47 protein-coding genes, 1 pseudogene and 1 riboswitch (2 of these 49 cut by a window edge) are annotated in these 57,671 nt (G+C 72.6%); of the genes and pseudogenes, 32 read left to right on the top strand and 16 right to left on the bottom strand.

What is annotated here, in order from left to right:
- The 3 genes and pseudogenes from ACSHWO_RS09365 to ACSHWO_RS09355 all read left to right on the top strand — a co-directional run.
- Positions 1-883, top strand: the 3' portion of a protein-coding gene (locus ACSHWO_RS09365; protein ID WP_385843978.1) for a FadR/GntR family transcriptional regulator. 59 nt of this gene lie to the left of the window's left edge; only the last 883 of its 942 coding nucleotides appear in the window; its start codon lies off the left edge, out of view; it ends in the stop codon at positions 881-883.
- Positions 884-1,329: 446 nt separating this feature from the next.
- Entirely contained in the window at positions 1,330-2,907 is a 1,578-nt protein-coding gene (locus ACSHWO_RS09360; RefSeq protein WP_361093883.1) for an RNA polymerase sigma factor, read from the top strand.
- Positions 2,908-3,002: 95 nt separating this feature from the next.
- A pseudogene (locus tag ACSHWO_RS09355) lies at positions 3,003-3,803 on the top strand (S1 family peptidase); the annotation flags it as partial.
- A 376-nt stretch (positions 3,804-4,179) separates the two neighbouring features.
- Here ACSHWO_RS09355 and ACSHWO_RS09350 read toward each other — a convergent pair.
- Complete coding sequence (locus tag ACSHWO_RS09350; protein WP_114054552.1) at positions 4,180-4,413, bottom strand: DUF7455 domain-containing protein; 234 nt, start codon at positions 4,411-4,413, stop codon at positions 4,180-4,182.
- A 458-nt stretch (positions 4,414-4,871) separates the two neighbouring features.
- Here ACSHWO_RS09350 and ACSHWO_RS09345 point away from each other — a divergent pair, with 458 nt between their 5' ends.
- The 3 genes from ACSHWO_RS09345 to ACSHWO_RS09335 all read left to right on the top strand — a co-directional run bounded on the left by ACSHWO_RS09345 (position 4,872) and on the right by ACSHWO_RS09335 (position 9,254).
- Positions 4,872-6,992, top strand: a complete 2,121-nt coding sequence (locus ACSHWO_RS09345; protein WP_361093880.1) for a DNA gyrase/topoisomerase IV subunit B — start codon at positions 4,872-4,874, stop codon at positions 6,990-6,992.
- A gap of 166 nt (positions 6,993-7,158) precedes the next feature.
- Positions 7,159-7,665 (top strand): DUF485 domain-containing protein, encoded by a 507-nt coding sequence (locus ACSHWO_RS09340; RefSeq protein ID WP_385843970.1) that lies wholly within the window; start codon positions 7,159-7,161, stop codon positions 7,663-7,665.
- Positions 7,662-9,254: a solute symporter family protein gene (locus ACSHWO_RS09335; RefSeq protein WP_438311110.1), complete on the top strand. Its 1,593-nt coding sequence runs from the start codon at positions 7,662-7,664 to the stop codon at positions 9,252-9,254. Before ACSHWO_RS09340 ends, ACSHWO_RS09335 begins: the two co-directional genes overlap by 4 nt.
- 28 nt (positions 9,255-9,282) lie before the next feature.
- On the opposite strand, the gene ACSHWO_RS09330 is transcribed toward ACSHWO_RS09335, so the two are convergent.
- The 3 genes from ACSHWO_RS09330 to ACSHWO_RS09320 all read right to left on the bottom strand — a co-directional run bounded on the left by ACSHWO_RS09330 (position 9,283) and on the right by ACSHWO_RS09320 (position 13,009).
- A complete protein-coding gene (locus ACSHWO_RS09330) occupies positions 9,283-9,981 on the bottom strand; it encodes a DUF7342 family protein (RefSeq protein ID WP_438311108.1) in 699 nt (232 codons plus the stop codon).
- Entirely contained in the window at positions 9,978-11,594 is a 1,617-nt protein-coding gene (locus ACSHWO_RS09325) for an ATP-binding protein (RefSeq protein ID WP_438311106.1), read from the bottom strand. The genes ACSHWO_RS09330 and ACSHWO_RS09325 overlap by 4 nt, the downstream gene beginning before the upstream one ends.
- A 134-nt stretch (positions 11,595-11,728) precedes the next feature.
- Entirely contained in the window at positions 11,729-13,009 is a 1,281-nt protein-coding gene (locus tag ACSHWO_RS09320; protein WP_438311104.1) for a citrate synthase, read from the bottom strand.
- Positions 13,010-13,076: 67 nt separating this feature from the next.
- On the opposite strand from ACSHWO_RS09320, the gene ACSHWO_RS09315 reads away from it, so the two are divergent.
- Positions 13,077-14,243, top strand: a complete 1,167-nt coding sequence (locus tag ACSHWO_RS09315; RefSeq protein ID WP_438311102.1) for a citrate synthase/methylcitrate synthase — start codon at positions 13,077-13,079, stop codon at positions 14,241-14,243.
- 14 nt (positions 14,244-14,257) lie between these two features.
- Positions 14,258-15,514, top strand: coding sequence for a CobW family GTP-binding protein (locus ACSHWO_RS09310; RefSeq protein ID WP_438311100.1), 1,257 nt, complete (start codon positions 14,258-14,260; stop codon positions 15,512-15,514).
- Positions 15,515-15,568: 54 nt separating this feature from the next.
- Here the strand turns inward: ACSHWO_RS09310 and ACSHWO_RS09305 are convergent, their stop codons facing one another.
- Positions 15,569-17,686 (bottom strand): restriction endonuclease, encoded by a 2,118-nt coding sequence (locus ACSHWO_RS09305; protein WP_438311098.1) that lies wholly within the window; start codon positions 17,684-17,686, stop codon positions 15,569-15,571.
- 100 nt (positions 17,687-17,786) lie between these two features.
- The gene (locus ACSHWO_RS09300; protein WP_438311095.1) at positions 17,787-20,243 is read right to left on the bottom strand and encodes a DNA gyrase/topoisomerase IV subunit A; all 2,457 of its coding nucleotides are present in this window, start codon (positions 20,241-20,243) and stop codon (positions 17,787-17,789) included.
- Positions 20,244-20,526: 283 nt separating this feature from the next.
- Here ACSHWO_RS09300 and ACSHWO_RS09295 point away from each other — a divergent pair, with 283 nt between their 5' ends.
- The 4 genes from ACSHWO_RS09295 to ACSHWO_RS09280 all read left to right on the top strand — a co-directional run bounded on the left by ACSHWO_RS09295 (position 20,527) and on the right by ACSHWO_RS09280 (position 25,361).
- Entirely contained in the window at positions 20,527-21,891 is a 1,365-nt protein-coding gene (locus ACSHWO_RS09295; protein WP_438311093.1) for a M16 family metallopeptidase, read from the top strand.
- Positions 21,892-21,911: 20 nt separating this feature from the next.
- On the top strand, positions 21,912-23,279 hold the full coding sequence (locus ACSHWO_RS09290) for a M16 family metallopeptidase (RefSeq protein ID WP_385844086.1): 1,368 nt from the start codon (positions 21,912-21,914) through the stop codon (positions 23,277-23,279).
- A 214-nt stretch (positions 23,280-23,493) separates the two neighbouring features.
- A riboswitch (cyclic di-AMP (ydaO/yuaA leader) is annotated at positions 23,494-23,649 on the top strand.
- Positions 23,650-23,662: 13 nt separating this feature from the next.
- Positions 23,663-24,460, top strand: a complete 798-nt coding sequence (locus tag ACSHWO_RS09285) for a M23 family metallopeptidase (protein ID WP_361093846.1) — start codon at positions 23,663-23,665, stop codon at positions 24,458-24,460.
- 235 nt (positions 24,461-24,695) lie between these two features.
- A complete protein-coding gene (locus tag ACSHWO_RS09280; protein ID WP_361093843.1) occupies positions 24,696-25,361 on the top strand; it encodes a GntR family transcriptional regulator in 666 nt (221 codons plus the stop codon).
- A 202-nt stretch (positions 25,362-25,563) separates the two neighbouring features.
- Here ACSHWO_RS09280 and ACSHWO_RS09275 read toward each other — a convergent pair whose 3' ends face one another.
- Positions 25,564-25,845, bottom strand: coding sequence for an HPr family phosphocarrier protein (locus ACSHWO_RS09275; protein ID WP_327278946.1), 282 nt, complete (start codon positions 25,843-25,845; stop codon positions 25,564-25,566).
- A gap of 196 nt (positions 25,846-26,041) precedes the next feature.
- Here ACSHWO_RS09275 and ACSHWO_RS09270 point away from each other — a divergent pair, with 196 nt between their 5' ends.
- The 4 genes from ACSHWO_RS09270 to ACSHWO_RS09255 all read left to right on the top strand — a co-directional run bounded on the left by ACSHWO_RS09270 (position 26,042) and on the right by ACSHWO_RS09255 (position 31,354).
- Entirely contained in the window at positions 26,042-28,759 is a 2,718-nt protein-coding gene (locus tag ACSHWO_RS09270) for a bifunctional acetate--CoA ligase family protein/GNAT family N-acetyltransferase (protein ID WP_385843917.1), read from the top strand.
- A gap of 50 nt (positions 28,760-28,809) precedes the next feature.
- Positions 28,810-29,406 (top strand): DUF5998 family protein, encoded by a 597-nt coding sequence (locus tag ACSHWO_RS09265; protein ID WP_438311089.1) that lies wholly within the window; start codon positions 28,810-28,812, stop codon positions 29,404-29,406.
- Complete coding sequence (locus ACSHWO_RS09260) at positions 29,406-30,608, top strand: alkaline phosphatase family protein (protein WP_361093834.1); 1,203 nt, start codon at positions 29,406-29,408, stop codon at positions 30,606-30,608. Before ACSHWO_RS09265 ends, ACSHWO_RS09260 begins: the two co-directional genes overlap by 1 nt.
- Positions 30,609-30,703: 95 nt before the next feature.
- Positions 30,704-31,354, top strand: coding sequence for a thymidine kinase (locus ACSHWO_RS09255; RefSeq protein WP_361093831.1), 651 nt, complete (start codon positions 30,704-30,706; stop codon positions 31,352-31,354).
- Positions 31,355-31,414: 60 nt separating this feature from the next.
- On the opposite strand, the gene ACSHWO_RS09250 is transcribed toward ACSHWO_RS09255, so the two are convergent.
- Positions 31,415-32,239: a VOC family protein gene (locus ACSHWO_RS09250; RefSeq protein ID WP_438311087.1), complete on the bottom strand. Its 825-nt coding sequence runs from the start codon at positions 32,237-32,239 to the stop codon at positions 31,415-31,417.
- Between the two features lie 175 nt (positions 32,240-32,414).
- Here ACSHWO_RS09250 and ACSHWO_RS09245 point away from each other — a divergent pair, with 175 nt between their 5' ends.
- Complete coding sequence (locus tag ACSHWO_RS09245) at positions 32,415-33,260, top strand: sulfurtransferase (protein WP_361093825.1); 846 nt, start codon at positions 32,415-32,417, stop codon at positions 33,258-33,260.
- 74 nt (positions 33,261-33,334) lie between these two features.
- On the opposite strand, the gene sepH is transcribed toward ACSHWO_RS09245, so the two are convergent.
- The 3 genes from sepH to ACSHWO_RS09230 form a co-directional block, all read right to left on the bottom strand.
- A complete protein-coding gene (gene sepH, locus ACSHWO_RS09240) occupies positions 33,335-34,381 on the bottom strand; it encodes a septation protein SepH (protein ID WP_361093822.1) in 1,047 nt (348 codons plus the stop codon).
- 627 nt (positions 34,382-35,008) lie between these two features.
- Positions 35,009-36,361, bottom strand: a complete 1,353-nt coding sequence (locus tag ACSHWO_RS09235; RefSeq protein ID WP_438311084.1) for a D-arabinono-1,4-lactone oxidase — start codon at positions 36,359-36,361, stop codon at positions 35,009-35,011.
- Positions 36,288-37,571, bottom strand: a complete 1,284-nt coding sequence (locus tag ACSHWO_RS09230) for an MFS transporter (protein ID WP_361093816.1) — start codon at positions 37,569-37,571, stop codon at positions 36,288-36,290. Before ACSHWO_RS09230 ends, ACSHWO_RS09235 begins: the two co-directional genes overlap by 74 nt.
- 170 nt (positions 37,572-37,741) lie before the next feature.
- Between ACSHWO_RS09230 and ACSHWO_RS09225 the strand changes: the two genes are divergently transcribed.
- A complete protein-coding gene (locus ACSHWO_RS09225; protein ID WP_385843894.1) occupies positions 37,742-38,911 on the top strand; it encodes a ferrochelatase in 1,170 nt (389 codons plus the stop codon).
- 13 nt (positions 38,912-38,924) lie between these two features.
- Positions 38,925-39,755 carry an inositol monophosphatase family protein gene (locus tag ACSHWO_RS09220; RefSeq protein ID WP_438311080.1) on the top strand — a complete coding sequence of 277 codons (831 nt, stop codon included), beginning with the start codon at positions 38,925-38,927 and terminating at the stop codon, positions 39,753-39,755.
- Between the two features lie 140 nt (positions 39,756-39,895).
- Here ACSHWO_RS09220 and ACSHWO_RS09215 read toward each other — a convergent pair whose 3' ends face one another.
- Complete coding sequence (locus ACSHWO_RS09215) at positions 39,896-40,063, bottom strand: hypothetical protein (RefSeq protein WP_385843885.1); 168 nt, start codon at positions 40,061-40,063, stop codon at positions 39,896-39,898.
- A gap of 244 nt (positions 40,064-40,307) precedes the next feature.
- Here ACSHWO_RS09215 and ACSHWO_RS09210 point away from each other — a divergent pair, with 244 nt between their 5' ends.
- The 4 genes from ACSHWO_RS09210 (at position 40,308) to ACSHWO_RS09195 (ending at position 43,845) form a co-directional block, all read left to right on the top strand.
- Positions 40,308-40,961: a response regulator transcription factor gene (locus ACSHWO_RS09210; RefSeq protein WP_361093804.1), complete on the top strand. Its 654-nt coding sequence runs from the start codon at positions 40,308-40,310 to the stop codon at positions 40,959-40,961.
- A gap of 5 nt (positions 40,962-40,966) precedes the next feature.
- On the top strand, positions 40,967-42,217 hold the full coding sequence (locus ACSHWO_RS09205) for a sensor histidine kinase (RefSeq protein WP_385843882.1): 1,251 nt from the start codon (positions 40,967-40,969) through the stop codon (positions 42,215-42,217).
- A gap of 392 nt (positions 42,218-42,609) precedes the next feature.
- The gene (locus tag ACSHWO_RS09200; RefSeq protein WP_179178219.1) at positions 42,610-42,906 is read left to right on the top strand and encodes a DUF4193 domain-containing protein; all 297 of its coding nucleotides are present in this window, start codon (positions 42,610-42,612) and stop codon (positions 42,904-42,906) included.
- Between the two features lie 12 nt (positions 42,907-42,918).
- Positions 42,919-43,845 (top strand): hypothetical protein, encoded by a 927-nt coding sequence (locus ACSHWO_RS09195; RefSeq protein WP_438311077.1) that lies wholly within the window; start codon positions 42,919-42,921, stop codon positions 43,843-43,845.
- 76 nt (positions 43,846-43,921) lie between these two features.
- Here the strand turns inward: ACSHWO_RS09195 and ACSHWO_RS09190 are convergent, their stop codons facing one another.
- Positions 43,922-44,395, bottom strand: coding sequence for a DUF3093 domain-containing protein (locus ACSHWO_RS09190; RefSeq protein ID WP_361093795.1), 474 nt, complete (start codon positions 44,393-44,395; stop codon positions 43,922-43,924).
- A gap of 58 nt (positions 44,396-44,453) precedes the next feature.
- Between ACSHWO_RS09190 and ACSHWO_RS09185 the strand changes: the two genes are divergently transcribed.
- The 7 genes from ACSHWO_RS09185 to ACSHWO_RS09155 all read left to right on the top strand — a co-directional run bounded on the left by ACSHWO_RS09185 (position 44,454) and on the right by ACSHWO_RS09155 (position 51,074).
- Complete coding sequence (locus ACSHWO_RS09185; protein WP_385843874.1) at positions 44,454-45,038, top strand: PaaI family thioesterase; 585 nt, start codon at positions 44,454-44,456, stop codon at positions 45,036-45,038.
- A complete protein-coding gene (gene dut / locus ACSHWO_RS09180; protein WP_361093789.1) occupies positions 45,038-45,583 on the top strand; it encodes a dUTP diphosphatase in 546 nt (181 codons plus the stop codon). Before ACSHWO_RS09185 ends, dut begins: the two co-directional genes overlap by 1 nt.
- Position 45,584: 1 nt before the next feature.
- The gene (locus ACSHWO_RS09175) at positions 45,585-46,361 is read left to right on the top strand and encodes a DUF3710 domain-containing protein (protein WP_361093785.1); all 777 of its coding nucleotides are present in this window, start codon (positions 45,585-45,587) and stop codon (positions 46,359-46,361) included.
- A gap of 144 nt (positions 46,362-46,505) precedes the next feature.
- Complete coding sequence (locus ACSHWO_RS09170) at positions 46,506-49,166, top strand: ATP-binding protein (protein WP_438311074.1); 2,661 nt, start codon at positions 46,506-46,508, stop codon at positions 49,164-49,166.
- The gene (locus tag ACSHWO_RS09165) at positions 49,163-49,849 is read left to right on the top strand and encodes a response regulator (protein ID WP_361093779.1); all 687 of its coding nucleotides are present in this window, start codon (positions 49,163-49,165) and stop codon (positions 49,847-49,849) included. The genes ACSHWO_RS09170 and ACSHWO_RS09165 overlap by 4 nt, the downstream gene beginning before the upstream one ends.
- Before the next feature lie 25 nt (positions 49,850-49,874).
- The gene (locus tag ACSHWO_RS09160; RefSeq protein ID WP_361093776.1) at positions 49,875-50,294 is read left to right on the top strand and encodes an OB-fold nucleic acid binding domain-containing protein; all 420 of its coding nucleotides are present in this window, start codon (positions 49,875-49,877) and stop codon (positions 50,292-50,294) included.
- Positions 50,295-50,297: 3 nt separating this feature from the next.
- Positions 50,298-51,074: a DUF3159 domain-containing protein gene (locus tag ACSHWO_RS09155; protein ID WP_361093773.1), complete on the top strand. Its 777-nt coding sequence runs from the start codon at positions 50,298-50,300 to the stop codon at positions 51,072-51,074.
- Positions 51,075-51,218: 144 nt separating this feature from the next.
- Here ACSHWO_RS09155 and ACSHWO_RS09150 read toward each other — a convergent pair whose 3' ends face one another.
- Both ACSHWO_RS09150 and ACSHWO_RS09145 read right to left on the bottom strand, forming a co-directional pair.
- Entirely contained in the window at positions 51,219-51,884 is a 666-nt protein-coding gene (locus ACSHWO_RS09150; protein WP_361093770.1) for a potassium channel family protein, read from the bottom strand.
- A complete protein-coding gene (locus ACSHWO_RS09145) occupies positions 51,881-52,549 on the bottom strand; it encodes a potassium channel family protein (protein WP_361093767.1) in 669 nt (222 codons plus the stop codon). The genes ACSHWO_RS09150 and ACSHWO_RS09145 overlap by 4 nt, the downstream gene beginning before the upstream one ends.
- A gap of 221 nt (positions 52,550-52,770) precedes the next feature.
- Here ACSHWO_RS09145 and ACSHWO_RS09140 point away from each other — a divergent pair, with 221 nt between their 5' ends.
- Together ACSHWO_RS09140 and ACSHWO_RS09135 are read left to right on the top strand one after the other, a co-directional pair.
- A complete protein-coding gene (locus tag ACSHWO_RS09140) occupies positions 52,771-54,822 on the top strand; it encodes an APC family permease (protein WP_385843848.1) in 2,052 nt (683 codons plus the stop codon).
- Positions 54,823-54,960: 138 nt separating this feature from the next.
- Positions 54,961-56,292 carry a class I SAM-dependent RNA methyltransferase gene (locus ACSHWO_RS09135; RefSeq protein ID WP_438311067.1) on the top strand — a complete coding sequence of 444 codons (1,332 nt, stop codon included), beginning with the start codon at positions 54,961-54,963 and terminating at the stop codon, positions 56,290-56,292.
- A gap of 708 nt (positions 56,293-57,000) precedes the next feature.
- Here ACSHWO_RS09135 and ACSHWO_RS09130 read toward each other — a convergent pair.
- Positions 57,001-57,671, bottom strand: the 3' portion of a protein-coding gene (locus ACSHWO_RS09130; protein ID WP_438311065.1) for a carbohydrate kinase family protein. It continues 310 nt past the right edge of the window; only the last 671 of its 981 coding nucleotides appear in the window; its start codon lies off the right edge, out of view; it ends in the stop codon at positions 57,001-57,003.

Below are 57,671 nucleotides of genomic sequence, written 5' to 3'. Positions count from 1 at the left end.
TACCCTTGCGCACACCATGATGACCGCCGCCCGCCATGCCGACTCCGGCCTCGTCGGCCCGGGCGAACTGGACCGCTATCCCTACGCGGAGTCCTCCGGGACCGACCGCGTCGGAACGCCCCACTGGGACGGCGCCGACGTCGAGTTGAGCCGGGTCGGGCGCCGCGCGGCAGGCAGCCGAGGCCGCGGACTGCACGGCCAACTCGTACAGCAGCTCGGCCAGATGATCGTCTCCGGCGACCTGGGGGCGGACCGCCCGCTCGTTCCCGAGGAGATCGGCCAGCGCTTCGAGGTCTCCCGCACGGTCGTCCGCGAATCGCTGCGCGTGCTGGAGGCCAAGGGCCTCGTCAGCGCCCGCCCCAACGTCGGCACCCGGGTCCGCCCCGTCGCCGACTGGAACCTCCTCGACCCCGACATCATCGAGTGGCGCGCCTTCGGCCCCCAGCGCGAGGACCAGCGCCGCGAACTCAACGAGCTCCGCTGGACCATCGAGCCCCTCGCCGCCCGGCTCGCCGCGGGGCACGGCCGTGCGGACGTCCAGCAGCGCCTGGCCGACATGGTCGAGATCATGGGCCACGCCCTCGGACAGGGCGACGCGATCACCTTCGCGCGCGCCGACAACGAGTTCCACGCCCTCCTCATCCAGGTCGCGGGCAACCGCATGCTGGAGCACCTCTCCGGCATCGTCTCCGCCGCGCTCCAGGTATCCGGCAGCCCCACGACCACCTGCGACCGCCCCAGCGAGACCTGCGTCGCGCACCACGCGCGACTCGTGGAGGCCCTCGCCTCGGGGGACGCGGCCGGTGCCGAGAGCGCGATGCGCCAGCTGCTGACGGTGCACCCCGAGGTCGAGCGCGTGGTGCCCGCCCCGCGCGAGCACTGACGGAGCCGCGGACAGGAGGCCCGGAGGTACTCGCACAGGTCGCCGGACCCGGCCGGGTCCGGCGACACCAGCGTGCGCGGCCTTGTGGAGCCGTCCTTCCGCGATGCCCGGATCCGGCCCCCACCGGGCCCTTTCCGGCCGTTTTGCGATGGTGCCCGATGCCCGCACACCCCGTCTGACCTGCGTATACGTCCTCCAGGGTGCACCTTTCGGCCCCGGCGTGTGACTTGGGCCACGAAGATTGGGGCGTAACGCTCTGCGAAGTCAAGCGATGACCTAGAGAGGTGATGGCCGACGGAGGGAAGACAGCAGCCCTTGCGGGTGCTGTGCAGCTCCCCGGCCCCTGCCCGCGCCCCCGGCCCATCCCCAGTCGGTGGTCGTCGGCTCCGGTCCAGCACCATCCGGCCGGGGTCGGAAGCCGTTCCCATCGTTCCGAGAGGTTGTTCGTGTCGGCCAGCACATCCCGTACGCTCCCGCCGGAGATCGCCGATTCCGAGTCTGTGATGGCGCTCATCGAGCGGGGCAAGGCCGAGGGGCAGATCGCCGGCGATGACGTGCGTCGGGCCTTCGAGGCTGACCAGATTCCTGCGACCCAGTGGAAGAATGTTCTGCGCAGCCTCAACCAGATCCTCGAGGAAGAGGGTGTGACGCTGATGGTCAGTGCCGCGGAGTCGCCCAAGCGCACCACCCGCAAGAGCGTCGCAGCGAAGACCCCGGCCAAGCGGGCGGCCACGAAGACCGCCGCGACGAAGACGACGGCTGCGCGGACCGTCGCCGCCGCGGCGCCGGCGGCCGAAACGGCGGACCCGGAGCCCACGGACGCGTTGGCGCAGGAGCCCGCAGCCGAGCCCGCCGCCAAGAAGACGGCGGCCAAGAAGACGGCGGCGAAGAAGACCGCGGCCAAGAAGGCCGCGCCCGCCGCCAAGAAGACGGCCGCGAAGAAGACGGCTGCCAAGAAGGACACCGACGAGATCGCCGAGGAAGACCTCATCGAGGAGGGGCCCGGCGAGGTCAAGGGCGACGTCGAGGAAGAGGAGGAGGGCGGCGAGACCAAGGGCTTCGTCATCTCCGACGACGAGGACGACGCCCCGGCCCAGCAGGTCGCCGTGGCCGGCGCCACCGCCGACCCCGTCAAGGACTACCTCAAGCAGATCGGCAAGGTCCCGCTGCTCAACGCCGAGCAGGAGGTGGAGCTCGCCAAGCGGATCGAGGCGGGGCTGTTCGCCGAGGACAAGCTCGCCAGCTCGGACAAGCTGGCGCCCAAGCTCAAGCGCGAACTGGAGATCATCGCCGAGGACGGCCGCCGGGCCAAGAACCACCTGCTGGAGGCCAACCTCCGCCTCGTGGTCTCGCTCGCCAAGCGCTACACCGGCCGCGGCATGCTCTTCCTGGACCTGATCCAGGAGGGCAACCTGGGTCTGATCCGCGCGGTCGAGAAGTTCGACTACACCAAGGGCTACAAGTTCTCCACCTACGCGACGTGGTGGATCCGCCAGGCGATCACGCGCGCCATGGCCGACCAGGCCCGCACGATCCGCATCCCCGTGCACATGGTCGAGGTGATCAACAAGCTTGCCCGCGTGCAGCGGCAGATGCTCCAGGACCTGGGCCGCGAGCCCACTCCGGAGGAGCTGGCCAAGGAACTCGACATGACCCCCGAGAAGGTCATCGAGGTCCAGAAGTACGGCCGCGAGCCGATCTCCCTGCACACCCCGCTGGGTGAGGACGGCGACAGCGAGTTCGGCGACCTCATCGAGGACTCCGAGGCGGTCGTCCCGGCCGACGCGGTCAGCTTCACGCTCCTGCAGGAGCAGCTGCACTCGGTGCTGGACACCCTCAGCGAACGCGAGGCCGGCGTCGTCTCCATGCGCTTCGGCCTCACCGACGGCCAGCCCAAGACCCTCGACGAGATCGGCAAGGTCTACGGCGTCACGCGTGAGCGCATCCGCCAGATCGAGTCGAAGACGATGTCGAAGCTGCGCCACCCGTCGCGCTCCCAGGTGCTGCGCGACTACCTGGACTGACCCGACCGTGCCGGCGGTGGCCGCGCGCGGGTGCGCCCGGCCACCGGGCATCCCACTCTGGGTGGAGTCATCCACACTCAGAGTCAGGAGGCCCGATGCGTCGACCCTATGCCCGTGCTCTGGCGGGTGCGCTGGCCCTGGCGGCGGGGGCTGCGGCGGCGCCGCTGGCCCGTGCACCCCAGGCCGCCGCGGACAGTGTGGTCATCGGCGGCAGGCCGGTGAAGGTCGCCGACAGCCCCTGGGTGGTGGCCCTGGCCAGCCGTGACCGGTTCGGAGGTATGCGCGGCGGTCAGTTCTGCGGCGGCGTCCTCGTGGGCCCGACCCGGGTGGTCACCGCGGCCCACTGCCTCAGCCCCGAGGTCCTCGGCGGCCCGGTCGACACCGTTCCCGACCTCCGCGTGATCACCGGCCGCACGCAGTTGCGGGCGGCCGAGGGCAGGGAGATCACGGTGCGCGCGGCCCGGGTCAACCCGGACTACGACCCGCACAGCAACACCGGGGACGTCGCGGTGCTGGACCTCGACGAAGCCGTGCCCGCAGGTTCCGTGCTGCCGCTGGCCGAGAAGGGGCATCCGGGCTACGCCGAGGGCAGTGAGGCCGTCATCTACGGATGGGGCGACACGAGCGGGTTCGGTGACTACGCGTACGCACTGCGCGCCGCCCGGGTGACGGTGCTGGCGGACGAGGTGTGTCTGCGCGCTTACCCGGGGGACGCGGACGGCCAGTACCGCCCGGAGTCCATGGTCTGCGCCGGCCACCGCAGCGGGGGAAGGGACGCCTGTCAGGGCGACAGCGGCGGTCCGCTCGTCGCGCAGGGGCGGCTCATCGGCGTGGTGTCGTGGGGGCGGGGCTGCGGCCGGGCGGACAGCCCGGGGGTCTACACGCGTATCGCGGCCTTCGCCGGCTTCGTGACGGCCTCCGAGACGTCCCCGCGGCCGGCGGCCGACCGGAACGTCCGATGGGGCGGGGCAAAGCGCTACACACCGGCCGCAGGGGCCCTTACGGGGCATTCGCGGGGAGCGGAGGGAGCGGCACACCGGGCCACTGTGGTCTCAGGAGTCCCGGCAGGAGCACCGTCGGCCCTTTCAGGGGCTGTTTTGAGCCATGATCCCAACGAGGCCCTGGGTGTGGCCGGGGCGCCGCAGGGGCCGTGAACGCGAGCCCGCATGGGCCGTAAACGCAAGGACGGGCGGCGCCTCTGGGTCTCAGAAGTGCCGCCCGTCGACCGGCTCGGGCCGGTCCTGGCTCGTCGGATGCGAGGGACAGGCTGGTTCAGCGGTCCTCGGTGTCGGCGTGCGCCGCCGGGGCGGACGTCAGCCGCTCGGTCTCATCCTGTATTTCCGCGGCGATCTTCTTGAGTTCCGGCTCGAACTTACGTCCGTGGTGGGCGCAGAAGAGCAGTTCACCGCCGCTCAGCAGGACGACGCGCAGATATGCCTGGGCGCCGCAACGGTCGCATCGGTCAGCGGCCGTCAGCGGGGTCGCGGGTGTCAGAACAGTAGTCACGTCGCCTCTTCTCTCAGCTCGACGAGCTGTCGTACCAGGGTCAACATCCAACCAGGCCGAAAACGTTCCCGCTCGCGGCTTTTCCTCGAAACTTCCTTCCGAAGCTGGCCGGCTGCTGCCGGTTGGCGGCGAAGGAGCCGTATTGCGTTGCTTTACGGTTTCGCGTTGTCAGTCGTTCGCTTGTCGCAGTTCGTCTGTCGCAGTCGTCCTCCCCGGCGCGAGTGCCGGTTGTGCATGAGGACGTGCCCGAACCCTAAATGGTTCATGCCTGGAAGGGAACGTGATGTTTGCTTCACCCCCTTGGGGGATCGAACACCCGTACGGATCTGCACTAGGCTGATCCCGGGCGAGGGTGGCGTTGCATCGGCTCTACCAGGCCTCGGTACCCTTCGACGGGCAACCGAGCCACCCTGCACCCCGATCGGGCCAGGAAAGAAATTCAGCGAGGAGCGAACTGCGTGACCGCCGACACGTCCGTGCCTTCCAGCGCGCTGCTGTCCGGAGCAGACCGGGACGGCTCCAACTACACCGCGCGGCACCTGCTCGTCCTCGAAGGCCTCGAGGCCGTCCGCAAGCGCCCCGGTATGTACATCGGGTCCACCGACAGCCGCGGTCTCATGCACTGCCTGTGGGAGATCATCGACAACGCCGTCGACGAGGCCCTGGCCGGCTACTGCGACCACATCGAGGTGGTCCTCCACGACGACGCCTCGGTCGAGGTCCGCGACAACGGCCGCGGCATCCCCGTCGACGTCGAGCCCAAGACCGGGCTGTCCGGCGTCGAGGTCGTCATGACCAAGCTGCACGCCGGAGGCAAGTTCGGCGGCGGCTCGTACGCGGCCTCCGGCGGTCTGCACGGCGTCGGCGCCTCCGTGGTCAACGCCCTCTCCTCCCGCCTCGACGTCGAGGTCGACCGCGGCAGCTCCACCCACGCGATCAGCTTCCGCCGCGGCGTCCCCGGGGTCTTCACCGAGCAGGGGCCGGACAGCCCGTTCGACCCGGCCAACGGCCTGCGCAAGGTCAAGCGGATCACCAAGGGCAAGACCGGCACCCGGGTCCGCTACTGGGCCGACCGGCAGATCTTCCTCAAGGACGCCCGGCTCTCCCTGGAGACCCTCCACCAGCGCGCCCGCCAGACCGCCTTCCTCGTCCCCGGCCTGACGCTCATCGTCCGCGACGAGCGCGGCATCGACGGCGCCGGCAAGACCGAGGAGGTCTTCCGCTTCGACGGCGGCATCAGCGAGTTCTGCGACTACCTCGCCCAGGACAAGGCCGTCTGCGACGTGCTGCGCCTGAGCGGCCAGGGCACCTTCAAGGAGACCGTCCCCGTCCTCGACGAGCGCGGCCACATGACCCCCACCGAGGTCACCCGCGAGCTCGGCGTGGACATCGCCCTGCGCTGGGGCACCGGCTACGAGAGCACGGTCAAGTCCTTCGTCAACATCATCGCCACGCCCAAGGGCGGCACCCACGTCACCGGCTTCGAGCGCTCGGTCACCAAGACCGTGAACGAGGTGCTGCGGTCGGCGAAGCTGCTGCGCGTCGCCGAGGACGACGTCGTCAAGGACGACGCCATGGAGGGCATGACCGCGGTCGTCACCGTCCGGCTGGCCGAGCCGCAGTTCGAGGGCCAGACCAAGGAGGTGCTGGGCACCTCGGCGGCCGCCAGGATCGTCGCCTCCGTCGTCGCCAAGGAGCTCAAGGCCTTCCTGACCTCCACCAAGCGCGACGACAAGCAGCAGGCCCGCGCCGTGATGGAGAAGATCGTCGCGGCGGCCCGGACCCGTATCGCCGCCCGTCAGCACAAGGAGGCGCAGCGGCGGAAGACGGCGCTGGAGACGTCCTCGCTGCCCGCCAAGCTGGCCGACTGCCGCAGTGACGACGTCGAGCGCAGCGAGCTGTTCATCGTCGAGGGGGACTCCGCACTCGGCACCGCGAAGCTGGCCCGGAATTCAGAATTCCAGGCGCTGCTCCCGATCCGCGGCAAGATTCTGAACGTTCAGAAGTCCTCGGTCTCGGACATGCTGAAGAACGCGGAGTGCGGCGCGATCATCCAGGTCATAGGGGCCGGCTCGGGCCGGACCTTCGACATTGACGCCGCGCGCTACGGCAAGATCGTCCTGCTCGTCGACGCAGATGTGGACGGTGCGCACATCCGCTGCCTGCTGCTGACGCTCTTCCAGCGGTACATGCGGCCGATGGTCGAGGCGGGCCGTGTCTTCGCGGCCGTTCCGCCGCTGCACCGGATCGAACTCGTCCAGCCCAAGAAGGGCCAGGACAAGTACGTCTACACGTATTCCGACAACGAACTGCGCCAGACCCTGCTGGAATTCCAGCGGAAGAACATCCGCTACAAGGAATCGATCCAGCGCTACAAGGGTCTGGGCGAGATGGACGCGGACCAACTGGCCGAGACCACCATGGACCCCCGCCACCGCACCCTGCGCCGGATCAACATCGGCGACCTGGAGGCGGCCGAGCAGGTCTTCGACCTGCTGATGGGCAACGAGGTCGCCCCGCGCAAGGAGTTCATCACCAGCTCCGCCGCGACCCTGGACCGCTCGCGCATCGACGCCTGACCGTTCGGCGGCGGCCGGCGCCCTACCGGGGTGCCGGCCGCCGCGGGGGAATTGCACGCGCGTCACCTGTTGGAGTGAAGAGCACCGGTACACCAGTCCGGAAACCGCCCATTCCGCTCATCCTTGTGGCCGTGCCGCCGATGCGGCAGCGGACAAGGAGAGTTCGGTGGACAAGCACGAAGGTCCCGACGCCGGAACGATCCGGCTCGACGACCCCTGGTACGACGCGCTCGCCGTCGGTTGGGGCGAGGGCGAAAACGGGTACGAGGACACACCGCCGCGGCAGCCCGGCGGCGTCGGCGGGCCCGCGCCCGGTGCGTCCGACAGCATCTACCTGGAGGTGCAGCGCAGCGCCGCCTTCCAGGAGGTCCGCAGCCGCTACCGGGGCTTCGTCGTACCGGCGACCGCCGGATTCCTCCTCTGGTACGTCGCCTACGTGGTCGCGGCGACGGCAGCGCCCGGTCTGATGGCCCGCCCCGTCGCCGGCGCCGTCAACGTGGCCCTGCTGGCCGGTCTCGGACAGTTCCTCACCACCTTCCTGCTGACCTGGGCGTACGCGCGCCACGCGCGCAGGCGCAGGGACCGGGCCGCACTGGACCTGCGCTGGACGGTCTTCGAACAGAACCGGGACCAGGCACGGGCCCGGAACAGGGACCGGGAGGCCGGCCGGTGACCACCGAACACCAGACCCTCGCGCTCATCCTGTTCAGCCTCTTCATCGCGGTCACCCTGGGCATCACCACCTGGGTCAGCCGCAACCGGCACGGCTCCGCCGAGGAGTTCTACGCGGGCGGTCGGCTGTTCTCCCCGATGGAGAACGGTTTCGCCATCGCCGGCGACTACATGTCCGCCGCATCCTTCCTCGGCATCTCCGGCCTCATCGCCCTGTTCGGCTACGACGGCCTGCTGTACTCGGTGGGCTTCCTCGTCGCCTGGCTCGTCGTCCTGTTCCTGGTCGCCGAACTGGTCCGCAACTGCGGGCGCTTCACCCTCGCCGACGTCGTCGCGGCGCGGATGAGCGAGCGGCCCGTCCGGATCGCCGCCGGTACCTCCTCGGTGACCGTCTCGGTGCTCTACCTGGTCGCGCAGATGGTCGGCGCGGGCAGCCTCGTGGGGCTGCTCCTCGGCGACTCGGGCACGGCCGCCCGGACGCTCACCGTGATCGCGGTCGGCGCGCTCATGGTCATCTACGTGTCCTTCGGCGGGATGCGGGCCACCACCTGGATCCAGATCGTCAAGGCCGTCCTGCTCATGGGCGGGGCCGTCGCCCTCACCGTGCTCGTGCTGATCCGCTTCCACGGGGACGTCGACCTGATGCTGACCAGCGCCGCCGAGCGCAGCGGGCACGGGATGCGGTTCCTCGGCCCGGGGCTCAAGTACGGCGGCGACTGGACCGCCCGCTTCGACTTCATCAGCCTCGGCCTGGCCCTGGTCCTGGGGACGGCCGGGCTCCCGCACATCCTGTCCCGCTTCTACACGGTGCCGACCGCGCGGGCGGCCCGCCGGTCGGTCGTGTGGGCGATCGCCCTGATCGGGGGCTTCTACCTGATGACCATCGTGCTCGGCTTCGGGGCGGCAGCGCTGGTCGGCCCGGACGAGGTGCGGGCCTCCAACGCCTCCGGGAACACGGCCGTTCCGCTGCTGGCAGCGCACCTCGGCGGCGGGGCCGAGTCCACCGGGGGCGCGGTGCTGTTCGCGCTCGTGGCGGCGATCGCCTTCGCCACCATCCTGGCCGTGGTCGCCGGGATCACGCTCGCCTCCTCCGCCTCGGTCGCCCACGACCTGTACGCCTCGCTCAAGCGCCGCCACGCGCGGCAGCGCAGCGAGGTCGCGGTGGCCAGGGCCGCGGCCGTCGGGATCGGGGCCGTGGCGATCGCCCTCGGGCTGCTGGCCCAGGACCTGAACGTGGCCTTCCTGGTCGGACTCGCCTTCGCGGTGGCGGCCTCGGCGAACCTGCCCGTCCTGCTGTACTCGCTGTTCTGGCGGGGCTTCACCACGCGGGGCGCGGTCTGGTCGGTGTACGGGGGGCTGGTCCCGGCGGTGCTGCTGGTGGTCCTCTCGCCGGTGGTCTCCGGGAGCCCGGATTCCCTTTTCCCCGGAGTGGACTTCCAGCTCTTCCCGCTGCAGAACCCGGGCCTGGTCTCGATCCCGCTGGGCTTCCTGGCCGGCTGGGCGGGCACGGTCACCTCCGCCGAGGAGCCCGACGCGGTCCGGTACGCGGAGACGGAGGTCCGCGCCCTGACCGGGGCCGGAGCCGTCTGAGCGGTCCGCGGGGCCGACCGGCGCGGCATCATGTGCCGTCGGCGGGCAGCCAGGAGTAGCGGTGTTCGGGGCGGCCCGTCTCGCCGTAGCGCAGGGCCAGGGTGACCCGGCCCGTGCGGTCCAGGAGCTTGAGGTAGCGCTGGGCGGTCTGCCGGCTGATGCCGGCCCGGTCGGCGATCTGCTGCGTCGACAGGGGGCCTTCGGCGGAGCGGAGGACGCGGCGGACCAGTTCCGCGGTGGTGGGGGAGTGCCCCTTGGGCAGCTCGTTGGGCGAGCCGGCCGCTGCCAGGGCACCGAAAAGCCGGTCCACCTCGGCCTGTTCGGCCTCGCCGCCGGTCTCCAGGGTGCGGCGCAGGGCCCCGTACGCCTCCAGCCGCGCCCGCAGGCCGGCGAAGGTGAACGGCTTGACCAGGTACTGGAGGGCGCCGAGGCGCATCGCGGCCTGGACGGTGGCCAGGTCGCGCGCTGCCGTCACCATGATCACGTCGGTGCGGTGGCCGAGCTGGCGCAGCCGCCGGACCAGGTCCAGGCCGCTGCCGTCGGGGAGGTAGTGGTCCAGGAGGATCAGGTCCACCGGGTGGGAGGCGAGGAAGTCCAGGGCCTCGGCCGCCGCATGGACCCGGGCCGCGACGCGGAAGCCGGGAACCTTCGCCACGTACGCCGCGTTGATCAGGGCAACACGCACGTCGTCGTCGACGACCAATACGTGGATCGGGGACTCGCTCATCTCAGGGCCTCCGGGAGTACGACGGAGAACTCCGCCCCTCCGTCCGCTGCTTCGCCGGCCCGTGCAGTACCGCCCTGCCGCTCCGCGAGGCGGCGTACCAGGGCCAGCCCCAGGCCGCGTTCGCGGTGGGCCGCGGGCTGCTTGGTCGACCAGCCCTCGGTGAAGATCTCCTCGCGGCGCGCGGCGGGGACGCCGGGTCCGCTGTCGCGCACGAGGAGGATCGCCGTCCGGCCCTCGCAGCGCAGCTCCACCTCCACCAGGGGCGCGGCCGAGCCGGCCGCCGCGTCCAGGGCGTTGTCCACGAGGTTGCCGGTGATGGTGACGAGGCCGCCGGGGTCGACGAGGCGGTCCGGCAGGAAGGTGGTGTCGGCCAGCCGCAGGGGTACGCCGCGCTCGGCCGCGACGGTCGCCTTGCCCACCAGGAGGGCGGCCAGCAGGGGGTCGCGGACCTTCTCGGTGACCTGTTCGGCGGTGCTGCGGTGGCCGCCGACGACCTCGGCCACGAAGTCCACCGCCTCCTCGTGGAGGCCGAGCTCCAGCAGGCCGAGGAGGGTGTGCAGGCGGTTGGCGTGCTCGTGGTCCTGTGCGCGGAGGGCGTCGATCAGGCCCTGGGTGGAGTCGAGCTCGCGGCGCAGGTGCTCCAGCTCGGTGCGGTCGCGCAGGGTGGCCACGGCTCCGCCGTCCTCGGTGGGCATCCGGTTGGCGACGAGGACCCGGGAGCCCTGGACGGTGAGCAGGTCCCGGCCCGTGACGCGACCGGTGAGGACGTCGGTGGTGCGGCCATCTCCGAGCAGCTCGTCGAGCGGGCTGCCGGCGAGGGTGCCGGCGGTGTCCGGGGCGAGGCCCAGCAGGCGGGCGGCCTCGTCGTTGACCAGCCGGATCCGGCCGGTGCGGTCGAGGGCGATCACTCCTTCGCGGATGGAGTGCAGCATGGCCTCGCGTTCGGCGAGCAGTCCGGCGATGTCGGAGAAGGCCAGGTCGCGGGTCTGCCGTTGGATCCGGCGGGACAGCAGGTAGGCGGCGAGGGCGCCTGCGGCCAGGGCGCCGCCCGCGTACGCCAGCAGGCCGGGGATGGCGCCGAGCAGCCGCTCGTGGACGCTGTCGTAGGCGATGCCGACGGAGACGGCGCCGACGATCTCGCCGTCGGCGGCGAGGAGCGGGACCTTGCCGCGGGCGGTGCGGCCCAGCGTGCCGTCGTCGATCTCCATGACCTCGCGGCCGGCGAGGGCGTCGCTCGGGTCGGTCGAGACGGGCATGCCGATCCGGTCGGGGGAGGGGTGCGAGCGGCGGATCCCGTCGAGGTCCATGACGACGACGTACTCGGCGCCGGTGGCCCGGCGGATCCGCTCGGCCGCGGCCTGCACCGGGCCGTCCGCGACGGGACCGGAGTCCAGCAGGCCGGCCGCCAGCGACGGGTCGGCGGCGGCGCTCTCGGCGATGGCCAGGGCGCGGCGCATCGCCTGGTCGTCGAGCTGGGCGCCGAGCGGGGCCAGGAACAGCCCCGTGGCCAGCACGGCGACGCCGGCGGCGATGGCCAACTGGGTGAGCAGGATCTGCGAGACGGCCCGTTTGGGCAGCCAGATGCGCCGAGTGCTCAGGGAGAGGAACCGCATGACCAGCAACCGTAGGTCGGCTTCGACACAAGTGGAATGGCTCCTCCTGGGCCGGGCGCCCGCTGTGGCCCACCCCACCCCGCCTCCCGCCCCGTCCCGCCTCCAGCGGGCCGGGCCCCGGGGCGCCGCCTCCGTCAGGGCATCGGCTGCGGGGGGCGCGGGCCCTGGTACTGCCCGCTCGGCCGCATGCGCAGCGGCCGCTCCTGGTACTCCTCCAGGGCGTGCGCCATCCAGCCCGCGGTCCGGGCCACGGCGAACACGGTCTCCCCGGCCTCAGCCGGCATGCCGCCGGACACCGTCAGCACCGCCAGGGCCAGATCCACGTTGGCGTGCAGCCCGTCCCGGCGCGCCGCCGTGGTGGCGACCAGATCCCGGGCGGCGGCCAGCGCGGGCCCGGCCGCGGGCACGCCCTCCAACCGCGCGAACAGGGCCGTGGCCCGGGGGTCCTCGCCCGCGTACAGCCGATGCCCGAGCCCGGGGACGCGCCGCCCCGCCCGCAGGTGGTCGGCGACGACCGGTGCGGCCGCGCCCCGGTCCAGGACCTCCGCCAGCGTCCGGTGGGCGAGCCGCCCGGCCGCGCCGTGCAGCGGCCCTTCGAGGACGCCCAGGCCCGCCGAGACCGCCGCGTACGGATGCGCCCGCGCCGAGGCGGCTACCCGTACGGCCAGCGTGGAAGCGGCCAGATCGTGGTCGATGAGCAGGGCGAGGGCCAGGTCGAGGGCGCCCAGGGCCCCCGGCTCCGGCTCCCGGGCGGTCAGCCGGGCCCACAGCCGCTCCGCCAGCAGCCCGCCGGTCGGAGCCCCGGTCGGTTCCCCGTCCGACCGCCCGGCAGCGGCGCCCTGCTCCCGCCCGGCCTCCGGCAGGGCGCCGACCAGCGTGGGGATGAGGCAGCGGGCGGAGCCGAGCACCGCCTCCGCCGACAGGTCGAAGCGCAGCGGGTCCACGACGGCGGCCGCCGCGGTGGCCACCCGCAGCCGGTCGATGGGCCCGGCGTGCTCGGGCAGGGCGGCCACCGCGTGCCGGGCGGCCGCGAGCTGCCGGTCGGGGGCCGTGAAGCGGGCACCGCGCGACAGCGCCCCCGTCCAGAGCCACTCCGCGACCTCCTCGTAGCAGTGGCGGGAGGCCAGCTCGACGGCGTCCACACCGCGGAACCAGTACCGGTCCGGCTCGATGAGCGTGAGTGAGGTCCGGACGGAGAGCTCTCCGCCCGCCGGCGCCGCCGCCTCGCGCCGGCTGCGCCGGGCCAGGGCCTCCACCTCGGTCGGGTCGAAGGTGCTGCCGCGGCCCACGGCGTCGCGGCGGCTGCTGAGCTGGCCGCGGCTGACGTACGCGTACACGGTCGCGGGCTTCACCCCGAGCAGCTCGGCCGCCTGCCGGGTGGTGAGCCGTCGTTCGCCGTGCGCCTGGTCGTCCATGACGGTCACTCTATACACGGAGACATGCATGTTGATTCAATCAATATTGACAAGGATTCAATCCATCATGGATGGTCAAACCATGGATACCGTCGTTGATGTGCCCCGCGGACTCGCGGGCGTCGTGGTCACCGAGACCGGACTCGGTGACGTCCGAGGTCGTGAGGGCTTCTACCACTACCGCCAGTACTCCGCCGTCGAACTCGCCGAGCGCCGCAGCTTCGAGGACGTGTGGCACCTGATGTTCCGCGGCACCCTGCCGGCGGACGCCGCCGAGCGGGCCGCCTTCGCCGCCGAGATCGCCCCGCTGCGTCGACTTCCCGCCGAGGTCCGCGACGCCCTGCCCGCCCTCGCCCGGGCCACCGCGCTCTCCGGCCCGCTCGCCGGGCTGCGGACCGCACTCTCCCTGCTCGGCGCCTCCGCAGGCTTCCGGCCCGTGTACGACCTCGACCCCGAACGGCGCGCCGCCGACGCTCTGGCCGCCTGCGCCGCCGTACCGACCCTCCTCACCGCCCTGCACCGGCTCGGGCACGGGCTGGAGCCCGTCGAACCGCGCGACGACCTCCCGTACGCCGCGAACTACCTGTACATGCTCACCGGCCAGGAGCCGGACCCGGTCAGGGCCCGCGCGGTCGAGCAGTACCTGATCTCCACCGTCGACCACGGCTTCAACGCCTCCACCTTCACCGCCCGGGTCATCGCCTCCACCGGCGCGGACGTCGCCGCCTGCCTCACCGGCGCCATCGGCGCCCTCTCCGGGCCGCTGCACGGCGGCGCCCCCAGCCGCGCCCTCGACACCCTGGACGCCATCGGGACGGCCGACCGCATCGACCCCTGGATCCGCGAGCGGGTGCTCGCCGGGGAGCGGATCATGGGCTTCGGCCACCCCGTGTACCGCACCGAGGACCCGCGTTCGCGGATGCTGCGCGGGATCGCGCTCCGCTTCGGTGGCCCGCTCGTCGACTTCGCCGTGGAGGTCGAGCGGCAGGTCGAGGCGATCCTCGCCGAACTCAAGCCGGGCCGGGAGCTCCACACGAACGTCGAGTTCTACGCGGGCGTGGTGATGGAGCTGTGCGGACTGCCACGGGAGATGTTCACCCCCACGTTCTGCGCGGCCCGCGTGGTCGGCTGGAGCGCGAACGTGCTGGAACAGGCCGCCGACTCGAAAATCATCCGTCCGGCCGCCCGCTACGTCGGGCCGCCGCCGCCCCGGCCGGTTCCGCTGCCGGCCTGAGTACGATCGGCCTGGTGAACAGCAGCCAGCCCCACCGGTCCGTCACGCCCATTCCCGTCGTCGTCCTCGCCGGATTCCTGGGATCCGGCAAGACGACCCTGCTCAACCACCTCCTGGCCAACCGCGGCGGCACCCGGATCGGCGTCGTCGTCAACGACTTCGGATCCATCGAGATCGACGCGATGTCGGTGGCCGGTCAGGTCGGCGACTCGATGGTCTCCCTCGGCGGCGGCTGCCTGTGCTGCGCCGTCGACGGCAGTGAGCTCGACGCGTACCTGGAGAAGCTCTCCGCGCCCGTCCACCGCATCGACGTGATCGTCATCGAGGCGAGCGGGCTGGCCGAGCCCCAGGAAATGATCCGGATGCTGGTGGCCAGCGAGAACCCGGCGATCCGGTACGGCGGCCTGGTGGAGGTCGTGGACGCGGCCGAGTTCGACGCGACCCGGACCCGCCATCCGGAGACCGACCGGCACCTCGCCGCCGCGGACCTCGTGGTGCTGAACAAGACCGACCGGGTCGACGCGGCCGAGCGCGCCCGGATCGAGGCCGAACTGGCCGTCCTGTGCCCGGGCGCCCCCGTCGTCGCCGCCGACCACGGCCGCATCGACGCGGAACTGCTCTTCGACCGCCGCCCGTGGACCGAGACCCGGGGCCAGCTGTCCTTCGAGGACCTCATCGCCGAGGCCCGGGACGGCGGCGCCGATCGCGCGGACACCAGCGGCACAGGCGGAACCGGGGGCACCGGAACCGGCGGCCCGGACCATGCCGGGTGCACGGGCCACTGCGGCCACGCCCACACCCTGTACGACAGCACGGAGTTCGTCTCCGAGCAGGCGCTGAGCCCGCGCCGGTTCATCGACTTCCTCGACAGCCGCCCGGCCGGGCTCTACCGGATCAAGGGCTTCGTCTACTTCGGCGTCCCCGGCCACGAGGAGCGCTACGAGGTCCACGCGGTCGGCCGGTTCCTCCGCTTCGCCCCGGGCCCCTGGGGCCGGGACGAGCCACGGCTGACCCGGCTGGTCCTGATCGGGTCGGGCACGGACGGCCCCGCCCTGCTGCGCGGGCTGGAGTCCTGCCGCGAGCCGTCGCCGCAGGCCGCGGGCCCGGAGGCCATGTGGGGCGTCCTGCGGTACGTCGCCAGGCCCCCGCGGACCGACGGCGCCGACGCGGCCGAGGACGGGTTCGAGGACCCCGTCGAGGAACCGGACGGGGCCTTCGAGGAGGGGCACGACCCCGGGTCCGGGGCCGCGCCGCGGCCCGCGGAGGTCTGAGCGCCCCGCGGAAGCGCCCCGCGGGAGCCCCCTGGAGCGGTTAGTGCCGGGGCACTAGGCGACCTCGACGCCGTGGTCGCCGAGGAGGTCCGCCAGACCGCCGCGGTAGCCCTTGCCGCCGGCCACGAAGTCCCAGTCGCCGTTGGCGCGGCGCCGGAACGAACCCAGGACCAGGGCGGTTTCGCCCGGGCGGCCGTCGGAGACGTCCAGCGTGCCGAGTTCCGTGCCATCGGCGGCGAGCAGCCGGATCCGGGCATCGGTGAACCCGGTCAGGTCGGCGTGCGGATCGGCCTCCGGGTCCACCGCGGCGACGAGGACCAGCCGGTCAGCGGTCTGCGGCAGGGCGTCGAAGGAGACCTCCAGTGCGGCCTTGTCGGGTGCCGCGTGCGCTCGGGCCCGCACCGCACCGTCCGGGGTCCGCGGGTTGTTGTAGAAGACGAAGTGGTCCTCGCTCAGCACCCGCCCGCCCTGGCAGACCAGCGCGCACACGTCCAGCGCGACCGGGCCGGCCCAGGACATGCCCAGCACGTTGTGGTCCGCGGCGGCGGCATCCGCGGCGGCGGCGCTCTCGGGCGCGGATCCGGCCGCCCGCCGGCCCGGAGCACCGGCCGCCGGGCCGCCGGCCGACCCGCCGGCCGGGCCCAGCCGCCCCCGCAGCCCGTGTTGGTGCAGGAGGTCCACCAGGGCGGTCCCGGGAACCAGTTCCAGCGGCTTGCCGTTGGCAAAGGTGTACGACCCGGGCCCGAAGGACGCGGTGGTGACCAGCACCCCCTTGTTCGCCCCCTTGTCCTGGACCGTGCCGTACAGATCGCGCACGGCCGTCGGCGGCACCGTGTTCCGGTAGCGCTTGACCTGCACCACGATCCGCCCGCCCCGGATCGGCGCCGGGTCCAGCGCCTCCACGTCCACCCCGCCGTCCCCCGACCGCTGCGTGGTCACCGCCTCCATGCCCATCGCCCGGAACAGCTCCGCGACCAGGTTCTCGAAGTCGATCGGGTCCATCGCGAAGAGGTCCGGCTCGTCCTCGTCCGCACCGGCCGCGGGCCCGCCGTGGCTGACGACGCCCCCGCCGACCTCGTCGGGCCGGCGCCCGGGGGGCACCGCCGTCAGCTGGTCGGGGCGCGCCGACAACTGTCCGCCCAACCCCGACACCAGGCAGTCCACCGCGCTGACCTGCTCCAGCCGCAGGCCCGCGAAGGCACTGCGTGCCGCCGGCACCGTGCCGAGCACGAACTGCGCCTCCTGCCCGGTCACCGGATCGTGGCAGTCCACGAAGCCGTTGACCACGACGGAGTCCAGTACGCCGAACTCGTCCGCCGCGTACAGCTCGCGCACCACCAGCAGCATGCACTGCGCCAGCAGGTCCCGGTACAGCGCCCGCCGTTCCGTGACCGGGCGGGGCTTGACCTTGTCCTGGTCCGTGCTCGGCAGGTACTGGACCGACCTGGCCTCCGGCACCACCGCGTACCCGGGCAGCTCCCAGTCCAGCACCAGCTGGCGCGCGGCGGGGTCGTACGCGGCCGCCACCCGCCTGGGCAGCGCCTCGGGCCAGGCCGTCGAGGCGTACAGCGCGGCCGAGAAGTACTCCACGGCCGCCTCGGCATCGCCCGAGCGCAGGGCGTCGGCCAGCTCGGCGAGACCGCTGTTGTGCGCCCGCACCCCGGCGAGCTGCTCCGCCGCCCACCGGTCGTACTGCTGGCGGTACGCGGCCAGCTGCTGCTGCCGCTGCACCTCCGCGGCGTTCGCGGCCTGCCAGGCCTCGGTGTACCGGGCGTGCGCCTCCCGCTCCGCCTGCGCCCGGTGGTTCGAGCCGATCGTCCAGCCGCTGCTCTGGTGCTGGAAGTCCTCGATGCGGGGCAGCGGCACCGGCTGCCCCAGGGTCCCGGGATCGAACGGCTCCAGCTGCTCGGGCCGGACCAGGGAGGCCATGCGGAACGCCGGCGCCCGGCAGCCCGTGACCAGCAGGCCCTTGAGGGCGGCGACCTCGGCGTCGAGCTGCGCCGTCCGCCGCAGGGCCTCGGCCTCGCGGTACTGGCGGTGGCTCCGGTTCGCCTCCCGTTCGTAGGCGCGCTGCCGGCGCTCCGCCTCACGCTGCTGGACCAGCTGTGTCTGCTGCTGCCGGCGCTGGGCCTCGGCCCAGGTCCCGATCAATCCGCCCGACCGACGACTCATCAGCTGTGTACTCCCCCCACCAACACCGAGAGGGAAAACACTAGTCGGCATTCGGGTGGTACGTCCCCCGGGTCGCACCACCCGAACGCCTTCGTACGTCCTACAGCGCGGCACCCGCCAGCACGGTGACGGTGGCGGGCAGCACGGCTCCCGAGCCGTCGCGCCGCGGGTCCACGGCCGGCAGCTCGGCCGGGGTGCCGTTCGCCGTCGCGGCACGGGCCGGGGCGTTGCCCGCCCACGCCAGCGTCAGCAGCTCCTCGCCCTTGAGGAACCGCTGGCAGCGCACGCCGCCGGTGGCCCGGCCCTTGCGCGGGAACTGGTCGAACGGGGTCAGCTTCCCGGACTGCACCGATCCGTCCAGCGTGCTGTGCGAGCCGGCCACCGTGAACACCATGGCCTCCCGCGACGGGTCCACCGCCGAGAAGTGGATCACCTTGGCGCCGGCGGTGAGCTTGATGCCCGCCATACCGCCCGCCGGGCGGCCCTGCGGGCGCACCTGGCCCGCCGGGTAGCGCAGCAGCTGGGCGTCGTCGGTGATGAAGACCAGGTCCTCCTCGCCCGTGCGCAGCTCGACCGCGCCGACGATGCGGTCGCCCTCCTTGAGGGTGATGACCTCCAGCTCGTCCTTGTTGGCCGGGTAGTCGGGCACGACCCGCTTGACCACGCCCTGCTCGGTGCCGAGCGCCAGGCCCTGCGAGGACTCGTCCAGCGAGGTCAGGCAGACCACCTTCTCGTCGGGCTCCAGCCCGGAGAGGAACTCCGCCAGCGGGGCGCCTCCCGCCAGGTTCGGCGAGGCGTGGGTGTCCGGCAGCTGCGGCAGGTCGATCACCGACAGGCGCAGCAGCCGCCCGTGGGAGGTGACCGCGCCGATGTCGCCGCGGGCCGTGGCCGCGACCTGCGAGACGATCAGGTCGTGCTTGGAGCGGGCGGCGCCCTCCTCCGCGACCACCGGCTCGCCGGTGGCGGTGCGCGCCAGCAGGCCCGTCGAGGACAGCAGGACGCGGCACGGGTCGTCCGCGACCTCCAGCGGGACGGCCGCGACCGAGGTGCCCGCCGACTCCAGCAGGACCGTACGCCGCTCGGTGCCGAACTTCTTCGCGACCGCGGCCAGTTCCGAGGAGACCAGCTTGCGCAGCTCGGCGTCGGACTCCAGGATCCGGGTGAGCTCCTCGATCTCGGTGGTCAGGCGGTCGCGCTCGGACTCCAGCTCGATGCGGTCGAAGCGGGTCAGCCGGCGCAGCGGGGTGTCCAGGATGTACTGGGTCTGGACCTCGCTCAGCGAGAAGCGCTCCATGAGCCGCTCCTTCGCCTGGGCCGAGTTGTCGCTGTCCCGGATGATCCGGATGACCTCGTCGATGTCGAGGAGGGCCACCAGCAGGCCCTCGACCAGGTGCAGCCGGTCGCGGCGCTTGCCGCGGCGGAACTCGCTGCGCCGGCGCACGACCTCGAAGCGGTGGTCGAGGTAGACCTCCAGCAGCTCCTTCAGGCCCAGCGTCAGCGGCTGGCCGTCGACCAGGGCGACGTTGTTGATGCCGAAGGACTCCTCCATCGGCGTCAGCTTGTAGAGCTGTTCCAGGACGGCCTCCGGGTGGAAGCCGTTCTTGATCTCGATGACCAGGCGCAGGCCGTGGGCGCGGTCGGTGAGGTCCTTGACGTCGGCGATGCCCTGGAGCTTCTTCGAGCCGACCAGGTCCTTGATCTTCGCGACGACCTTCTCGGGGCCGACCGTGAAGGGCAGTTCGGTGACGACCAGGCCCTTGCGGCGCGCGGAGACGTCCTCCACCGACACCGTCGCGCGGATCTTGAAGGTGCCGCGGCCCTTCTCGTAGGCGTCCTTGATGCCCGACAGGCCCACGATCTTGCCGCCGGTGGGCAGGTCCGGGCCGGGCACGAAGCGCATCAGCGCCTCGAGGTCGGCGTGCGGGTAGCGGATCAGGTGGCGCGCGGCCGCGATGACCTCGCCCAGGTTGTGCGGGGGCATGTTGGTGGCCATGCCGACCGCGATCCCGGAAGCGCCGTTGACCAGCAGGTTCGGGTACGCGGCGGGCAGCGCGACCGGTTCCCGCTCCTGGCCGTCGTAGTTGGCGGTGAAGTCGACGGTGTCCTCGTCGATCGACTCCGTCATCAGCGACGTGGCGTCCGCCATGCGGCACTCGGTGTAACGCATGGCGGCCGGCGGGTCGTCGTTGCCGAGGGAACCGAAGTTGCCGTGGCCGTCGACCAGCGGGAGCCGCATGGAGAAGGGCTGGGCCATGCGCACGAGGGCGTCGTAGATCGACGCGTCGCCGTGCGGGTGGAGCTTGCCCATGACCTCGCCGACGACGCGGGCGCACTTCACGTAGCCGCGGTCGGGCCGCAGGCCCATCTCGTTCATCTGGTAGACGATGCGCCGGTGCACCGGCTTCATGCCGTCCCGGGCGTCGGGCAGGGCGCGGGAGTAGATCACCGAGTACGCGTACTCGAGGAAGGAGCCCTGCATCTCGTCGACGACGTCGATGTCGAGGATGTTCTCCTCGAACTCCTCCGGCGGCGGGGTCTTCGTGCTGCGGCGGGCCATCGCTGCGCGGCTCCTTAACCAAGAAAGATGGTGTGCTGGGGGTCTGGCTGGGTCGGACGGGGTCCGTGGTGGTGCGGTGTCGGTGCGGTGGATCGGGGTGGTGTCCGGCGGGTCTGGTGACGGGGGCTGACGTGGGTCGTCGCGACCATTGTGGCCCGAGGCACCGACAGCCCCGACTCCGACCCTGGCGTGCGCCGGGAACTTCTCCGGTGCCCGGCGCGCTTGCATACAGTGGCAGGTCTGACGGAATTCTCTGCATCGCGATCGAAGGGACCACATGCCCATGGGTCACACGGCCACAGCCCAGGCCGGCTCCGGCGGCCTGACAGCGACGGAACACCGGCTGGCCAACGGCCTGCGCGTGGTGCTGTCCGAGGATCACCTGACCCCGGTCGCCGCGGTCTGCCTCTGGTACGACGTCGGCTCGCGCCACGAAGTCAAGGGACGCACCGGTCTGGCTCACCTCTTCGAGCACCTGATGTTCCAGGGCTCCGCGAGCGTACCCGGCAACGGCCACTTCGAGATGGTCCAGGGTGCGGGCGGGTCCCTGAACGGCACGACCAGCTTCGAGCGCACCAACTACTTCGAGACCATGCCGGCCCACCAGCTGGAGCTCGCGCTCTGGCTCGAGGCCGACCGGATGGGCTCGCTGCTGGCCGCCCTGGACGACGAGTCCATGGAGAACCAGCGGGACGTCGTCAAGAACGAGCGCCGCCAGCGCTACGACAACGTCCCCTACGGCACGGCGTTCGAGCGGCTGACCGCGCTCGCCTACCCCGAGCCCCACCCGTACCACCACACCCCGATCGGCTCGATGGCCGACCTGGACGCGGCCTCGCTGGAGGACGCGCGCGCGTTCTTCCGCACCTACTACGCGCCGAACAACGCGGTGCTGTCGGTGGTCGGCGACATCGATCCGGTCGAGACGCTGGCCTGGATCGAGAAGTACTTCGGCACCATCCCCTCCCACGACGGCAAGCTGCCGCCGCGCGACGGCACGCTGCCGGACATCATGGGCGCCGAGCAGCGCGAGGAGATCGTCGAGGACGTCCCCGCCCGCGCGCTGATGGCGGCCTACCGGCTCCCCCACGACGGCACGCGCGAGTGCGACGCCGCGGACGTGGCCCTGACCGTCCTGGGCGGCGGAGAGTCCTCCCGCCTGCACAACCGCCTGGTACGCCGCGACCAGACGGCCGTGGCGGCCGGCTTCGGCATGCTCCGGCTGGCCGGCGCGCCCTCGCTGGGCTGGCTGGACGTGAAGACCTCCAGCGGGGTCGAGGTGCCCTCCATCGAGGCGGCCGTGGACGAGGAGCTCGCGCGGTTCGCCGCCGAGGGCCCGACCGCCGAGGAGATGGAGCGCGCGCAGGCGCAGCTGGAGCGCGAATGGCTGGACCGGCTCGGCACGGTGGCCGGCCGCGCCGACGAACTGTGCCGCTTCGCGGTGCTGTTCGGCGACCCGCAGCTGGCGCTGACCGCCGTCCAGCGACTGCTGGACGTCACCGCCGAGGAGGTGCAGGCCGTGGCCGCGGCCCGGCTGCGCCCCGACAACCGCGCGGTGCTGGTGTACGAGCCGCTCGCGACCGACGCCGGTGACGGCGCCGACGACTCCGACGCGACCGAGAACGAGAACGAGGGGGCGGAGCAGTGAGCGACACCGCAGCCGTCACGATGACCTTCCACCCGCGCCCCCAGGCCGGGCAGCCCCGGCCGTGGGCCTTCCCGGCCCCCGAGCGCGGCGCCCTGCCCAACGGCCTGACCGTGCTGCGCTGCCACCGGCCGGGCCAGCAGGTGGTGGCCGTCGAGGTGAACCTCGCCGCCCCGCTGGACGCCGAGCCGCAGGGCCTGGACGGCGTGGCGACGATCATGGCCCGCGCCCTGTCGGAGGGCACGGACAAGCACACCGCCGAGGAGTTCGCCGCCGAACTGGAGCGCTGCGGCGCCACCCTCGACGCGCACGCCGACCACCCGGGCGTGCGCGTGTCGCTGGAGGTGCCCGCCTCCCGGCTGGCGAAGGCCATGGGCCTGCTCGCGGAGGCCCTGCGGGCGCCCGCCTTCTCCGACAGCGAGATCGACCGCCTGGTGCGCAACCGCCTCGACGAGATCCCGCACGAGCTGGCCAACCCGCAGCGCCGCGCCGCCAAGGAGCTGTACCGCCAGCTCTTCCCGGCCGACCTGCGGATGTCCCGCCCGCGCCAGGGCACCGAGGAGACGGTGGCCCGGATCGACTCCGCGGCCGTGCGCGCCTTCTACGAGGCCCACGTGCGCCCCGCCACCGCCACCGCGGTGGTCGTCGGCGACCTGACCGGCATCGACCTGGACGCCGTGCTGGCGGACACCCTGGGCGCCTGGACGGGCACCGCGGGCCGGCCCGTGGAGGTGCCGGCGGTGACCGCCGACGACACCGGCCGCGTGGTCATCGTCGACCGGCCCGGAGCGGTCCAGACGCAGCTGCTCATCGGCCGGATCGGGCCGGACCGGCACGACACCGTCTGGGCGGCCCAGGTGCTCGGAACGTACTGCCTGGGCGGCACCCTCACCTCGCGCCTGGACAAGGTGCTGCGCGAGGAGAAGGGCTACACCTACGGCGTGCGCGCCTTCGGCCAGGTGCTGCGCTCCACGGCCGACGGCCGGGGTGCGTCGATGCTCGCCATCAGCGGCTCGGTGGACACCCCCAACACCGGCCCGGCCCTGGACGACCTGTGGAAGGTGCTGCGCACCCTCGCCGAGGGCGGCCTGACCGACGCCGAACGGGACGTCGCCGTGCAGAACCTGGTGGGCGTGGCCCCGCTGAAGTTCGAGACGGCCGCGGCCGTCTCCGGGACGCTGGCGGACCAGGTGGAGCAGGAGCTCCCCGACGACTACCAGGCCCGGCTGTACGCGCAGCTGGCCGCGACCGGGACGGTCGAGGCGACCACGGCGGTCGTGAAGGCCTTCCCTGTCGACCGTCTGGTCACGGTGCTGGTGGGCGACGCGGCGCAGATCGAGGCCCCGGTGCGGGCGCTCGGGATCGGCGAGGTCACGGTCGTCACCAACTGACGTCCGTTCCCAGCCCGTCGGCGTACGACGGCGGGCGAATGAAGGGGCTTCGGCGGCTTGTCCGCCGGAGCCCCTTATGTCTGTTTGGCCCGGAGGTTGGCTTATGCGGTGTGGCGTGCGCAACAAAAGGCCGTGACCATTTGGTGATTGACTGGTGATCCGCCTAGCGTCGGCCGTGCTGTCCGTCAGATGTACGAGCCGCACCCGCGGCACCGGGCAGCGATCGCCGAGTCCCCGTCAGGCGCGAGCCTGGGGAGCCGGGGACCCACACGTCCCTGGGGTGAATCGGGCCGCCTCGCCAGAGGGGCCCGTAGGAGACCTTCCTGCTCCGAACCCGTCAGCTAACCCGGTAGGCGAGAAGGAAGGAAAGGATCAGCCTCTCCATGGCCTTTGGCAGCCGCGCCTCCGGTAAGCACCGTGGTTCCAGCCGTCTGAGCCGCAAGACCGCCGGTTACGCCGGTGTGGCCGCTCTCGCGACCACCGGTGTCGTGGGCACCCTCGCGGGCCCGGCGTTCGCCGCCTCGGACAACACCGCCTTCTCCGGCGAGGACACCGGGCTGAACGCGGTCGTCACCGCCGCGGACGTCGCGGGCGACGTCGAGGCCCAGGCCGAGGCCCAGCAGGCCGCCGCCGAGGCCGCCGCCGCCAAGGAGAAGGCCGAGGCCGACGCGAAGGCCCGGGCCGCCGAGGCCAAGCAGAAGGCCGAGGAGAAGGCGCAGGCCGAGCGCGAGGCCGCGGAGCGCGCCGCCCGCGAGGAGGAGCGCAAGCGCCTCAACACCTTCGTCTCCCCGCTCGACGACTCCTACGTCTCCACCCAGTACCGCGCGGGCGGCGGCATGTGGTCCTCCGGCAGCCACACCGGCATCGACTTCCACGCCGCGTCCGGCACCTCGGTGCACGCGGTGGGCGCCGGCACCGTGGTCGAGGCCGGCTGGGGCGGTGCCTACGGCAACAACGTCGTCATCAAGCACAACGACGGCACCTACACGCAGTACGGCCACATGTCCTCGCTGAACGTCTCCGTCGGCCAGCAGGTCACCCCGGGCCAGCAGATCGGCCTGTCGGGCTCCACCGGCAACTCCAGCGGCCCGCACCTGCACTTCGAGGCCCGCACCGGCGCCTCGTACGGCTCGGACATCGACCCGGTCGCGTACCTCCGCTCGCACGGCGTCGACCTCTGACCAAGGCGCGCCGACACGCGTCCGCGCCCACGCTCCGCCCGAAGGCCCCGGCTCACCGAGCCGGGGCCTTCGGCGTCGCGATCGGCGGTCGTCACGGTGGCGCGGCGCGTGGCCGTAAATACCCGTGCTTTCCGGCCGCGCTCGGAAAATTTCACTGGTTGTCATAGAGTCACCGTACGATCCCAGTACGGTCACGGCATTTCTCGCCGGCAATCGGAAAAGCGGAGGTCCGGCCTTGCGTATTCCCGCGCACGCGGTATGCACTGCAATCCGCGACGACATCGTCTCCGGAGCGTTCGAACCGGGCGGCAGGCTGACCGAGGAGGTGCTGGCCCGCCGCTACGGCGTCTCGCGCGTCCCGGTCCGCGAGGCGCTGCGGACCCTGGAGTCCGAGGGCTTCGTGACCACCCGTCGGCACGCGGGCGCCTGTGTCGCCGAGCCCACCGAGCAGGAGGCGGCCGACCTGCTGGAGCTGCGGATGCTGCTGGAGCCGCTGGCGGCCTCGCGGGCCGCCCGCCGGCGCACCGAGGGTCACCTCAAGGTGCTGCGGGGGCTGGTCAGACTGGGTCAGGAGCGGGCCAGGCAGGGCCGGGGCGAGGACCTGCGGGCGCTGGGGAGCTGGTTTCACGAGACGCTGGCGCAGGCCTCCGCCAGCCCCGGGCTGATCGCGCTGCTGGCCCAGATGCGGCACAAGGTCGCCTGGATGTACGTCGTGCAGGCGCCGGCCCGGCCGGTGGAGTGCTGGGCGGAGCACGGCGCGATCGTGGACGCGGTGGCGCGCGGGGACGCCGAACGCGCGAAGGCGCTGACGGCGCTCCACGCCGAGCGGACGAGCGGGGCCTACCGGCTGCGGGTGAGGACTTCGCAACCTGCCGTAAACACGGCGAGTGGTTCGCTTTAACAGGAGCGGCGTATGAATAGGGGGATGCCGCGTCCGCGGCTTTTCCCGCAGGCCCCCGTATTTCTCCGCCCCGGCCATACGAATTCCGGGTGCTCCGGAATTCGTATGGCCCGGGCAGGGGAGTGGAAAACAGAGAAGCCGCGGTCCCGGAATTCTCCGGACGCCGCGGCTCCACCGTCCGTGCGGTGTGAACCCGAAGGGGTCAGACGGTCTCGGGGAGCTCCTCCAGTCCCTCCGCGACCAGCTTCGCCAGGCGGTCCAGGGCCACCTCGGCGCCCTCGGCGTCGGAGGCCAGGACGATCTCCTCGCCGCCCTGGGCGCCCAGGCCGAGCACCGCCAGCATGGAGGCGGCGTTGACGGGGTTCCCGTCGGCCTTCGCGATGGTCACCGGGACGCCGGAAGCGGTCGTGGCGCGGACGAAGATCGAGGCGGGACGGGCGTGCAGGCCCTCGGCCCAGCCGACGTTGACGCGGCGCTCTGCCATGGTGATGCCCTTCAGGTTCTCACTGTTGTCTAGACCAGTCTCTCACGACGCCCCGGGTGCTCCCACCGGCCTCCGGCCGACCTCCGGACCCGGTTCTCCCGCCGCTCGACGTACCCCAGCTTGCACCGGTTCGCACGGCGCCGCCGGATGCGCCGCGCAGGAGCCTTCCCGGCCGACCTGGCCTTAAGATCGCCGCATGACCACCGCGTCGGACCCCTCGTACCCGGCCCACTGGGAGGCGGACGTCGTCCTGCGGGACGGCGGCACGGCCCGGATCAGGCCCATCACCACCGAGGACGCCGGGCGGCTGGTCAGCTTCTACGACCAGGTCTCCGACGAGTCGAAGTACTACCGCTTCTTCGCCCCCCACCCCCGGCTCTCCGACCGCGACGTGCACCGCTTCACGCACCACGACTACGTGGACCGCGTCGGCCTCGCGGCCACCGTCGGCGAGGAGTTCATCGGCACCGTCCGCTACGACCGCATCGGCCCCGACGGCCGCCCCGCCTCCGCCCCCGCCGACGAGGCCGAGGTCGCCTTCCTCGTCCAGGACGCCCACCAGGGCCGCGGCGTCGCCTCCGCCCTGCTGGAGCACATCGGCGCGGTCGCCCGGGAGCGGGGCATCCGCCGGTTCGCGGCGGAGGTGCTGCCCACCAACACCAAGATGATCAAGGTGTTCACGGACGCCGGCTACCAGCAGAAGCGCAGCTTCGAGGACGGCTCCGTCCACCTCACCCTCGACCTCGAACCCACCGCCGAGTCCCTCGCCGTGCAGCGCGCCCGCGAACAGCGCGCCGAGGCCCGGTCTGTGCAGCGGCTGCTGGCCCCGGGCTCGGTCGCGGTGGTCGGAGTCAGCCGCTCCGGCGCCGGCGTCGGTGCGGCGGCCCTGCGCAACCTGCGCGACAGCGGCTTCCGCGGCCACCTCTACGCCGTGAACGAGGCGCGCGCCCCCGGGATCGAAGGGGACCTGCTGGAGGGCGTCCGGGCCTACCGCTCGCTCCGCGAGATCGACGCCCCCGTCGACCTGGCCGTCGTCGCGGTCCCCGCCGGGCGCGTCCCGCAGGTGGTGGCCGACTGCGGGGAGCACGGCGTCCAGGGGCTCGTCGTCCTGTCCGCCGGATACGGGGAGAGCGGCCCGGCCGGGCTCGACCGGCAGCGCGAACTGGTCCGCCAGGTGCGCTCGTACGGGATGCGGCTGATCGGGCCGAACGCCTTCGGCGTGATCAACACCGCCCCCGAGGTGGGCCTGAACGCCTCGCTCGCCCCCGTCCCGGCCCCCGTCCCCGGCCGGATCGGCCTCTTCACGCAGTCCGGCGCGATCGGCATAGCGCTGCTGGCCGCCCTGCTGCGGCGCGGCGAGGGCCTGTCGTCCTTCGTCTCCGCCGGCAACCGGGCCGACGTGTCCGGCAACGACATCCTCCAGTACTGGTACGAGGACGAGGCCACCGACGTGGCCCTCATGTACCTCGAAACCCTCGGCAACCCGCGGAAGTTCACCCGCCTCGCCCGCCGCACCGCCGCCGTCAAGCCGGTCGTCGTCGCCAAGGGCGGCCGCCACACCCCGGCCGGCCACGTGGTCCCCGGGACCAGGCTGCCGGAGGCCACCGTCTCCGCGCTGCTGCGGCAGGCCGGCGTGATACGGGTCGACACCGTGACCGAACTGGTGGACGTCGGCCTGCTGCTCGCCTCGCAGCCGGTGCCGGCCGGGCCGCGCGTGGCGATCCTCGGCAACTCGGAGTCGCTCGGCTTCCTCACGTACGACGCCTGTCTGGCCCAGGGCCTGCGCCCCGGCGCCCCGCGCGACCTGACCACCGGGGCCACCCCGGCGGACTTCGGCCGGGCCGTGGCCGACGCCCTGGCCTCCGACGCCCACGACGCGGTGGTCGTCACCGCCATCCCGTGGGTGGACGAGGAGGTGAGCGCCGGCGCCGACGACCTGGCCGACGCGCTGCGCGACGCCGTGGCCGCGCACCCCGGCAAGCCGGTGGCGGTGGTCCACGTGGAGCTGGCCGACTTCGTGGCGGCCCTCTCCCGCGCCGACGTCCGCATCCCCGCCTACCCGGCCGCCGAGCGGGCCGTACGGGCCGTCGCCGAGGCCGTGCACTACGGGCAGTGGCGGCGGGCCGATGCCGAGTCCGGGCACGTCCCCGAGTACGAGGACATCGACGAGGCCGGGGCCGCCGCCCAGCTCGCCGGGCTGCTGGCCGGGGTCGTCGACGGCGACGGCGTGCTCACCCTCGCCGAGGCCGACGCCGCGGCGCTGCTGGCGCGGTACGGGATCCGGGTGCTGCCCACCCTGTCCGCGGCCACCGCCGACGCCGCGGTCAAGGCCGCCGAGGTCCTCGGCTACCCGGTGGCGCTCAAGACCACCGCCCCGCACCTGCGCCACCGGGCCGACCTCGGCGGCGTACGCCTCGACCTGGCGGGCGAGGCCGCGCTGCGCCGCGCGTACGGGGAGCTCACCGCCCTGCTCGGCTCGCCGGCCGAGCTGCTGCCCGTGGTCCAGGCCATGGTCCCGCGGGGCGTGGACACCGTCGTGCGGTCCGTCATCGACCCCGCCGCCGGCGCCGTCCTCTCCTTCGGGCTCGCCGGCGTCGCCTCCGAGCTGCTCGGCGACACCGCCCACCGGATCGTGCCGGCCACCGACCGGGACGTCGCCGGACTGATCCGGTCCATCCGGACCGCGCCGCTCCTCTTCGGCTGGCGCGGCAGCGACCCCGTCGACACCCCCGCCCTGGAGGAGCTCCTCCTGCGCCTCTCCCGCCTCGTGGACGACCACCCCGAGGTGGTCGGCGTCACCCTGGAACCCGTGGTCGTCGCCACCGAGGGCCTGTCGGTGCTGAGCGCCACGGTCCGCATCGCCCGTCCCCCCGCCCGCACCGATCTCGGTCCCCGGACGCTCCCCAGCTACTGAGCGCGTCCGGGGCGGCCGGGGCGCCCCGGACGGGCCTTAGGATGGACCCCATGGCGAAATCCGGTACGACGACCCAGGGGCTGCGCGCGGCGATCGAGCGCAGCGGCTACTACCCGGCCCTCGTGGCCGAGGCCGTGGAGGCCGCGGTGGGCGGCGAGCCGATCTCGTCGTACCTGGTCCACCAGGAGACGACGTTCGACTCCAACGAGGTGCGCCGGCACGTGACGGTGCTGGTCCTGACCGGCAACCGGTTCATCGTGAGCCACACCGACGAGCAGGCCGCCGACGCCGGGTCCCCGTCGCCGTACGCGACCACCTCCACCGAGTCCGTGAAGCTGTCCGGGATCTCCTCGGTGGTGCTCAGCCGCGTCGTCGCCAACCCCGAGTCCTACACCCCGGGCACCCTGCCCCGCGAGGTCGTCCTGACCATCGGCTGGGGCGCGGTCTCCCGCATCGACCTGGAGCCCGCCGCCTGCGGCGACCCGAACTGCGACTCCGACCACGGCTACACCGGCAACTCCACCGCCGACGACCTCAGCCTGCGCGTGAGCGAGGCCGGCGACGGCCCCGAGGCGGTCCGCCAGACCCTGCTCTTCGCCCAGGCGCTCTCGGAGGCGACCGCGGCGACCGCCTCCCCCGCCCGCTGATGTCCTACTCCGCACCCGCGAACTGGGACGAGCCCGAGCTGCTGGACCTGGCCGGCGCTCCCGTCCCGCAGTACGGGACGGGCTCACTCGCCGACCTGCTGCCGACCCTCGTGGCCGGTCAGGGGGTCCCCGGGTTCACCGCCACCATCGCCGAGCTGACGCCGGCCGACCGCAACTGCGTGTTCCTGGTCGACGGCATGGGCTGGGAGCAGATCAAGGCTCACCCGGACGAGGCCCCGTACCTGACCTCCCTGCTGGGCACCTCGCGCGGCGGCACCGGCCGCCCGATCACCGCGGGCTTCCCGGCGACCACGGCCACCTCGCTGGCCTCCGTCGGCACCGGCCTCCCGCCGGCCCGCCACGGCCTGCCCGGCTACGCGGTCCGCAACCCGGCCACAGGCGAGCTGATGAACCAGCTGCGCTGGAACCCGTGGACCCCGCCCGCGCCCTGGCAGCCGTACCCGACCGTCTTCCGGCTGGCGGACGAGGCCGGGGTGGCCACCGCCCAGGTGTCCTCGCCCACCTTCGCGAGCACCCCGCTCACCAAGATCGCGCTGAGCGGCGGCACCTTCGTCGGCCGGATGACCGGCGAGGAGCGCATGGACCTGGCGGCCGAGCGCCTCGCCGCCGGGGACCGCTCGCTGGTCTACACGTACTTCAGCGAGCTCGACGGGGCCGGCCACCGGCACGGCGTCGACTCCGACGCCTGGCGCGGCCAGCTGATGTACGTCGACCGGCTCGTGCAGCGGCTCGCCGAGCAGCTCCCGCCGCGCACCGCGCTGTACGTGACCGCCGACCACGGCATGGTCGACGTCCCGTTCGACGAGGACTCCCGGATCGACTTCGACGAGGACTGGGAGCTGGGCGCGGGCGTGGCCCTGCTCGGCGGCGAGGGCCGGGCCCGGCACGTGTACGCGGTCCCGGGCGCCGAGGTCGACGTGCTGACCGTGTGGCGCGAGGTGCTCGGCGACCGGTTCTGGATCGCGAGCCGTGAAGAGGCCCTGGAACTGGGCTGGTTCGGCCCGCCGGGGGAGTGCGACGAGCGCGTCCTCGGCCGGATCGGCGACGTGGTCGCGGCCGCGCACGCCGATGTCGCGATCACCGCGTCCGTGAACGAGCCCAACGAGTCGGGGCTTACCGGAATGCATGGTTCCATGACCGCGGCCGAGCAGCTCGTCCCGCTGCTCGAAGTGCGGACCTGACCGGCTCGACCACCCCGCCCGACTCCGATCCGACCCGTGGGGCCGCCCGGCCCCGCACCCTGCCTGACCACGACCCGGAAGGTCCCGTTTCCTCCATGCCTGAACTGGTGTTCTTCTCCGGCACGATGGACTGCGGGAAGAGTACGTTGGCGCTCCAGATCGCCCACAACCGCGACGCGCGGGGCCTGCAGGGCGTCATCTTCACCCGCGACGACCGGGCGGGTGAGGGCAAGCTGTCCTCGCGTCTGGGCCTGGTGACGGAGGCGGTCGAGGCGCGGGAGGGCATGGATCTGTACGCGTACTTGGTCGCCCAGCTCTCGAAGGGCGGCAAGGCGGACTACGTGATCGTGGACGAGGCCCAGTTCCTCGCGCCCGAGCAGATCGACCAGCTCGCCCGCATCGTCGACGACCTCGACATGGACGTCTTCGCCTTCGGCATCACGACGGACTTCCGCACGAAGCTGTTCCCGGGCTCCCAGCGCCTGATCGAACTGGCGGACCGCCTGGAGCAGCTCCAGGTGGAGGCCCTGTGCTGGTGTGGGGCCCGGGCCACGCACAACGCCCGTACGGTGGGCGGCGAGATGGTCGTGGAAGGCGCCCAGGTGGTCGTCGGCGACGTGAACCGCCCGGCGGAGGAGATCGGCTACGAGGTCCTCTGCCGCCGCCACCACCGCCGCCGCATGACCTCGGCCGCGGCCCACGCGGGCGCCCTCTCCCCGGACGTCCTGCCGGTCAACCCGGCCTGAGGGCCGCCGCCGCGCGCGGCCCCCCACCGGGCGCCGCGGCTGCGGGGCTCCGGGCGGCCGTCAGAAGCCGTTGCCGGGGCGGAGCTCGACGAGGGCGAGGACCGCCCCCTCCGGGTCCGCAACGGTGGCGACCCGGCCGGTGAGGCCCTCCCGGGGCGGCTGGACCACGCGCCCGCCCAGCCGGTGCACCAGGGCGGTGGCCGCGTCGGCGTCGTCGACGGCGAAGTACGTCATCCAGTGCGGCCCGCGGTCGTGCGGGAGGGAGCGCCCGACGCCGTGCACGGCGGCGACCGGTCGGCCGTCCAGCAGCAGGGTCAGGTAGTCGAAGTCGGCGGCCGGGGCGGCCGGTGCCGCCGAGGCGGGGGCCATGGTGCGCTGTACGGCCTCGTGGCCGAAGACGTGCTCGTAGAACTTGCCGACGGTCGAGGTGTCCTGGGTGACCAGCTCGGCCCACACGGGGGTGCCGTGGACGCCGGAGAGCCGGGTCCCCACGCGCTCGTCGGCCTGCCAGAGCCCGAAGACCGCCCCCAGCGGGTCGGAGCAGATCGCCGTCCGGCCCGCGGCGCCGGCGTCGAGCGGGCCCACGGCGACCGTGCCGCCGCAGGAGCGGACGGCCTCGGCCGCCGTGTCGGCGTCGTCGGTGGCGAAGTACGTGGTCCAGGCCACCGGAAGGTGCCGGTCCGGCGGCATCTCGCCGATCCCGGCGACCTCCTGTCCGCCGAGCAGGGCGCGGACGAACGGGCCGAAGGGCTCGGGGCCGGGCTCGTACTCCCAGCCGAAGAGGTCGGCGTAGAAGGCCTCGGTGCTCCCGAGGCCGTGCACCATCAGACTCGACCAGCACGGGGTGCCGGGTGGGCGCCGCGTCGTGTGTGCTGCCTCGGTCATGTCAGCAGTCTCCTCCCTCGTGGGGCTGTGCCGGACCAGATGGTTGCACTCCGGCGGGTCCGGCGCGCCCCGACCGGCCGGGATTCGCCGGAGCGGGGGTAGATGACCGAATCGGTGCGGCCCGTCGGTATCGGGCTTGTTACGCGGGCCGCGGGGCGGGGAGGAAGATGGCTGCATGACTGCGAACTCTGCGATTCTCTCCGCCGCCGAGCTGGCGGCCGAGCTGGCCGGCCCGCGGCCGCCGGTGCTGCTGGACGTCCGCTGGCAGCTGGGCGGCCCCGACCTGCGGTCCGCGTACGAGGCCGGCCATCTGCCGGGTGCGGTGTACGTCGACCTCGACCGCGAACTGGCTGGTCCGCCGGGGGCGGGCGGGCGCCACCCGCTGCCGGACCCGGACGAGTTCGGGGCGGTGATGCGCCGGGCGGGTGTGAGCGCGGACTCGGACGTGGTCGTGTACGACGGGGGGCTGGGCTGGGCCGCGGCCCGCGCGTGGTGGCTGTTGCGCTGGACGGGGCACCCGCGGGTCCGGGTGCTGGACGGGGGCCTGGCCGCGTGGACCGCGGCGGATGGTGTGCTGACGGACGAGCCGCCGACGCCTGTACAGGGCGATTTCAAGCCAAGTCCGGGAGCTGTCGGTCTGCTCGACGCGGACGCCGCGGCGGCCCTCGCGCGCAGCGGGATCCTGCTTGACGCGCGGGCGGGGGAGCGTTACCGGGGCGAGGTGGAGCCGATCGACCCGGTCGGCGGGCACATCCCGGGGGCGGTGTCGGCGCCGACGACGCAGAACGCCGGCCCGGAGGGGCTGTTCCTGCCCGCGCAGGAGCTGCGGGCCCGCTTCGCCGGGCTGGGCGCGGACGGCTCCGTCCCGGTGGGCGTGTACTGCGGTTCGGGCGTCTCGGGGGCGCACGAGGTGTTGGCCCTGGAGGTGGCCGGGATCCCGGCGGCGCTCTACGCAGGCAGCTGGTCGGAATGGTCCTCGGACCCGGAGCGGCCGGTGGCCACGGGCCCGGACCCGCAGTAGCCGGGACGGTCACTCGAACGCCGCGCGGGTTGGCCGGATACGTCCGGTCCGCCCGCGCGGCGATTCGAGGGCGGTCACTCCTGCTTCTTGCGGCGGGTGCCGAAGACGATCTCGTCCCAGCTCGGGACCGCCGCGCGGCGGCCGGGGCGGACGCCGTCGGCCTCCGCCTGCCGGTCGGTGGTGCCCGTCAGGCGGTCGCGGTGGCCGGCCACCGTCCGCGGCATGAGGACGTCCGCGTACGCACTGCCCGCGCCCGCGCCCGCGGAGGCGGCCGGGGGCTCCTCGGCCTCCGCCTCCTCGGCCGGGGGTTCCTCGCGCTCGGGGACCACGAGGTCCCCGCGGAAGCTCGGTACCGCCTCCAGCAGGCTGGTCAGCGTGTCCCGCTCCTCCTCCGGCTCCGGTGCGGGTGCCACGGGGCGCTCCGGCCGGTCGAGGGTGCGGTCGAGCGGCCGGTCCCGGGGCAGCCGGGCGATCCTCGGCACGAACGGGTAGCTCGGCTCCGGGGCGGTCGGCAGGTCGTCGGCCTCGCCGATCAGCGCGCGGGCCTCGTCGTCCACGGCCACGACCAGTCGGCGGGGCGGGTCGTAGGTCCAGCTCGCCGAGTGGGTCTCGTTCACGACCCGGTAGACCAGCAGGACCTCCCAGGTGCCGTCGTCGCGGCGCCAGGAGTCCCACTGGACGGAGTCCTTGTCCACCCCCCGCAGCAGCAGGCGCTCCTGCACGGCCTCGCCGAGCTGGGGCCCGGTGTTCTCACCCGGGCGGCGGACGGGGGTCTTGCGGGCCCGCTCCGCCATGAACGCGCGCTCGGCGAGCACCGGGCCCTCGAAGCGGCGTACGCGGTCGACGGGGATGCCGGCGAGCTGAGCGACCTCCTCCGCGGAGGCGCCGGCCCGTATGCGCGCCTGGATGTCGCGGGGGCGGAGGTGGCTCTCCACCTCGATCTCGATCTGGTTCAGGCGCGCGCGGTCGTTGCGCACGGCAGCCCGAAGCCGCTCGTCGATCGGAAGCGTGTACTCCGTGCTGTCCGCAGCCTTGAGCACCAGTCGTGTGCCGTCATTCGAGACGGCCACGACACGCAGTTCGGGCATGGGGACCTCCCGGGTGGTGCCTGCCGACGTCACGTGCGTCGCTGCTTCCGCTAGTCGAGTGTGGCCTGCCCGGGTGCAGCCTGCCACAACCTTGCCGAGTTCAACCGGCGTGTCGGGCATGCGCCCTTGATCGCCGTTATGGCACGGTTACCTGTTGGGCACGCACAGTGACCAGATGGTTACTGTGCGCAGCAGGTACCCGTGCAATGCCGCGGCATCACCGGTCCGAGTGCCGCTCTCTCCGTCAACCGGCCCCCTCTCCTGGGTCCGGACAGCCGAAAGGAAGGACGACCCCAGGCCTCGCCACAGTACTCCATTCGGGCCACCGCGGTGGACCGCCGCGCCGCCGAACGTGCGGGTGTCGGCGGCTGTTGGGCTGCCCGGATCGCATCCGACCTGCAATCGTGCCCGATTTCAGGTGCCTTGGTGCACAGAATCCGCAGAAACGGAGTCACCCGCTTCGCTCGGCAGTCGTGTGACTGCCGGGAGCGACGAGGTGCCAGAGCCCAAGAGTGGTGGGACACACACCGGGTGACGGCGAGACAGGACTGGACGGGCAGGACCCGCCCCGACCGGCCCGCCCCGCCCCGGGCCGCCCCCCCCCGCCCCGGCCCGGCGCGACTCGCGCCGCGCGGTGCCGGACCGGGGCGGGGGCGGGGCTCAGTCGCCCAGCACCCGCCTCAGGTAGTCGTTGCCGAAGAGCCGGTCCGGGTCCAGCCGGTCCCGCAGCGCGGTGAACTCGCCGAACCTCGGGTAGGCCTCCGCGAGGTAGGCGGCGTCCCGCGTGTGCACCTTGCCCCAGTGCGGCCGGCCGCCGTACGCGGTGAAGATGCGCTCGGCGGCGGTGAAGTAGGCCTGGTACGGAGTGCCCTTGTACATGTGCACGGCGATGTACGCGGTCTCCCGCCCCGAGGCCGTGGACAGCGCGATGTCGTCCGCCGGGGCGGTGCGCACCTCCACGGGGAAGCTGATGCGCAGCCGGGAGCGGTCGACCATCGCCTTGAGCTCCCGCAGCGCCTCGACGACGCGCTCGCGCGGAAGGGCGTACTCCATCTCCACGAACCGCACCCGGCGCGGGCTGGTGAACACCTTGTACGGGATGTCGGTGTAGCTGCGCGCGGACAGGGCGCGGCTGGCGATGCGGGCGATGCCGGGGATGGTGGCCGGGACCGCGCGGCCCAGGGAGTTGACGGCCTGGAAGACGCCGTTGGACAGCAGCTCGTCCTCGACCCAGCCGCTCACCGGCCCGAGCGGGGCGGCGGGGCCCTGGCTGCGGTTGTTGCGCTTGGTGTTGCAGTTGCCGGTGTGGGGGAACCAGTAGAACTCGAAGTGCTCGTTCTCCGCGAAGTGCTCGTCGAACTCCGCGGTCACCCGGTCGAAGCGCATCGGCTCCTCGCGGGCGGTCAGGAGGAACAGCGGCTCGACGGCGAAGGTGATCGCGGTGACGACGCCCAGCGCTCCGAGGCCGATCCGGGCGGCCGCGAAGACGTCGGGACTCTCCTTCTCCGAGCAGGTCAGCAGCCGGCCGTCGGCGGTGACCAGCTCCAGGCCGCGGATCTGGGCGGCGATGGAGGCCGAGTCGCGGCCGGTGCCGTGGGTGCCGGTGCCGGTCGCGCCCGAGACCGTCTGCTCCATGATGTCGCCCATGTTGGTGAGCGACAGGCCCTCGGCGGCGAGGGCCCGGTTGAGGTCCTTCAGGGCCGTGCCGGCCGCCACCGTCACGGTGCCCGCGGCCCGGTCGACACCGAGGATCCCGGTGAGGGCCTGGGGGCGCAGGAGCACCCCGTCGGTGGCGGCGGCCGCGGTGAAGGAGTGGCCGCTGCCGACCGCCTTCACCCGCAGCCCGTCCTCGGCGGCCCGGCGCACGGCCTCCTGGACCTCCCCGACCGAAGCAGGGGCCACCACCCGCGCCGGTGCGGCGGTGACGTTGCCCGCCCAGTTACGCCACGCTGCCGGATTCGGCGGTGTGCCCGGTGCCCCCGGCTGCTTGCGTCCTGCTGTGACCGTCCCCATCGTCAGCTGGCTCCTCCCCTTGCGCCGACCTCGTCAGCCGGCGGTAACCCGCGAACGCGACCGCCGCCGCGGCGACACCCGCCGAGATGGAGACGACGTACCCGGTCCTGGCACCGGCGGCGTCGATGACCCAGCCGGCCACGGAGGACCCGAGCGCGACACCGACCGCGAGGCCGGTACTGATCCAGGTCATGCCCTCGGTCAGCTTCGCGCGTGGTACGTGCGCCTCGATCAGGGCCATCGTGGTGATCATCGTGGGAGCGATCGCGAGGCCCGAGACGAAGAGCGCCACGGCCAAGAACGGCAGGTTCCCGGCCAGTAGGAGGGGGATCATACTCACGGCCATCGCACACACGCCCAGTACCCAACGGCGTTCGGCCTTCCCCTTCAGGTGGAGGAGGCCGAAGACGATGCCCGCGATGCAGGAGCCGGCCGCCCAGATCGCGAGGATGAAGCTGGCCGCGGACTTGTGGCCCTGCTCCTCGGCGAAGGCCAGGGTGACCACGTCGATGGAGCCGAAGATCGCGCCGGTCGCGACGAACGTGGCCACCAGAACCTGCAGGCCGGGGGAGGACAGCGCGGAGCTGCGGCCGTCGGCGGCGGGGTCGCGCGGGTGCGGGGGCGGCTCGGTGGCGCGCTGCGCCGTCAGCCACCAGACGCCCACCAGCAGGCAGAGCGCGGCGACCAGCGGGCCCGCCTCGGGGAACCAGGTGGTCGACAGCCCGATGGCGAGGATCGGGCCGAAGATGAAGCAGACCTCGTCGACGACGGACTCGAAGGAGTACGCCGTGTGCAGCTCGCGCGGCCGGTCGCGGTAGAGCGCGGTCCAGCGGGCGCGGATCATCGAGCCGACGCTCGGCACGCAGCCCGCCAGCGCCGAGAAGACGAAGAGGGTCCAGTCCGGGAGCCCGTTCGCCGCGGACAGCAGCAGTCCGGCGACCGCGGCGAGCGCGATCAGGGTCGCCGGGCGGAGCACCCGCCGCTGTCCGTACTGGTCCACGAGGCGGGAGACCTGCGGGCCGACGACGGCGGCCGACAGGGCGAGGGTCGCGGTGAGCGCACCGGCCAGCGCGTAGCGGCCGGTGATCTCGGAGATCATGGTGAGGATGCCGACGCCGACCATCGACAGCGGCATCCGGCCTATGAAGCCGGCAGCGCTGAACCCCTTGGTGCCGGGGGCGGCGAAGATGGCGCGGTAGGGACTGGGCAAGGTGCCCTCCGTAAGGGACGTCGCTGGCCCATACAGGTTACGTGTGCCGACAGGCGCCCGCACGGGGATGATCCAGACAGGAAGTTAGGTTTACCTTACCTGCGATCGGCGGGGGTGGAGCGTGGCGGGCCCGTTCCCCGCGCGGGGCGCCGGGTGGCAGGATTCGAGGCATGTCAGACCAGCTCCGTGCCGCCGCCCCGCCCCCGGCCCAAGGCCCTGCCGGCCCCTACGACGCCCTCCTGCTGCTCTCCTTCGGCGGCCCCGAGGGCCCCGAAGACGTCGTCCCCTTCCTGGAGAACGTCACGCGCGGGCGCGGGATCCCGCGCGAGCGGCTCAAGGAGGTCGGGCAGCACTACTTCGGCTTCGGCGGGGTCAGCCCGATCAACGCGCAGAACCGCGAGCTGCTGGACGCGCTGCGCAAGGACTTCGCCGAGAACGGGCTGGACCTGCCCGTCTACTGGGGCAACCGGAACTGGGCGCCGTACCTGACCGACGTGATGCGGGAGATGGCCGCCGACGGCCGCCGCCGCATCGCCGTACTGGCGACCAGCGCCTACGCCTCGTACTCGGGCTGCCGCCAGTACCGGGAGAACCTCGCCGACGCACTGGCCGCCCTGGAGCAGGAGGGCGTCGCCGAGCTGCCGCGGGTCGACAAGCTGCGGCACTACTTCAACCACCCCGGCTTCGTACGGCCGATGATCGACGGGGTGCTGGCGGCACTGGAGTCGCTGCCGCAGGAGGTACGGGCCGGCGCCCACCTGGCCTTCACCACGCACTCGATCCCGACCGCCGCCGCGGACGCCTCCGGCCCGGCCGGGGAACACACCGCGGACGGCGCGGGCGGGGCGTACGTCCGGCAGCACCTGGACGTCGCCGAGGTGATCGCGGACGCGGTGCGCGCCGAGACGGGCGCGGCGCTGCCCTGGGAGCTCGTCTACCAGTCGCGCAGCGGCGCCCCGCACATCCCCTGGCTGGAGCCGGACGTCTGCGACCACCTGGAGGCGCTCCACGGGGCCGGCGCGCGGGCCGTGGTGATGGTGCCGATCGGCTTCGTCTCCGACCACATGGAGGTCATGTACGACCTCGACACCGAGGCCATGGCCAAGGCCGCCGAGCTGGGGCTGCCGGCGGTGCGCTCGGCGACCGTCGGGGCCGACCCGCGCTTCGCGGCGGCGGTCCGGGAGCTGCTGCTGGAGCGGGCCGCGGCGGAGCGCGGCGAGCCGGTGGAGCGGTGCGCACTCGGGCTGCTCGGGCCGAGCCACGACCTGTGCCCGGTCGGCTGCTGCCCGGCGCGCTCCGCCCGGCCGGCGGCCGCGGGGGCCGACAGCCCGTACGCGTGAGGGGGAGCGGACCGTGACATCCGAGACCCACGCGCGGCCCGGGGCCCCGGACGGGCTGGCGGCCGAGCTGCTGGAGGTGGCCCTGGAGGCCGCCGGGGCCGCCGGCGCGCTGCTGCGCGACGGGAGGCCGGCCGATCTGGCGGTGGCCGCGACCAAGAGCAGCCCCATCGACGTGGTGACCGAGATGGACCTCGCCGCGGAGAAGCTGATCACCGGGGTCCTGGAGCGGCGGCGGCCGCACGACGCGCTCCTGGGCGAGGAGGGCGCCGACCGGGCGGGCACCAGCGGGGTGCGCTGGATCGTGGACCCGCTGGACGGCACCGTCAACTACCTGTACGGCCTCCCCTCCTGGAGCGTGTCCGTCGCGGCCGAGTACGAGGGGGAGACCCTGGTCGGCGTCGTGGCGGCGCCGATGCGCGGGGAGACCTTCCGCGCGGTGCTCGGCGGCGGCGCCTGGCTGGGCGGGACCCGGCTCGCCTGTCGGGCGGCCGCGCCGCTGGACCAGGCCCTGGTGGCCACCGGGTTCGCCTATCTCCAGCCCCGCAGGGCGCAGCAGGCGGAGGTCGCCCGAGAGGTGGTCCCGCGGGTGCGCGACATCCGGCGGGGCGGGTCGGCGGCCATCGACCTGTGCGACGTGGCCGCGGGGCGGCTGGACGCGTACTACGAGCGCGGGCTCAACCCCTGGGACCTGGCGGCGGGGGTGCTGATCGCCCGCGAGGCGGGGGCGCTGACCGGCGGCCGCCCGGGGCGGCCCGCCTCCGGCGAGCTGGCGCTCGCGGGCACCCCGGCCGTGTTCGAGGCGCTGCAGCCGCTGCTGGAGGCGGCCGGGGCCTGGCACGACTGACCGCGCGGGGTCCTCGGCGACCGGGGCCGTGCCGGCCCCGCCTCCGGTCCTGGCCCGGACGTCCTCCGGTCCTGGCCCGGACGTGCAGGGACCCCGACCGCCTGGAGGGCGGCCGGGGTCCGGGGGTGGGTGGGGGAGGATCAGCAGGCGGAGACAGGCACTCCGTGTTCTGCGGCGAGGCGCTGGAGATCCTCCAGTTCGGCCTGTTCCACGTCCACGAGGTGGTGGTCGCCCGTCTCACGGGCGTGTTGGAGGTCGGACTGCGTGGTCCTGATGCGCTGCAGGAGACCTGCGGTGAATGCGTCCATGGTGGGTTCGCCCCCTCTTCATGGGTCGGCGGCGGAACGCGGCAGTCCGCCGTCAGGGAGTGGTCGGGGTGTGCTGACGTCCTCCCCGGCACCCTGGGCCCAGAAACCTCGCGAGCCCAAGGAATCCACACTTCCGCCCCGGATCGGCCCCCGTGTGGCGCCTTACAGCCGGTTTACGGCCGAAACGGGCAGGATGGTCGGCGCAATACACGTGTGCCCTGAGGGCTCGGAGGAAGGAAACGACGTGCGCGTACTCGTCGTCGAGGACGAGCAGCTGCTCGCCGATGCGGTGGCCACCGGACTGCGCCGCGAGGCCATGGCCGTGGACGTCGTGTACGACGGCGCCGCGGCCCTGGAGCGCGTCGAGGTCAACGACTACGACGTCGTCGTGCTGGACCGGGACCTCCCGCTCGTGCACGGCGACGACGTCTGCCGGAAGATCGTCGAGCTGGGCATGCCCACGCGCGTGCTGATGCTGACCGCGTCGGGGGACGTGAGCGACCGGGTGGAGGGCCTGGAACTCGGCGCCGACGACTACCTGCCCAAGCCCTTCGCGTTCACCGAGCTGATCGCCCGCGTGCGCGCACTCGGCCGGCGTACGACCGTCGCGCTGCCGCCGGTGCTGGAGCGGGCCGGGATCCGGCTCGACCCGAACCGGCGCGAGGTGTTCCGCGAGGGCCGTGAGGTGCAGCTGGCGCCCAAGGAGTTCGCGGTCCTGGAGGTCCTCATGCGGAGCGAGGGGACCGTCGTGTCCGCCGAGCAGCTGCTGGAGAAGGCGTGGGACGAGAACACCGACCCGTTCACGAACGTGGTCCGGGTCACGGTCATGACCCTGCGCCGCAAGCTCGGGGAGCCGCCGGTCATCGTGACCGTGCCCGGTTCCGGATACCGGATCTGACGCGGGTGGCACCCACCCCGGCGCCGCCGTCCGCGCCCCCGAAACCGACCTGGGACCCCGGCCAGCCCGAGGGTCCCTTCCCTTGGCTGCGTCCCACCATCCGCATACGCCTCACGCTGCTCTACGGCGGCATGTTCCTGATCGCCGGGATCCTGCTGCTGTCGATCATCTACCTGCTGGCCGCGCAGGCGCTGCGGGAGGGCAACGCCCTGCCGTTCAAGATCGTCAGCGTCAGCGGGCAGAAGATCGTCGTCTCCAGCCCGACCTGTCCCGGGGTGGGCGGCGAGCAGCCCTTCGACCAGTTCTACGCCGCGATCCAGTCCTGCATGCTCGAACAGCGCCGGCATGCGCTGGACGACCTGCTCAGCCGGTCGCTGATGGCCCTGCTGGGCCTGAGCATCATCGCCTTCGCCTTCGGCTACGCGATGGCCGGCCGGGTGCTCTCCCCGCTGGGCAAGATCACTCGTACCGCCCGCCGCGTCGTGGGCTCCGACCTGACCCGGCGCATCGAGCTGGACGGGCCGGACGACGAGCTCAAGGAGCTCGCCGACACCTTCGACGAGATGCTCGACCGCCTGGAGCGGGCCTTCACCGCCCAGCAGCGGTTCGTCGCCAACGCCTCGCACGAGCTGCGCACCCCGTTGGCGATCAACCGCACGCTGCTGGAGGTGCACCTGTCCGATCCGGGGGCGCCCGTGGAGCTGCAGCAGCTGGGCAAGACCCTGCTCGCGACCAACGAGCGCAGCGAGCAGCTGGTCGAGGGCCTGCTGCTGCTCGCCCGCAGCGAGAACCAGATCGTCGAGCGCAAGCCCGTGGACCTGGCCGAGGTCGCCTCGCGGGCCATCGACCAGGCCCGGGCGGAGGCCGCGGCGAAGGGCGTGGAGATCCGCGGCGAGCGCGCCCCGGCCGTGGTGCAGGGCAACGGCGTGCTCCTAGAGCGGATCGCGCTCAACCTGGTGCAGAACGCCGTCCGGTACAACGTGCCGGAGGGCGGCTGGGTGGAGGTCGCCACCGAGGCCCAGCACGGCCAGGCGGTCCTCGTGGTGACGAACACCGGCCCGGTGGTTCCCGCGTACGAGGTGGACAACCTCTTCGAGCCCTTCAGGCGGCTGCGTACGGAGCGAACGGGCAGCGACAAGGGTGTGGGCCTCGGCCTGTCCATCGCGCGCTCCGTGGCGCGCGCACACGGCGGGCGGATCGCGGCCACCCCGAGGGAGGGCGGAGGTCTCGTGATGCGTGTCACGTTGCCCCTCTGAGTCCCCGAATCCTTGTTCGCCTACAGCTGAATAGCTGCTCTCTGAACAAGTTGAATTCTGTGTGATCGGTCACATGGCCGAGTGTGAGGTCATGTGCGTTCAGTGGCCCAAAGAAGGCGCGGAAGAGCCGGAAAGTCCGGCAAGTCCGGGTTTCCGGCCCCCCGCCCGGCGGAAAATACACCGGGTGGCCTTTGTGCAAGGCGGTCTGCGGACCGTGTACGGTCCCGGTCGTCATCCCAGCCGGTCGCCCCTTCAGGCGCGCGGCTGGGTGTCGATTGAGTAACAGACCTTGATGTGAGGCAAAATCTCCGCCTCAGGTCGGGCACAAGTCCGGCCTCTCGCGCGTTACGTGCGCTGAGACACCGCTAAATCCCAGAGGGGGAGAGCGAAACATGGCAACGGACTACGACACCCCACGCAAGACCGACGAGGACGTCGACAACGACAGCATCGAAGAGCTGAAGGCCCGGCGGAACGACAAGTCGGCCTCCAGCGTCGACATCGACGACTTCGACGCGGTGGAGGGCATGGAGCTCCCCGGCGCGGACCTCTCCAACGAGGAGCTGGCCGTCCGGGTGCTGCCCAAGCAGGCCGACGAGTTCACCTGCATGAGCTGCTTCCTGGTGCACCACCGCAGCCAGCTGGCGCGCGAGAAGAACGGTCAGCCGATCTGCCGCGACTGCGACTGAGAGGCGTCGGCCGTGACCGGCTCGACACCCTTCCGCAGGCTTCGCCTCCGGAAGTCCGCTGATCCGGCGGAGACACCGGCGGGAGCCCCCGACCCGGAGACGGGCCAAGGAGCTCCCGGCGTGGCCGCCGAGCACTCCGACACCGCCGCGGCGGTCCCGGCGGCCGCGGAGTCCGGCGAAGGGAACCGGCAGCGGGCCGGAGCCCGTGGGCTGCAGGCCGTGAAGAGCGGTGTGCGCAAGGGCGGCGAAGGCGCCAGGGCCGCCGCCCTGTACATCGCGGACCGCATCATCGAGACCGCCCCGCGCATCCCGGTCCGGGACCTCGCGACCCTGCGGGCCCAGTTCCCGGGCCTCGGCCCCGACCAGCTGGCCGACAAGCTGATCGCCGGCGCCGCGAACGGCACGTCCACGGTGGGCGCGGGCATCGGTGCGGCGGCCATGCTGCCCGTGCCGCCCGCCATGCCGGTGGAGCTCGCCACGGAGATCACCGGCGTCGCCGCCATAGAGCTCAAGCTCGTCGCCGAGCTGCACGAGGTATACGGCCTGCGACCGCCCGGCAACGTCAAGGACCGCAGCCTCGCGTACCTGACCGCCTGGACCGAGGAGCGCGGCGTCGACCTCATGAGGCCGTCGACGCTGAACTCCGTCCTCGGCGGCCAGATGAAGCGCGAACTGCGCCAGCAGATCATGAAGCGGATGATCCGCAGCCTGCCGAACCTGATGCCGTTCATGGTGGGTGCGGCCGTCGGCGCGGTCATGAACCGCCGCGACACCCGCAGACTCGCCGAGAAGGTCCGTGCGGACCTGCGGACCCGGGCCGTGCCCTGGAACGCCCTGCCACCGCTTCCGCCGCTGCAGCTGCCCGCCCAGCGCCACCCCGAGGCCCCCGGCGACCCCGGGCCCGCCCTCGAAGGACCGCCGAGCGGGCACCAGGGCTGACACCGGCCCCGGCCCGGGAGCCCCGGCGCGCCGGGGCCGTCCGGCCGCTGCGGTCAGCCGCCGGCTCCCCTGGGGGTCAGCCGCCGGCCGGGGCAGCGGCCTTGGCCGCCCGGACCGCCGCGGCCAAGGCCTCGGGCTCCCGGGTGGAGAGGTACACGTACGGCGTCGGGTCGGCCGGGTCCGTCACCGGGATCCGCACCGCCGTCGGGACGTAGCTGCGCATCAGCATGAACGCACGGGTGTCCGCCTTGTACGTCCGCCAGGCGCGCGCCTCCTCCGCGTCCAGCACCTCCGGCTCGCCGAGAGCCGACACCGGGATCCGCGCGTCGCCGGCGGCCAGCGACCCGTTCACCACGCGCACCCGCGCGGAGCCGTACGAACTCACCAGCAGTCCCGCCAGCGCCACGCCGCCGATGAGCCCGGCCAGCAGCGGCAGCGTGCCCAGCGGCAGCAGCATCAGGGCGCCGGCCAGCCCGGTGAGGGCGGCGATGCCCCACCAGGCGCGGGGGGCGGTCAGGCGTTCGTCGTGGTGTGCGGGGGAGAGCTGCATGTCCTCAAGCCTGCCACGAGGCGACCGGCGGGTAGTGGCGCGGGTAAGGTCTGCGGCTGTGAGTGGACGAAACACAGCGTTGACGCCCCCGGACGATGCCGTGGCACCGGTCCGGCACCCCGAGGCCCCGGCACCCGGCGACCTGCTCGGCTCGCACTACGAGCACTGCTTCGGCTGCGGCGGGGACCAGCCGCACGGGCTCCATCTGGAGGCGCGGGCGGGCGACGGCGTGAGCGTCACCGCCGAGTTCACCGTCCGGCCCGCCCACCAGGGCGCCCCCGGCCTCGCGCACGGCGGCGTCCTGGCCACCGCGCTCGACGAGACGCTGGGTTCCCTGAACTGGCTGCTGCGCGTCATCGCGGTGACCGGGCGGCTGGAGACCGACTTCGTGCGGCCGGTGCCGGTCGGCACCGTTCTCCACCTGGCGGCCGAGGTGACCGCCGTCGCCGGCCGCAAGATCTACTGCACCGCGGTCGGCCGGATAGGCGGGCCCGACGGCCCCGTCGCCGTGCGCGCGGACGCGCTCTTCATAGAGGTGAAGGTCGACCACTTCATCGACAACGGTCGGCCCGAGGAGATCCGGGCGGTCATGGCCGACCCGGACCAGGTCAGGCGCGCACGCGCCTTCGAGGTGAACCCCTGATGGCTCAGAACAATCACGGCCCCCGTCACGAGATCGACGTGCTGATCAAGCGCGTCGACCCCGAGGTGCCCCTCCCCGCGTACGGCCACCCCGGCGACGCCGGCTGCGACCTGGTGACCACCGAGGCCGCCGAGCTCGCCCCCGGCGAGCGCACGGTGCTGCCCACCGGGGTCTCGATCGCCCTGCCCGACGGGTACGCGGCCTTCGTGCACCCGCGTTCGGGGCTCGCCGCCCGCTGCGGGCTCGCGCTCGTGAATGCCCCGGGGACGGTGGATGCCGGGTACCGTGGGGAGATCAAGGTGATCGTGGTCAATCTCGATCCGCGCGAGAGCGTCCGGTTCGAGCGCTTCGACCGCATTGCCCAGCTGGTTGTCCAGCGGGTCGAGAAGGTGCGCTTCCACGAGGTGGCGGAGCTTCCCGGCTCGGCGCGGGCCGACGGGGGGTTCGGCTCCACCGGAGGCCATGCGGCCGTGGCCGGAAACGGCGCTGGTCAGCAGGGTGGGAATGGCTACGCTTCGGTCGTATCCGACCGGGAAGGACAGTGACGTGTTCGGACGTCGCAAGAAGAACGACTCCGCCAAGGACGGCGGCGCGGCCGAGCAGGTCGTGGACGGCGTGGCTGCCGATGGCCAGGACGGCGAGGAGATCGACGCCGCCCCCCGCAGGGTGAACCTGCCGCCGGCCCCGCGACCCGACGGCCCGTGGGACGTCACCGAGGTGCCCGGTTCTCCGGCGGAGGGACGGGTCGACCTCGGCGGCATCCTCGTACCGGGTGTCGAGGGCATGGAGCTGCGCGTCGAGGTCGCCGGTGACGCGATCGTCGCCGCGACCGTCGTACTGGGCGACAGCGCCGTGCAGCTGCAGGCCTTCGCCGCACCCAAGAAGGAAGGCATCTGGGGCGAGGTCCGCGACGAGATCGCGGCCGGCATCGTCCAGCAGGGCGGCCTGATCGACGAGGTCGAGGGCCCGCTCGGCTGGGAGCTGCGCGCCCAGGTGCCCGTGCCGATGCCCGACGGCCAGACCGGTGCCCAGCTGGTCCGCTTCGTCGGCGTCGACGGTCCGCGCTGGTTCCTGCGCGGCGTGATCTCCGGCCAGGGCGCGGTGCGCCCCGAGTCGGCTGGCGTCCTGGAGGCCATCTTCCGGGACACCGTGATCGTCCGCGGCGAGGGCCCGATGGCTCCGCGCGACCCGATCGTGCTCAAGCTGCCGAACGACGCCCAGATGGTGCCGGACGGCGTGCAGACCGAGGACCAGGAGGGCTCCCGCTTCTCCGGCGGCATGGGCCAGCTGGAGCGCGGCCCGGAGATCACCGAGGTCCGCTGAACCCTGCGCTGCTGCCGCGGGCCGCGCCCCCTCGGGGTGCGGCCCGCAGCCGTATCCGGGGACGGGCGTCAGGGATCCGTCAGGGATGGGCGGACGACCGGCCAAAAGTGCGTGAACAGCACAAACGTCCTTGAGAATGAGCGCATGGCACGCGGCAAGCTTCGGATCTACCTCGGCGCGGCCCCCGGTGTGGGCAAGACGTACGCCATGCTGTCGGAGGCGCACCGCCGGGTGGAGCGCGGCACGGACTGCGCGGTCGGCTTCGTCGAGCACCACGGGCGGCCGCGCACGGAGCTCATGCTCCACGGGCTGGAGGTCGTCCCGGGCCGGGAGGTCGCGTACCGGGGCGCCCTGTTCCCCGAGATGGACGTGGACGCGGTGCTGGCGCGGCGGCCGGCCGTGGCGCTGGTGGACGAGCTGGCGCACACCAACGTCCCCGGCTCGCGGAACGCCAAGCGCTGGCAGGACGTCGAGGAACTGCTGCGGGCGGGCATCGACGTGGTCTCGACCGTGAACATCCAGCACCTGGAATCGCTGGGCGACGTCGTCGAGACGATCACGGGGGTGCGGCAGCGGGAGACGGTCCCGGACGAGGTGGTGCGGCGGGCCGACCAGATCGAGCTGGTCGACATGTCGCCGCAGGCCCTCAGGCGGCGCATGGCGCACGGCAACATCTACGCGCCGGACGAGGTCGACGCGGCGCTGTCGAACTACTTCCGGCCGGGCAACCTGACGGCGCTGCGCGAGCTGGCGCTGCTCTGGGTCGCGGACCGGGCGGACGAGTACCTCCAGGAGTACCGGGGCGAGCACGGCATCCGCGCCACCTGGCAGGCCCGGGAGCGCATCGTCGTCGGGCTGACCGGCGGCCCGGAGGGGCGCACGCTGATCAGGCGGGCGGCGCGGCTGGCGGAGAAGGGCGCCGGCGGCGAGGTCATGGCGGTGTACGTGGCCCGCAGCGACGGCCTGACCGCGGCCTCCCCGAAGGAGCTCGCGCTCCAGCGCACCCTCGTCGAGGACCTCGGCGGAACGTTTCACCATGTGATCGGCGACGACATCGCCACCGGCCTGCTGGAGTTCGCCGGCGGCGTCAACGCCACCCAGGTCGTGCTCGGCTCCAGCCGTCGCAGGCCCTGGCAGTACGTCTTCGGGCCCGGGGTGGGCGTCACCGTCGCCCGTGAGTCCGGACCCGACCTCGACGTGCACATCGTCACCCACGAGGAAGCCGCCAAGGGGCGCGGCCGCGGCCTGCCGGCGGCCCGCTCGGCCGCCCTGCTCGGCCGGACCCGGGTCGTCGCCGGCTGGGTGGTCGGCGTGGTCTGCCCGGCCCTGCTGGCGATCCTGCTCACGCACGTCGACGCCGACCCCGGCCTGGCCAACGAGATGCTGCTGTTCCTGGCGCTGACCGTGGCCGCGGCGCTGCTCGGCGGGCTCTATCCGGCGCTCGCCTCGGCCGCCTTCGGCTCCCTGCTGCTCAACTACTTCTTCGCGCCGCCGGTGCACCGCCTGACGATCTCCGACCCCAAGAACATCGTGGCCATCGCGGTCTTCTTCGGCGTCGCCGTCTCCGTCGCCTCGGTGGTCGACCTCGCCGCCCGCCGCACCCACCAGGCGGCCCGGCTGCGCGCCGAGTCCGAGGTCCTGTCCTTCCTCGCCGGGAGCGTGCTGCGCGGTGAGACCACGCTGGACGCGCTGCTGGAGCGGGTCCGCGAGACCTTCGCCATGGAGTCCGTGGCCCTGCTGGAGCGCGACGGCGACCGGGAGTCCTGGCGGCCGGCCGGCAGCGTCGGCCCGCACCCCGCGGCCCGCCCTGAGGAAGCCGACGTGGACATGCCGATCGGGGAGGGGATGGCGCTGGCCCTGTCCGGGCGGGTGCTGCCCGCCGAGGACCGCCGGGTGCTCGGCGCCTTCGCCGCCCAGGCCGCCGTCGTCCTGGACCGCGAGCGCCTCCTCGGGGAGGCCGAGGAGGCCCGCCGCCTCGCCGAGGGCAACCGGATCCGGACCGCGCTGCTGGCCGCCGTCAGCCACGACCTGCGGACCCCGCTCGCCGGGATCAAGGCCTCCGTGTCCTCCCTGCGCTCCGACGACGTGGAGTGGTCGGAGGAGGACCGGGCCGAGCTGCTGGAGGGCATCGAGAACGGCGCCGACCGGCTCGACCACCTCGTGGGCAACCTCCTCGACATGTCCCGCCTGCAGACCGGCACCGTCACCCCGCTGATCCGCGAGATCGACCTCGACGAGGTGGTCCCGATGGCCCTGGGCGGCGTACCCGAGGACAGCGTCGTCCTGGACGTTCCCGAAACGCTGCCGATGGTCGCGGTCGACCCGGGGCTGCTGGAGCGGGCCGTGGCGAACGTCGTGGAGAACGCCGTCAAGTACAGCCCGGCGCACGAGCCGGTCCTGGTGGCCGCCAGCCACCTCGGCGACCGGGTCGAGGTACGCGTCGTCGACCGCGGCCCCGGCGTCCCCGACGAGGCCAAGGAGCGCATCTTCGAACCCTTCCAGCGCCACGGCGACGCCCCGCGCGGGACGGGCGTCGGCCTCGGACTCGCCGTCGCCCGCGGTTTCACCGAGGCCATGGACGGCACGCTGGCCGCCGAGGACACTCCTGGTGGCGGGCTGACCATGGTGCTCACCCTGCGCGCCGCCCCGCGCGGGCGTGCGACGGCGCCCGACCGCGGGCTGGAGCCCCTACCGGCCGGGCCCGCCGGCTCCACCGGGCCCGCCGAGCCGGCCGGTCCCGCCGCCCGGCCCGCCGAACCGACCGACCCCATACGCCCCGTACGACAGAAAGCAGGACCTCCATGACCCGGGTGCTCGTGGTGGACGACGAGCCGCAGATCGTCCGAGCCCTCGTGATCAACCTCAAGGCGCGCAAGTACGAGGTGGACGCCGCCGCCGACGGGGCCGGCGCCCTGGAGCTCGCGGCCGCCCGCCACCCCGACGTGGTCGTCCTGGACCTCGGCCTGCCCGACATGGACGGCGTCGAGGTGATCAAGGGGCTGCGCGGCTGGACCCGGGTACCGATCCTGGTCCTGTCCGCCCGGCACAGCTCGGACGAGAAGGTCGAGGCCCTGGACGCCGGCGCCGACGACTACGTCACCAAGCCCTTCGGCATGGACGAGCTGCTGGCGCGGCTGCGCGCCGCCGTGCGCCGGGCCGAGCCCGTGGCCGGTGCCGGCGGGGAGGAGGTCGTCGTGGAGACCGACGGCTTCACCGTGGACCTGGCAGCGAAGAAGGCGGTGCGCGAGGGGCGCGACGTACGGCTCACGCCCACCGAGTGGCACCTGCTGGAGGTGCTCGTCCGCAACGCCGGGAAGCTGGTCGGCCAGAAGCAGCTGCTCCAGGAGGTGTGGGGCCCCTCGTACGGCACGGAGACGAACTACCTGCGCGTCTACATGGCGCAGTTGCGGCGCAAACTGGAGGCCGACCCCTCGCATCCGCGGCACTTCATCACGGAACCGGGCATGGGATACCGCTTCGAGAGGTAGTGGGGGCGCCGGTACGCTTCCTGGTATGAGTGCTGAACCGCGTCCCGAGAAGTCCGCCAAGCCGGTACGGCCGGCGGGCCGGTTCCGCCGGATGATCGAAAGGCTGTCCTCCTCCCAGGAGGAGCTGCATTCGGCGGAGCTGCAGGAGGACGCAGAAGCCGCGGGGTGCACGCGGATCTGCGATTCCCACGACCGCGAGATAGTCAAGGTCACCGGGACCCTGCGCACCGTCACCCTCCGGCCCCGCGCGGGCGTCCCCGCGCTGGAGGCGGAGCTCTTCGACGGATCCGCCGCGTTGGACGTGGTCTGGCTGGGACGTCGCTCGATCGTGGGAATCGAGCCGGGCCGCCGCATGATCGCCTCCGGCCGGATCGCCATGAGCCACGGCCGCCGGGTCCTCTTCAACCCGAAGTACGAACTCCGACCGCTCGGACAGGAGCAGTAACCGGTGACGTCACTCGACAAACCCCCGACGAACCCCGGGCAGCCCGCCCACGGGCCGGGGGGACCCCAGGGACAGGGGGCGGAAAACGCCGCAGACCAGAGCGCGGTGACCCAGGCGGCGCTCTTCGACGCCTTCGGGGGCATCCGGGGCACCGTGGAGACGATGCTCCCCGGCCTGCTCTTCGTGATGATCTACACGATCAACAAGGACGTGAAGATGTCCGCCATCGCGGCGGGCGCGGTCGCGGTCCTGCTGGTGGTCGTGCGCCTGCTGCGCAGGGACACCGTCAAGCACGCCTTCAGCGGGGTCTTCGGCGTGGGCGTGGGCGTGGCCTTCGCCCTCTTCACGGGCAGTGCCAAGGGCTTCTACCTGCCCGGCATGATCTACGGCGCCGGGCTGGGCGTGGCCTTCACGCTGTCCGCGCTCGTGGGGTTCCCGCTGTTGGGGGTGATCCTGGGGCCGGTGTTCAAGGAGAACATGTCCTGGCGGACCCGGAACCCCGGCCGCAAGAAGGCGTACACCAAGGCCAGCCTGGCCTGGGGCATCATCTTCCTCGCCAAGTACGCGATCCTCTTCCCGCTGTACTGGTGGGGCGACGCGACCCAGCTGGGCTGGCTGCTGATCGCGCTGAAGCTGCCGCCCATGGTGCTCGCCGTGTACTTCACGTGGGTGTTCCTCGCGAAGGCGCCGCCGCCGATCGACGTGATGGCGGAGTACGAGGCGGAGGAGGCCGCGCGGAAGGCGGCCAAGGCCGAGGCCGCGCGGGAGCGGGGCGCCTGACGGGCCGGGGGCCTCGCGGGTGTCGGCGGGCCTGACGGGCCGAGGGGCCTGACGGGCCCGACGGCTCGGGGAACACCTCCGGAGCACGCGAAGGGGCGGGCAGCCGATCGGCTGCCCGCCCCTTCGCACTCGTTCCTGCCCGGCCTACTGCCGAGGCGCCTGGAGCAGGTCCTCCAACTGGCCCTCGCGGGCCTGGGCGGCCACGAACAGCAGCTCGTCGCCCGGCTCCAGGGTCTCCTCCGCGTGCGGGGTCAGGACCCGGTTGCCGCGGATGATCGTGACCAGCGAGGTGTCCTCGGGCCAGTTGATCTCGCTGATCTGGGTGCCGGCGACCGGGGACTCCGCGGGCAGGGTCAGCTCGACCAGGTTGGCGTCGCCGTGGCTGAAGCGGAGCAGCCGCACCAGGTCGCCGACGCTGACGGCCTCCTCGACCAGGGCCGACATCAGGCGCGGCGTGGAGACGGCCACGTCGACGCCCCAGGCCTCGTTGAACAGCCACTCGTTCTTCGGGTTGTTCACGCGCGCCACGACGCGCGGCACCCCGTACTCGGTCTTGGCCAGCAGGGAGACGACCAGGTTGACCTTGTCGTCGCCGGTCGCCGCGATGACCACGTTGCAGCGCTGGAGCGCCGCCTCGTCCAGCGAGGTGATCTCGCAGGCGTCGGCCAGCAGCCACTCGGCCTGCGGCACCCGCTCCACCGAGATGGCGGTCGGGGCCTTGTCGACGAGGAGCACCTCGTGCCCGTTCTCCAGCAGCTCGCCCGCGATGGAACGGCCCACCGCGCCAGCTCCGGCGATCGCGACCCTCATGCGTGTGCCTCCTCGGGGCCCTCGGCGAAGGCCGCCTCGACCTTGTCGATCTCGTCCGTGCGCATCATCACGTGGACGAGGTCGCCCTCCTGCAGGACGGTCTGGGACGTCGGGAGCATGGCCTCGCCCAGGCGGGTGAGAAATGCCACGCGAACCCCCGTCTCCTCCTGCAGCTTGCTCACCTTGTGCCCGATCCAGGCCGGGGCGGTGTGCACCTCCGCGAGCTGCACCCCGCCGCTCGGGTCGCGCCACAGCGGCTCCGCGCCGGAGGGCAGGAGGCGGCGCAGCATCTGGTCGGCGGTCCACCGCACGGTGGCCACGGTGGGGATGCCGAGGCGCTGGTAGACCTCGGCGCGCCGGGGGTCGTAGATGCGGGCGGCGACGTTCTCGACACCGAACATCTCGCGGGCCACACGAGCGGCGATGATGTTGGAATTGTCACCACTGCTGACCGCGGCGAAGGCGCCCGCGTCCTCGATTCCGGCCTCGCGCAGCGTGTCCTGGTCGAAGCCGACCCCGGTGACCCGGCGGCCGCCGAACCCGGCTCCCAGCCGACGGAATGCGGTGGGGTCCTGGTCGATCACCGCGACCGTATGCCCCTGCTGTTCCAAGGTCTGCGCGAGGGCGGAGCCCACCCTTCCGCATCCCATAATGACGATGTGCACGGCCGTCCTTCCGGCTGTCAGCGCTCGCTGGTTCGCAGCCTCTTTGCATGCTCTGGCTTAACAGGGTCTCAGACCACCGCCCAAGCTACACACGGGTGGTCGCCCGTCGCAGCGCATCGCAGCTGCTGCCCGGGCGCACCACCGGCGCATCGGAGGTTCATTGCGCCGGAATACCGGCGGGGGGTTCGTCACCCCGATTTCGAACGCTTACGATCCTCTCCGTGTCCAAACTGACCGACCTGCCCAAACGGATCCTGATCGGCCGGGCGCTGCGAAGCGACCGCCTCGGGGAAACACTCCTCCCGAAGCGGATCGCCCTCCCCGTCTTCGCGTCCGACCCGCTCTCCTCGGTGGCCTATGCCCCCGGCGAGGTCCTGCTCGTTCTGTCCATCGCGGGCGTGTCGGCGTACCAGTTCAGCCCCTGGATCGCCGCCGCGGTCGTCGTGCTGATGTTCACCGTGGTCGCCTCGTACCGGCAGAACGTCCACGCCTACCCCAGCGGCGGCGGCGACTACGAGGTCGCCAACACCAACCTCGGCCCCAAGGCCGGCCTCACCGTCGCGAGCGCCCTGCTCGTCGACTACGTGCTGACCGTGGCCGTGTCGATCTCCTCCGGTGTGGAGAATCTCGGCTCCGCCGTGGATTTCGTGATCGAGCACAAGGTGCTCTCGGCGATCGTCATGATTCTTCTGCTCACGCTGATGAATCTGCGCGGTGTGAAGGAATCCGGGAAGCTCTTCGCCATCCCGACGTACGTGTTCGTCGGCGCCGTCTTCGCAATGATCATCTGGGGTGCCTGGCGCGGTCTCGTCGTCGGCGACACCATGGAGGCCCCCACCGCCCACCTGGAGATCAAACCCGAACACCAGGGCCTGGCCGGATTCGCCCTGGTCTTCCTGCTCCTGCGGGCCTTCTCCTCCGGCTGTGCCGCCCTGACCGGTGTCGAGGCGATCAGCAACGGCGTGCCCGCCTTCCGCAAGCCCAAGAGCAAGAACGCCGCCAGCACGCTGGCCCTCATGGGGCTCCTCGCGGTCACCATGTTCTGCGGGATCATCGGCCTGGCCATGGCCACCGACGTGCGGATGGCCGAGTCGCCCGCCACCAACCTGCTCGACAACGGTGTCCCCGTCGGCCCCGACTTCGTCCAGCACCCGGTGATCTCCCAGGTGGCCGAGGCCGTCTTCGGCAACGGCAGCCTCGCGTTCATCGTCCTGGCGACCGCCACCGCGCTCGTGCTGTTCCTGGCCGCCAACACCGCGTACAACGGCTTCCCGCTGCTCGGCTCGATCCTCGCCCAGGACCGCTACCTGCCGCGCCAGCTGCACACCCGCGGCGACCGGCTCGCGTTCTCCAACGGCATCGTGCTGCTGGCCGGCGCCGCCATGCTGCTCGTGTGGATCTACGACGCCGACTCCACCAAGCTGATCCAGCTCTACATCGTCGGCGTGTTCGTCTCCTTCACGCTCAGCCAGATCGGCATGGTCCGGCACTGGAACCGGCACCTGCGGACCGAACGCGACAGGTCCGCGCGCAACCGGATGATCCGCTCCCGCGCGATCAACACCTTCGGCGCGATCTTCACCGGCCTGGTCCTGGTCGTCGTCCTCGCCACGAAGTTCACGCACGGCGCGTGGGTCGCCCTGCTCGGCATGCTGATCTTCTACGGCACGATGACCGCGATCCGGAAGCACTACGACCGGGTCTCCGACGAGATCGCCGCGGCCGAAGGGCCGAGCGAGGACAGCGTCCGCCCCTCCCGCGTCCACTCGATCGTCCTGGTCTCCAAGGTCCACAAGCCCACGCTGCGCGCCCTGGCCTTCGCCAAGCTGACCCGCTCCGACACCCTCGAGGCGCTCAGCATCAGCGTCGACCCGGCCGAGACCAAGGCCCTGCGGGCCGAGTGGGAGCGGCGCGGGATCAACGTCCCGCTGAAGATCCTGGACTCCCCGTACCGCGAGATCACCCGCCCGGTGGTCGAGTACGTGAAGGGCCTGCGCAGCGAGAACCCGCGCGACGCCGTCAGCGTGTACATCCCGGAGTACGTCGTCGGACGCTGGTACGAGCACCTGCTGCACAACCAGAGCGCGCTCCGGCTCAAGGGCCGCCTGCTGTTCACGCCGGGCGTCATGGTCACGTCCGTCCCGTACCAGCTGCAGTCCTCCGAGGTCGCGAAGCGGCGGGCGAAGAAGCGCCAGGAGTGGAACGCCCCGGGTGCGGTGCGCCGCGGACCGGTGGACACGCCGCGCACGACGAAGACCGCGGGAAAGCAGTAGCAGTCCGTGGCGAACGGCCGGACGGGATCCACGTAGACTGGTGGGTCGGCCGTCCGGCCGTTCGCGCATGACCGGCCGTGCACGACCGACGCACACGCGAACACCCACCCGCACCCGCACCCTGGAGCAACCCCCACCATGACCGAGCAGAACGAGAAGCAGTCACTGGTCGGGGAGGAGTACGAGGTCGAGGTCGGCCCCGTCGCGCACGGCGGGCACTGCATCGCCCGGACCGACGACGGACGCGTCCTGTTCGTCCGCCACGCCCTCCCGGGCGAGAAGGTCGTCGCCAAGGTCACCGAGGGCGAGACGGACTCCCGCTTCCTGCGCGCGGACGCGGTACGGGTGGTGGAGGCGTCCAAGGACCGCGTCGAGGCCCCCTGCCCGTACGCCGGCCCCGGCAGGTGCGGTGGCTGCGACTGGCAGCACGCCAAGCCGGGCGCCCAGCGCCGACTCAAGGGCGAGGTCGTCGCCGAGCAGCTGCGCCGGCTCGCCGGGCTCACTCCGGAGGAGGCCGGCTGGGACGGCACGGTGGCCCCGGCCGAGGGCGACAAGCTCCCGGCCGGCCAGGTCCCGCAGTGGCGCACCCGCGTCCAGTACGCCGTGGACGAGGACGGCCGCGCCGGCCTGCGCAAGCACCGCTCGCACGACATCGAGCCGGTCGACCACTGCATGATCGCGGCCCCCGGCGTCTCGGAACTCGGCATCGAGAAGCGCGAGTGGCCGCAGATGGCGTCGGTGGAGGCCATCGCCGCCACCGGCTCGAACGACCGCCAGGTCGTCCTGACCCCCCGCCCCGGCGGCCGCCTGCCCCTGGTCGAGCTCGACAAGCCGGTCTCCGTCCTCCGCGTGGAGGAGAAGGACGGCGGCGTCCACCGCGTCCACGGCCGCCCCTTCGTCCGCGAGCGCGCCGACGGCCGTACCTACCGCGTCGGCATGGGCGGCTTCTGGCAGGTCCACCCGCAGGCCGCCGACACCCTGATCCGCGCCGTCATGCAGGGCCTGATGCCGCGCAAGGGCGAGATGGCCCTGGACCTCTACTGCGGCGTCGGCATCTTCGCCGGAGCCCTCGCCGAACGCCTCGGCGAGACCGGCGCCGTCCTCGGCATCGAGTCGACGAAGCGCGCGGTGGAGGACGCCCGCCACAACCTGGCCGACTTCCCCCGGGTCCGCATCGAGCAGGGCAAGGTCGAGTCGGTCCTCCCCCGGACCGGCATCACGGAGTGCGACCTGGTCGTCCTGGACCCGCCGCGCGCCGGCGCCGGCAAGCAGACGGTCCGCCACGTGGCGTCCCTCTCGGCCCGCCGCATCGCGTACGTGGCCTGCGACCCGGCGGCCCTGGCCCGCGACCTGTCGTACTTCGCGGAGGCGGGCTACAAGCCCCGCACCCTCCGCGTCTTCGATCTCTTCCCGATGACCCACCACGTCGAGTGCGTCGCGATCCTGGAGCCCGCCGAAAAGGGCCGCTGACCTGGCGTTTCTCTGAGTGTGCGTTATGGGCGTTACGTGCGTCAGGTGCGATATCTCGACGCATATCTGACGCACGTGACGCACGAAAAGGGTGGATTCTGACGGGTCGTCATGCTCGCTTGGCGACCGCCAGGTGGAGCCCTCGGCTGTGGGACGGTAGGCGTCTTGAGGTGGCTGGGGCACTGGCTGCGGAACTGTTGGCTGCCCCTGCCCCATCCGCTTCTCGGTAGTGACGTTCTGTGACGCTTGGCGGAGTGTCCGGTCCGTGTTGTGTCAGGGGCCGTAGGGGCTCCAGTGCCCGAGAAAGGGCCTGAGGTCGTCGGCTCGCGGTTCGCGGATGTCGGGCAGTCGGGGCGGTGTGCTCAGGGGTCGAGGTGCTCCACGCGTGCTGCTGCCCAGTCGATCCATGCTTCGGCTTCGGTTCTGCTCTGCCCCGGGGGCATGGTCTCGACTCGGGCGCGTACGGCGCTCACGTACTCCGCGCGTCGGGTGGCGTGGCGCCATGTGGCTTCCTGCGCCTCGAAGTGTCTGACGCAGTATGCCTAGGCATACTGGACGCGTGCTTCTTCCATGGCGGCTTCCCAGCGGATGCGCTTCTGGCGGGCCGCTTCGATCTCGTTGAACGACCTAGCGCCCGCCTAGGGGGTGTCCGAACCGGGAGCCGGTGGTGTGTTCGCTTTGACGCAAGGGGGCGAAGGCGCCTGGTGCTTACCGATGCAGGTGATCTTCGTCGGTGGCGAGGGATGTCAAGCGTGCTGCCCAGGGCGGGTCGGCGCCGGGGACGGAGCAGGTGAGGGCAGCCACGTGTGCGGCGAAGGAGCAGGCGTTGGCGGTGTCATCGAGGGTCAGGGTGTCGAGTCGGCCGCCGAGGTGACCGAGTGTGGTGAGGCGGTGGAGCAGCCCGGCGGTGAAGGAGTCGCCGGCGCCGACGGTGTCGACGACTTCGACGGCCGGTGCGGGGACGGTGACGCGGTGGCCGTCGAGGGAGGCGAGGGCGCCGCGGCTGCCGAGGGTGATGACGACGAGACGGGCTCCGGCCTCGTGCCAGGTGTCGCAGGCCTGCTCGGGAGTGGCTCCGGGAAGAAGCAGGGCGAGGTCGTCTTCGCTGAGACGGAGTATGTCGGCGAGGGCGCACCAGCGGTGGAGTCGCCTGCGATAGGCGGCGGGCGGCACGAGCAGGGGACGGACATTGGGGTCGATGGAAACGCTGGCGTGCTCGCGTGCGTCGGCGAGGTGGTCCTCGATGTGGCTTCCGCCGGGCCGGCGGATCAGTGCCAGGGACCCGGTGTGCAGGGCGGCGGTGTGCCCGTCCGGTGCGGTGGTCAGTTCGTCGGGACTCCACTGCCAGTCGGCGGCACCGTCGGCGAAGAACGAGTAGG

Origin of the sequence: Streptomyces pallidus (ex Mingjun et al. 2026) (assembly GCF_051550185.1) — a bacterium.
Lineage (GTDB): Bacteria > Actinomycetota > Actinomycetes > Streptomycetales > Streptomycetaceae > Streptomyces.
Note: the sequence above shows the minus strand (reverse complement) of the source record. Positions and strands in the feature narration are given on the sequence as shown.

Coding starts and splice junctions, on each gene's coding strand:
- ACSHWO_RS09330 (WP_438311108.1), bottom strand. CDS start 9,981: ATGAGCGAGTCCCCGATCCACGTATTGGTCGTCGACGACGACGTGCGT.
- ACSHWO_RS09325 (WP_438311106.1), bottom strand. CDS start 11,594: ATGCGGTTCCTCTCCCTGAGCACTCGGCGCATCTGGCTGCCCAAACGG.
- ACSHWO_RS09320 (WP_438311104.1), bottom strand. CDS start 13,009: ATGGACGACCAGGCGCACGGCGAACGACGGCTCACCACCCGGCAGGCG.
- ACSHWO_RS09315 (WP_438311102.1), top strand. CDS start 13,077: ATGGATGGTCAAACCATGGATACCGTCGTTGATGTGCCCCGCGGACTC.
- ACSHWO_RS09305 (WP_438311098.1), bottom strand. CDS start 17,686: ATGAGTCGTCGGTCGGGCGGATTGATCGGGACCTGGGCCGAGGCCCAG.
- ACSHWO_RS09300 (WP_438311095.1), bottom strand. CDS start 20,243: ATGGCCCGCCGCAGCACGAAGACCCCGCCGCCGGAGGAGTTCGAGGAG.
- ACSHWO_RS09295 (WP_438311093.1), top strand. CDS start 20,527: ATGGGTCACACGGCCACAGCCCAGGCCGGCTCCGGCGGCCTGACAGCG.
- ACSHWO_RS09290 (WP_385844086.1), top strand. CDS start 21,912: ATGACCTTCCACCCGCGCCCCCAGGCCGGGCAGCCCCGGCCGTGGGCC.
- ACSHWO_RS09285 (WP_361093846.1), top strand. CDS start 23,663: ATGGCCTTTGGCAGCCGCGCCTCCGGTAAGCACCGTGGTTCCAGCCGT.
- ACSHWO_RS09275 (WP_327278946.1), bottom strand. CDS start 25,845: ATGGCAGAGCGCCGCGTCAACGTCGGCTGGGCCGAGGGCCTGCACGCC.
- ACSHWO_RS09270 (WP_385843917.1), top strand. CDS start 26,042: ATGACCACCGCGTCGGACCCCTCGTACCCGGCCCACTGGGAGGCGGAC.
- ACSHWO_RS09265 (WP_438311089.1), top strand. CDS start 28,810: ATGGCGAAATCCGGTACGACGACCCAGGGGCTGCGCGCGGCGATCGAG.
- ACSHWO_RS09260 (WP_361093834.1), top strand. CDS start 29,406: ATGTCCTACTCCGCACCCGCGAACTGGGACGAGCCCGAGCTGCTGGAC.
- ACSHWO_RS09255 (WP_361093831.1), top strand. CDS start 30,704: ATGCCTGAACTGGTGTTCTTCTCCGGCACGATGGACTGCGGGAAGAGT.
- ACSHWO_RS09250 (WP_438311087.1), bottom strand. CDS start 32,239: ATGACCGAGGCAGCACACACGACGCGGCGCCCACCCGGCACCCCGTGC.
- ACSHWO_RS09245 (WP_361093825.1), top strand. CDS start 32,415: ATGACTGCGAACTCTGCGATTCTCTCCGCCGCCGAGCTGGCGGCCGAG.
- ACSHWO_RS09235 (WP_438311084.1), bottom strand. CDS start 36,361: ATGGGGACGGTCACAGCAGGACGCAAGCAGCCGGGGGCACCGGGCACA.
- ACSHWO_RS09225 (WP_385843894.1), top strand. CDS start 37,742: ATGTCAGACCAGCTCCGTGCCGCCGCCCCGCCCCCGGCCCAAGGCCCT.
- ACSHWO_RS09215 (WP_385843885.1), bottom strand. CDS start 40,063: ATGGACGCATTCACCGCAGGTCTCCTGCAGCGCATCAGGACCACGCAG.
- ACSHWO_RS09200 (WP_179178219.1), top strand. CDS start 42,610: ATGGCAACGGACTACGACACCCCACGCAAGACCGACGAGGACGTCGAC.
- ACSHWO_RS09190 (WP_361093795.1), bottom strand. CDS start 44,395: ATGCAGCTCTCCCCCGCACACCACGACGAACGCCTGACCGCCCCCCGC.
- dut (WP_361093789.1), top strand. CDS start 45,038: ATGGCTCAGAACAATCACGGCCCCCGTCACGAGATCGACGTGCTGATC.
- ACSHWO_RS09170 (WP_438311074.1), top strand. CDS start 46,506: ATGGCACGCGGCAAGCTTCGGATCTACCTCGGCGCGGCCCCCGGTGTG.
- ACSHWO_RS09165 (WP_361093779.1), top strand. CDS start 49,163: ATGACCCGGGTGCTCGTGGTGGACGACGAGCCGCAGATCGTCCGAGCC.
- ACSHWO_RS09160 (WP_361093776.1), top strand. CDS start 49,875: ATGAGTGCTGAACCGCGTCCCGAGAAGTCCGCCAAGCCGGTACGGCCG.
- ACSHWO_RS09150 (WP_361093770.1), bottom strand. CDS start 51,884: ATGAGGGTCGCGATCGCCGGAGCTGGCGCGGTGGGCCGTTCCATCGCG.
- ACSHWO_RS09135 (WP_438311067.1), top strand. CDS start 54,961: ATGACCGAGCAGAACGAGAAGCAGTCACTGGTCGGGGAGGAGTACGAG.